Origin of the sequence: Allosphingosinicella sp., from assembly GCF_036387615.1 — a bacterium.
Lineage (GTDB): Bacteria > Pseudomonadota > Alphaproteobacteria > Sphingomonadales > Sphingomonadaceae > Allosphingosinicella.
Genome location: NZ_DASVTH010000027.1, coordinates 1 through 51,343 on the forward strand (window position 1 = coordinate 1; position 51,343 = coordinate 51,343).

54 protein-coding genes and 1 pseudogene are annotated in these 51,343 nt (G+C 66.3%); 36 read left to right on the top strand and 19 right to left on the bottom strand.

The window, feature by feature from the left end; translation table 11 throughout:
- The 11 genes from VF631_RS04105 to VF631_RS04155 form a co-directional block, all read left to right on the top strand.
- Positions 1 to 1,047: efflux RND transporter periplasmic adaptor subunit (locus VF631_RS04105; RefSeq protein WP_431849003.1), on the top strand; the 1,047-nt coding region annotated here is incomplete at its 5' end.
- A gap of 15 nt (positions 1,048 to 1,062) precedes the next feature.
- Entirely contained in the window at positions 1,063 to 1,743 is a 681-nt protein-coding gene (locus VF631_RS04110) for an ABC transporter ATP-binding protein (protein WP_431849004.1), read from the top strand.
- Between the two features lie 53 nt (positions 1,744 to 1,796).
- Positions 1,797 to 2,246 carry a Rid family hydrolase gene (locus tag VF631_RS04115; RefSeq protein ID WP_431849005.1) on the top strand — a complete coding sequence of 150 codons (450 nt, stop codon included), beginning with the start codon at positions 1,797 to 1,799 and terminating at the stop codon, positions 2,244 to 2,246.
- A 16-nt stretch (positions 2,247 to 2,262) separates the two neighbouring features.
- Positions 2,263 to 4,767 (top strand): ABC transporter permease, encoded by a 2,505-nt coding sequence (locus VF631_RS04120; RefSeq protein WP_431849006.1) that lies wholly within the window; start codon positions 2,263 to 2,265, stop codon positions 4,765 to 4,767.
- A gap of 37 nt (positions 4,768 to 4,804) precedes the next feature.
- Positions 4,805 to 7,294 (top strand): ABC transporter permease, encoded by a 2,490-nt coding sequence (locus VF631_RS04125; protein WP_431849007.1) that lies wholly within the window; start codon positions 4,805 to 4,807, stop codon positions 7,292 to 7,294.
- 12 nt (positions 7,295 to 7,306) lie between these two features.
- Complete coding sequence (locus VF631_RS04130) at positions 7,307 to 9,766, top strand: ABC transporter permease (RefSeq protein WP_431849008.1); 2,460 nt, start codon at positions 7,307 to 7,309, stop codon at positions 9,764 to 9,766.
- A gap of 10 nt (positions 9,767 to 9,776) precedes the next feature.
- Positions 9,777 to 12,275 carry an ABC transporter permease gene (locus VF631_RS04135; RefSeq protein WP_431849009.1) on the top strand — a complete coding sequence of 833 codons (2,499 nt, stop codon included), beginning with the start codon at positions 9,777 to 9,779 and terminating at the stop codon, positions 12,273 to 12,275.
- Positions 12,276 to 12,463: 188 nt separating this feature from the next.
- The gene (locus tag VF631_RS04140; protein WP_431849010.1) at positions 12,464 to 12,697 is read left to right on the top strand and encodes a hypothetical protein; all 234 of its coding nucleotides are present in this window, start codon (positions 12,464 to 12,466) and stop codon (positions 12,695 to 12,697) included.
- Positions 12,698 to 12,836: 139 nt separating this feature from the next.
- Positions 12,837 to 14,129: an SDR family oxidoreductase gene (locus VF631_RS04145; RefSeq protein ID WP_431849011.1), complete on the top strand. Its 1,293-nt coding sequence runs from the start codon at positions 12,837 to 12,839 to the stop codon at positions 14,127 to 14,129.
- Positions 14,126 to 14,602, top strand: a complete 477-nt coding sequence (locus VF631_RS04150) for a DUF2269 family protein (protein ID WP_431849012.1) — start codon at positions 14,126 to 14,128, stop codon at positions 14,600 to 14,602. Before VF631_RS04145 ends, VF631_RS04150 begins: the two co-directional genes overlap by 4 nt.
- Complete coding sequence (locus VF631_RS04155; RefSeq protein WP_431849013.1) at positions 14,596 to 15,132, top strand: hypothetical protein; 537 nt, start codon at positions 14,596 to 14,598, stop codon at positions 15,130 to 15,132. Before VF631_RS04150 ends, VF631_RS04155 begins: the two co-directional genes overlap by 7 nt.
- 7 nt (positions 15,133 to 15,139) lie before the next feature.
- Here the strand turns inward: VF631_RS04155 and VF631_RS04160 are convergent, their stop codons facing one another.
- Complete coding sequence (locus tag VF631_RS04160; protein WP_431849014.1) at positions 15,140 to 15,439, bottom strand: hypothetical protein; 300 nt, start codon at positions 15,437 to 15,439, stop codon at positions 15,140 to 15,142.
- 125 nt (positions 15,440 to 15,564) lie between these two features.
- Here VF631_RS04160 and VF631_RS04165 point away from each other — a divergent pair, with 125 nt between their 5' ends.
- Genes VF631_RS04165 through VF631_RS04180 form a run of 4 tightly spaced genes read left to right on the top strand, consistent with a single transcriptional unit; the run spans position 15,565 to position 19,305 of the window.
- Complete coding sequence (locus VF631_RS04165) at positions 15,565 to 16,035, top strand: CinA family protein (RefSeq protein ID WP_431849015.1); 471 nt, start codon at positions 15,565 to 15,567, stop codon at positions 16,033 to 16,035.
- Positions 16,035 to 18,083 carry an NAD(+) synthase gene (locus tag VF631_RS04170; protein WP_431849016.1) on the top strand — a complete coding sequence of 683 codons (2,049 nt, stop codon included), beginning with the start codon at positions 16,035 to 16,037 and terminating at the stop codon, positions 18,081 to 18,083. Before VF631_RS04165 ends, VF631_RS04170 begins: the two co-directional genes overlap by 1 nt.
- Positions 18,084 to 18,089: 6 nt before the next feature.
- The gene (locus VF631_RS04175) at positions 18,090 to 18,797 is read left to right on the top strand and encodes a glutamine amidotransferase-related protein (RefSeq protein WP_431849017.1); all 708 of its coding nucleotides are present in this window, start codon (positions 18,090 to 18,092) and stop codon (positions 18,795 to 18,797) included.
- Positions 18,790 to 19,305 (top strand): O-acetyl-ADP-ribose deacetylase, encoded by a 516-nt coding sequence (locus VF631_RS04180; RefSeq protein ID WP_431849018.1) that lies wholly within the window; start codon positions 18,790 to 18,792, stop codon positions 19,303 to 19,305. Before VF631_RS04175 ends, VF631_RS04180 begins: the two co-directional genes overlap by 8 nt.
- A 74-nt stretch (positions 19,306 to 19,379) precedes the next feature.
- Here VF631_RS04180 and VF631_RS04185 read toward each other — a convergent pair whose 3' ends face one another.
- From VF631_RS04185 to VF631_RS04200, 4 genes are all read right to left on the bottom strand, one after another.
- The gene (locus tag VF631_RS04185) at positions 19,380 to 19,808 is read right to left on the bottom strand and encodes an ExbD/TolR family protein (protein WP_431849019.1); all 429 of its coding nucleotides are present in this window, start codon (positions 19,806 to 19,808) and stop codon (positions 19,380 to 19,382) included.
- Between the two features lie 17 nt (positions 19,809 to 19,825).
- Positions 19,826 to 20,305: an ExbD/TolR family protein gene (locus VF631_RS04190; protein ID WP_431849020.1), complete on the bottom strand. Its 480-nt coding sequence runs from the start codon at positions 20,303 to 20,305 to the stop codon at positions 19,826 to 19,828.
- 78 nt (positions 20,306 to 20,383) lie between these two features.
- Positions 20,384 to 21,220, bottom strand: coding sequence for a MotA/TolQ/ExbB proton channel family protein (locus tag VF631_RS04195; RefSeq protein ID WP_431849021.1), 837 nt, complete (start codon positions 21,218 to 21,220; stop codon positions 20,384 to 20,386).
- A gap of 55 nt (positions 21,221 to 21,275) precedes the next feature.
- The gene (locus tag VF631_RS04200) at positions 21,276 to 21,971 is read right to left on the bottom strand and encodes an energy transducer TonB (protein WP_431849022.1); all 696 of its coding nucleotides are present in this window, start codon (positions 21,969 to 21,971) and stop codon (positions 21,276 to 21,278) included.
- A gap of 252 nt (positions 21,972 to 22,223) precedes the next feature.
- Between VF631_RS04200 and VF631_RS04205 the strand changes: the two genes are divergently transcribed.
- A complete protein-coding gene (locus VF631_RS04205; RefSeq protein WP_431849023.1) occupies positions 22,224 to 23,069 on the top strand; it encodes a hypothetical protein in 846 nt (281 codons plus the stop codon).
- On the opposite strand, the gene VF631_RS04210 is transcribed toward VF631_RS04205, so the two are convergent.
- Positions 23,066 to 23,467 (bottom strand): dihydroneopterin aldolase, encoded by a 402-nt coding sequence (locus VF631_RS04210; protein WP_431849024.1) that lies wholly within the window; start codon positions 23,465 to 23,467, stop codon positions 23,066 to 23,068. The two genes, VF631_RS04205 and VF631_RS04210, sit on opposite strands and share 4 nt — an antisense overlap.
- Positions 23,464 to 24,192, bottom strand: coding sequence for an SDR family oxidoreductase (locus tag VF631_RS04215; protein ID WP_431849025.1), 729 nt, complete (start codon positions 24,190 to 24,192; stop codon positions 23,464 to 23,466). The genes VF631_RS04210 and VF631_RS04215 overlap by 4 nt, the downstream gene beginning before the upstream one ends.
- 111 nt (positions 24,193 to 24,303) lie before the next feature.
- Here VF631_RS04215 and VF631_RS04220 point away from each other — a divergent pair, with 111 nt between their 5' ends.
- From VF631_RS04220 to VF631_RS04230, 3 genes are read left to right on the top strand one after another with little or no spacing between them, the layout of a single operon-like run.
- Complete coding sequence (locus tag VF631_RS04220) at positions 24,304 to 24,873, top strand: DUF1285 domain-containing protein (RefSeq protein ID WP_431849026.1); 570 nt, start codon at positions 24,304 to 24,306, stop codon at positions 24,871 to 24,873.
- Complete coding sequence (locus tag VF631_RS04225; RefSeq protein ID WP_431849027.1) at positions 24,870 to 25,472, top strand: CoA pyrophosphatase; 603 nt, start codon at positions 24,870 to 24,872, stop codon at positions 25,470 to 25,472. The genes VF631_RS04220 and VF631_RS04225 overlap by 4 nt, the downstream gene beginning before the upstream one ends.
- A gap of 35 nt (positions 25,473 to 25,507) precedes the next feature.
- A complete protein-coding gene (locus tag VF631_RS04230) occupies positions 25,508 to 26,674 on the top strand; it encodes a CCA tRNA nucleotidyltransferase (RefSeq protein ID WP_431849028.1) in 1,167 nt (388 codons plus the stop codon).
- Here the strand turns inward: VF631_RS04230 and VF631_RS04235 are convergent.
- The 3 genes from VF631_RS04235 to VF631_RS04245 all read right to left on the bottom strand — a co-directional run bounded on the left by VF631_RS04235 (position 26,657) and on the right by VF631_RS04245 (position 30,980).
- Positions 26,657 to 27,466, bottom strand: coding sequence for a hypothetical protein (locus tag VF631_RS04235; protein ID WP_431849029.1), 810 nt, complete (start codon positions 27,464 to 27,466; stop codon positions 26,657 to 26,659). The genes VF631_RS04230 and VF631_RS04235 overlap by 18 nt on opposite strands.
- 24 nt (positions 27,467 to 27,490) lie before the next feature.
- Positions 27,491 to 29,725: a DNA topoisomerase IV subunit A gene (parC, locus tag VF631_RS04240; protein WP_431849030.1), complete on the bottom strand. Its 2,235-nt coding sequence runs from the start codon at positions 29,723 to 29,725 to the stop codon at positions 27,491 to 27,493.
- Between the two features lie 394 nt (positions 29,726 to 30,119).
- Positions 30,120 to 30,980: a c-type cytochrome gene (locus VF631_RS04245; protein WP_431849031.1), complete on the bottom strand. Its 861-nt coding sequence runs from the start codon at positions 30,978 to 30,980 to the stop codon at positions 30,120 to 30,122.
- Between the two features lie 166 nt (positions 30,981 to 31,146).
- Here VF631_RS04245 and VF631_RS04250 point away from each other — a divergent pair, with 166 nt between their 5' ends.
- Both VF631_RS04250 and VF631_RS04255 read left to right on the top strand, forming a co-directional pair.
- Complete coding sequence (locus tag VF631_RS04250) at positions 31,147 to 32,556, top strand: glycoside hydrolase family 43 protein (RefSeq protein WP_431849032.1); 1,410 nt, start codon at positions 31,147 to 31,149, stop codon at positions 32,554 to 32,556.
- 85 nt (positions 32,557 to 32,641) lie between these two features.
- Positions 32,642 to 33,529 carry a hypothetical protein gene (locus VF631_RS04255; protein ID WP_431849033.1) on the top strand — a complete coding sequence of 296 codons (888 nt, stop codon included), beginning with the start codon at positions 32,642 to 32,644 and terminating at the stop codon, positions 33,527 to 33,529.
- Between the two features lie 25 nt (positions 33,530 to 33,554).
- Here the strand turns inward: VF631_RS04255 and gcvA are convergent, their stop codons facing one another.
- Entirely contained in the window at positions 33,555 to 34,475 is a 921-nt protein-coding gene (gene gcvA / locus VF631_RS04260) for a transcriptional regulator GcvA (RefSeq protein ID WP_431849034.1), read from the bottom strand.
- Positions 34,476 to 34,584: 109 nt separating this feature from the next.
- Between gcvA and VF631_RS04265 the strand changes: the two genes are divergently transcribed.
- The 4 genes from VF631_RS04265 to purC all read left to right on the top strand — a co-directional run bounded on the left by VF631_RS04265 (position 34,585) and on the right by purC (position 37,995).
- The gene (locus VF631_RS04265) at positions 34,585 to 34,761 is read left to right on the top strand and encodes a hypothetical protein (protein ID WP_431849035.1); all 177 of its coding nucleotides are present in this window, start codon (positions 34,585 to 34,587) and stop codon (positions 34,759 to 34,761) included.
- Between the two features lie 43 nt (positions 34,762 to 34,804).
- A complete protein-coding gene (locus VF631_RS04270; protein ID WP_431849036.1) occupies positions 34,805 to 35,740 on the top strand; it encodes an alpha/beta hydrolase in 936 nt (311 codons plus the stop codon).
- Positions 35,741 to 35,869: 129 nt separating this feature from the next.
- Positions 35,870 to 37,090 carry a kynureninase gene (gene kynU / locus VF631_RS04275; RefSeq protein WP_431849037.1) on the top strand — a complete coding sequence of 407 codons (1,221 nt, stop codon included), beginning with the start codon at positions 35,870 to 35,872 and terminating at the stop codon, positions 37,088 to 37,090.
- A 125-nt stretch (positions 37,091 to 37,215) separates the two neighbouring features.
- Positions 37,216 to 37,995, top strand: a complete 780-nt coding sequence (purC, locus tag VF631_RS04280; RefSeq protein ID WP_431849038.1) for a phosphoribosylaminoimidazolesuccinocarboxamide synthase — start codon at positions 37,216 to 37,218, stop codon at positions 37,993 to 37,995.
- 138 nt (positions 37,996 to 38,133) lie between these two features.
- Here the strand turns inward: purC and VF631_RS04285 are convergent, their stop codons facing one another.
- The 3 genes from VF631_RS04285 to VF631_RS04295 all read right to left on the bottom strand — a co-directional run bounded on the left by VF631_RS04285 (position 38,134) and on the right by VF631_RS04295 (position 40,616).
- Positions 38,134 to 38,769 (bottom strand): M23 family metallopeptidase, encoded by a 636-nt coding sequence (locus VF631_RS04285; RefSeq protein ID WP_431849039.1) that lies wholly within the window; start codon positions 38,767 to 38,769, stop codon positions 38,134 to 38,136.
- Positions 38,770 to 38,982: 213 nt separating this feature from the next.
- Positions 38,983 to 39,795 carry a ferritin-like domain-containing protein gene (locus VF631_RS04290; protein WP_431849040.1) on the bottom strand — a complete coding sequence of 271 codons (813 nt, stop codon included), beginning with the start codon at positions 39,793 to 39,795 and terminating at the stop codon, positions 38,983 to 38,985.
- A 71-nt stretch (positions 39,796 to 39,866) separates the two neighbouring features.
- On the bottom strand, positions 39,867 to 40,616 hold the full coding sequence (locus VF631_RS04295) for a hypothetical protein (protein WP_431849041.1): 750 nt from the start codon (positions 40,614 to 40,616) through the stop codon (positions 39,867 to 39,869).
- Positions 40,617 to 40,806: 190 nt separating this feature from the next.
- On the opposite strand from VF631_RS04295, the gene VF631_RS04300 reads away from it, so the two are divergent.
- On the top strand, positions 40,807 to 41,802 hold the full coding sequence (locus VF631_RS04300; protein ID WP_431849042.1) for a ribonuclease Z: 996 nt from the start codon (positions 40,807 to 40,809) through the stop codon (positions 41,800 to 41,802).
- Here VF631_RS04300 and VF631_RS04305 read toward each other — a convergent pair.
- Together VF631_RS04305 and VF631_RS04310 are read right to left on the bottom strand one after the other, a co-directional pair.
- A complete protein-coding gene (locus tag VF631_RS04305) occupies positions 41,799 to 43,592 on the bottom strand; it encodes a PHA/PHB synthase family protein (protein WP_431849043.1) in 1,794 nt (597 codons plus the stop codon). The two genes, VF631_RS04300 and VF631_RS04305, sit on opposite strands and share 4 nt — an antisense overlap.
- A gap of 153 nt (positions 43,593 to 43,745) precedes the next feature.
- Entirely contained in the window at positions 43,746 to 43,958 is a 213-nt protein-coding gene (locus VF631_RS04310) for a hypothetical protein (protein WP_431849044.1), read from the bottom strand.
- Positions 43,959 to 44,055: 97 nt separating this feature from the next.
- Here VF631_RS04310 and VF631_RS04315 point away from each other — a divergent pair, with 97 nt between their 5' ends.
- Positions 44,056 to 44,955: a LysR family transcriptional regulator gene (locus VF631_RS04315; protein ID WP_431849045.1), complete on the top strand. Its 900-nt coding sequence runs from the start codon at positions 44,056 to 44,058 to the stop codon at positions 44,953 to 44,955.
- Positions 44,956 to 44,991: 36 nt separating this feature from the next.
- On the opposite strand, the gene VF631_RS04320 is transcribed toward VF631_RS04315, so the two are convergent.
- The 3 genes from VF631_RS04320 to VF631_RS04330 all read right to left on the bottom strand — a co-directional run bounded on the left by VF631_RS04320 (position 44,992) and on the right by VF631_RS04330 (position 46,276).
- Positions 44,992 to 45,438 carry a CBS domain-containing protein gene (locus VF631_RS04320; protein ID WP_431849046.1) on the bottom strand — a complete coding sequence of 149 codons (447 nt, stop codon included), beginning with the start codon at positions 45,436 to 45,438 and terminating at the stop codon, positions 44,992 to 44,994.
- A 218-nt stretch (positions 45,439 to 45,656) separates the two neighbouring features.
- Entirely contained in the window at positions 45,657 to 45,896 is a 240-nt protein-coding gene (locus VF631_RS04325; protein WP_431849047.1) for a hypothetical protein, read from the bottom strand.
- A 140-nt stretch (positions 45,897 to 46,036) separates the two neighbouring features.
- Positions 46,037 to 46,276, bottom strand: a complete 240-nt coding sequence (locus VF631_RS04330; protein WP_431849048.1) for a KTSC domain-containing protein — start codon at positions 46,274 to 46,276, stop codon at positions 46,037 to 46,039.
- A 149-nt stretch (positions 46,277 to 46,425) separates the two neighbouring features.
- On the opposite strand from VF631_RS04330, the gene VF631_RS04335 reads away from it, so the two are divergent.
- The 9 genes and pseudogenes from VF631_RS04335 to VF631_RS04375 all read left to right on the top strand — a co-directional run.
- Positions 46,426 to 47,022: a YdeI/OmpD-associated family protein gene (locus VF631_RS04335; protein WP_431849049.1), complete on the top strand. Its 597-nt coding sequence runs from the start codon at positions 46,426 to 46,428 to the stop codon at positions 47,020 to 47,022.
- Positions 47,023 to 47,032: 10 nt separating this feature from the next.
- The gene (locus VF631_RS04340; RefSeq protein ID WP_431849050.1) at positions 47,033 to 47,647 is read left to right on the top strand and encodes an adenylate/guanylate cyclase domain-containing protein; all 615 of its coding nucleotides are present in this window, start codon (positions 47,033 to 47,035) and stop codon (positions 47,645 to 47,647) included.
- A gap of 49 nt (positions 47,648 to 47,696) precedes the next feature.
- Positions 47,697 to 48,269 carry a NifU family protein gene (locus VF631_RS04345; protein WP_431849051.1) on the top strand — a complete coding sequence of 191 codons (573 nt, stop codon included), beginning with the start codon at positions 47,697 to 47,699 and terminating at the stop codon, positions 48,267 to 48,269.
- A gap of 66 nt (positions 48,270 to 48,335) precedes the next feature.
- Positions 48,336 to 48,938: a tRNA (adenosine(37)-N6)-threonylcarbamoyltransferase complex dimerization subunit type 1 TsaB gene (gene tsaB / locus VF631_RS04350; protein WP_431849052.1), complete on the top strand. Its 603-nt coding sequence runs from the start codon at positions 48,336 to 48,338 to the stop codon at positions 48,936 to 48,938.
- On the top strand, positions 48,935 to 49,408 hold the full coding sequence (locus tag VF631_RS04355) for a GNAT family N-acetyltransferase (RefSeq protein WP_431849053.1): 474 nt from the start codon (positions 48,935 to 48,937) through the stop codon (positions 49,406 to 49,408). Before tsaB ends, VF631_RS04355 begins: the two co-directional genes overlap by 4 nt.
- Before the next feature lie 111 nt (positions 49,409 to 49,519).
- A complete protein-coding gene (locus VF631_RS04360; RefSeq protein ID WP_431849054.1) occupies positions 49,520 to 49,942 on the top strand; it encodes a MucR family transcriptional regulator in 423 nt (140 codons plus the stop codon).
- 57 nt (positions 49,943 to 49,999) lie between these two features.
- On the top strand, positions 50,000 to 50,422 hold the full coding sequence (locus tag VF631_RS04365) for a Fur family transcriptional regulator (RefSeq protein WP_431849055.1): 423 nt from the start codon (positions 50,000 to 50,002) through the stop codon (positions 50,420 to 50,422).
- A 24-nt stretch (positions 50,423 to 50,446) separates the two neighbouring features.
- Positions 50,447 to 51,184 carry a lysophospholipid acyltransferase family protein gene (locus VF631_RS04370; protein WP_431849056.1) on the top strand — a complete coding sequence of 246 codons (738 nt, stop codon included), beginning with the start codon at positions 50,447 to 50,449 and terminating at the stop codon, positions 51,182 to 51,184.
- A 10-nt stretch (positions 51,185 to 51,194) separates the two neighbouring features.
- Positions 51,195 to 51,343, top strand: a pseudogene (locus tag VF631_RS04375) (tRNA (N6-isopentenyl adenosine(37)-C2)-methylthiotransferase MiaB); the annotation flags it as partial.

A 51,343-nucleotide genomic window follows, 5' to 3' on the forward strand; every position in this document is an offset into this window, starting at 1 on the left:
CTCGTCACCGTATTCCTGGACGCCGTCGAGGGCGGCCGGGTCGAGAAGGTTCTGGTCGAGGACGGCGCGATGGTCAGTCAGGGCCAGCTGCTTGCCGTTCTTTCCAACTCGGATCTGCAGCTCAACCTCCTCGCCAGACAGACGGAAGTGACGCAGCAGATCAACTCGATGCGCAGCCAGGAGCTCGCCCTCTCGCAGAACCGGCTCCAGAATGAGCGCTCGCGGATCGAGGCGGAACTCGCGGCCAGCAAGGCGCGACGGCAGTTCGAGATGCAGCGCCCGCTTTCGGAAAAGGGGTTCGTGCCCGGCAAGGTGTTCCGGGACAGCCAGGACGAAGCGCAGTCGGCGGTGCGCCGCGCGCAGGTTGTGCGCCAGACCCAGGCAACCGACGAAAAGCTTCAATCCTCCCAACTCGCCCAGCTTCGCGCGTCGACAGCGGCCCTGAACGCCAGCCTGGGCATTGCGCGGGCCAGCCTCGATGCGCTGAACCTGCGCGCGCCGGTGACCGGCCAGCTCACGGCTTTCTCGATCCAGGTCGGCCAGTCGATGAATCGCGGCGAGCGGCTCGGCCAGATCGACAGCGCCGGGCGCAACAAGCTGGTCGCGCAGGTGGACGAATTCTACCTCGGTCGGGTCGAGCCCGGGCAAATCGCCACCGCCGAATGGGGCGGCAAGAGCTACCGCCTGAAGGTCGCCAAAATCTATCCGCAGGTCCGCAACGGCACGTTCGAAGTCGACCTCCAGTTCATCGGCGCCGAGCCGCCCGAGCTACAGCGCGGCCAGACATTGCAGACCAAGCTGACGCTCGGCGATCCCGCGCCCGCCCTGCTGATCCCGAACGGCGCCTTTTACAACGAGACCGGCGGCTCCTGGGTGTTCGTGGTGACGCCTGACGGAACCGAAGCGATCAAGCGCCAGGTTCGGCTCGGCCGCCGCAACGCCGATTTCATCGAAATCCTCGAAGGGCTGGAGCCCGGCGAGAAGGTCCTCACCTCACCCTATACCGGTTTCGCCGACAAGGATCGGCTGGACCTCGCCTCGAAATAGAAGGGAGCAACGCCGATGCTGACAATGCGAGACTTGGCCCGCGTTTATCGCACCGACACGATCGAGACGACCGCACTTGACGGCATCGATCTCGAGATCGGAGACGGCGAGTTCGTCGCGATCATGGGGCCGTCCGGCTGCGGAAAATCGACCCTACTGAACGTGATCGGCATGCTCGATAGCCCGTCCAGCGGCTCTTACGTGTTCAACGGCCAGGAGGTCGCCGGTCTTCCGGAAGGCAAATTGGCCGAAGTCCGTAAGGCGAATATCGGGTTCATCTTCCAGAGCTTCAATCTGGTCGACGAGCTCTCGGTGCGCGAAAATGTTGAACTGGCGCTGCTTTACCACAACGTCTCCTCGTCCGATCGGCGCCGCCGCGCCGACGAGGTGATGGACAAGGTCGGGATCGGCCACCGCGCCAAGCACCGGCCCAGCCAGCTCTCCGGCGGCCAGCAGCAGCGCGTCGCGGTCGCCCGAGCGCTGGTCGGCAGTCCAAAGCTGATCCTGGCCGACGAGCCGACCGGCAATCTCGATACCGTGCACGGCGAAGAGGTCATGAAGATGCTCCAAGCCCTCAATCGCGAAGGCTCGACCATTGTCATGGTCACCCACTCGCCGGGCCATGCCGATTATGCCGGCCGCGTCGTCAACATGCTCGACGGCCGCATCCTGCAAGAGCGCCGGCGGGCGGCGTGACCAACTGTTCGCCCCCATTGCGTCGCCTGAGCACCGGCCTGGCGTTGCTGAGCTTGGCACTTCCAGCCGCGGCCGACGCCCAGGCGCGTAGCGAGCAGACCGTGCTTATGTCGGCCAATCCGCAGGCGCGGGCGGACCAGGAGAAATATGGCTACGCCAGCGCGGTGATCGCGGGCGACACGATCTACCTGTCGGGCATGGTCGCCGGGCAGGCTCCCGGCGAGCAGGGTTTCGCGCCGGCCTTTGAGCGCATCTACCGTCAGGCCGACGCGATCCTGAAGCGGGCGGGCTCCAGCCTTGCCGACGTGGTCGACGTCACCAGCTTCCACACCGACATCACCGCGCAGATCGACGACATGGCCTCCGTGCAGAAGCGGATGCTCGGTTCGCCGCCGCCGGCCTGGACGGCCATCGACGTGGATCGCCTGCTCCCCGACGGGGGCATAGCCGAAATCAAGATCGTCGCCCGGCGCTCCGCGCCCGCGGCGGTGCAAGCCAAATAGCGGGAGGGAACGTCCAATGTGGCGCAACTACTTCACCGTCGGTGTCAGGGCGCTGACCAAGAACAAGACCTATGCCTTCATCAACATCCTCGGCCTCGCCCTCGGCCTTGCCGCATGCCTGATGATCCTGCTCTTCGTCCGCTATGAGTTGAGCTATGACAAGGAACTGCCCGGCGCGTCCCAGGCGTATCAGTTCCAGTCCTACTTCACCGATCCCGATGCGGGGGAGGTGCAGAAAATCCAGATGGCCCCCTATGTCTCCAAGGATCTGCTGGCGAAGGATTTCCCGCAGGTCGAGAATGCCGTCCACGCGCTCTCGGCGGGCCCGGTGGTGCTCAAGGGCGGTCAGGCTTATGCGACTAAAGATTTCAGGTTCGTCGACGGCAACCTGCTCGACATCCTGCAATTCCCACTGCTGAAAGGCGATCCCAAGACGGCGCTCAGCCAGGCCGGCACGCTCGTCCTGACCGAGACCGAGGCGCGCAAATATTTCGGCAACGAAGATCCGGTCGGGCAGACACTGACCCTGTCCGGACGCGGCCAGCAGGTCGACTATCGGATAACGGGCGTCCTCAAGGACCTGCCCAAGAACTCGCATTTCGCGGCGACCATGCTCGCTCGCTACGATCCGAAGACTTATTGGGCCGACACGCCCGAATTCATGGAGCAATGGGGCTGGCAGTCGGGGTGGGTGTACCTGAAGCTCCGGCCGGGCGCTAACGCCGACGCAATCAACGCCCAAATGGAAGCGTTCGAGAAGCGCAACATCCCTGACCAGGTGTTCGGCGGCCAAAAGACGAACCAAGGCGACTTCGCCGAATTCAAGCTCGTGAACATCGCCGACGTTCACCTGGGCGAGGCGCAGGACGCGGCGATGACGCCCGGCAACGACCGGCGCTCGATCATCACCTTCGGCGTGATCGCGGCCTTGATCCTGGCGATGGCCTGCGTGAACTTCACCAATCTCGCCACCGCCCGCGCGAGCCAGCGCGCCCGCGAAGTGGCGCTGCGCAAGGTGCTCGGCGCCAACCGCAAGCAGCTCGTCACCCAGTTCCTCGGCGAGTCCGTACTTGTCGCCGGATTCGCCATGCTGCTCGCGCTCGCCTTCGTGGAACTCGCCCTGCCGAGCTTCTCCCGTTTTCTCGATGCCGAGCTTCAGATGCGCTACTTCGGCGAAGGCGGCTTGTTCCTGCCGATCATCGGACTGGTGGTCCTGGTGGGCGCGGCCGGCGGGCTGTATCCGGCGCTCTACCTGTCACGCTTCCAGCCGGCCAGGGTGCTCAAGGCCAACAAGTCTTCCGCCGAGGCGCAGGGCTCGGGTTCGCTCCGCAACGTGCTGGTGGTCGCGCAATTCGCGGTCTCGATCGGCCTCATCATCTGCACGGCCGTGGTCTACGCGCAGACCGTCCACGCCCGCACCGCCGATCCGGGCTACCAGCGTGACGGCCTGCTGCAGCTGGAGAATGTCGGCCGCCGTGAGCTGTTTCCGGTGACCGAAACACTCATCCGCGAGCTGAAGGGGGTCGACGGCGTCACCGCTGTGGGCCGCACCGACATCGGCATCGCGACCCGCAACAACCAGAATACCGGCGTGCAGCTGCCCGGTCGGAATGAGCCGGTCAACATCGGCAATTACGGCGTCGACAGCGGCTTCTTCGAAACGATGGGCATCAAGCTCGTCGCTGGCCGCCTGTTCGACGAAAGCCGGCCGATGGACGACAGCACCACTCCGTTCCCGGAGGACAAGGCTGCCGAGCAGGCGCTGATCGCGCGGGGCTACAATGTGGTGCTGAATGAACTGGCGGTTCGCCGGCTCGGGCTCGGCAGCCCGCAGCAGGCAATCGGAAAGTCGTTCAAGATGCTCGCCAATCCGGAATATGGCGGCGTCGCGAACGCCACCGTGATCGGGGTCGTCCAGGACAGCCGGTTCCGCTCGATCCGCGAGACGATCGATCCGATCATCTTCCAGCTGGGCCGGATCGGACGCAACTGGATGCTGATCCGCTACCAGTCCAACGATCCGGCCCGGGTCCGTCGCGACGTCGAAGGGGTGTGGAAGCGGATCGCGCCGGAAGTGCCGTTCGAGGCGCAGTTCTCCGACGAGATCGTCGGTGAGCTCTACGAAGCCGAGGATGCGCGCGCGCAGACCTTCGCCGGCTTCGCGATCCTGGCCGTGATCGTCGCCTGCCTCGGCCTGTTCGGCCTCGCCGCCTTCACCGCTGAGCGGCGCACCAAGGAGATCGGCATCCGCAAGGTGCTGGGGGCACGCAGCCAGGACATCGTCCGGCTGCTCGCCTGGCAGTTCTCCAAGCCCGTCATCATCGCCAACCTGATCGCCTGGCCGATCGCCTGGTGGGTGATGCGCGATTGGCTGAACTCGTTCGACACGCGGATCGACCTCGGGCCGACGCCCTTCCTGCTGGCGGGCCTGATCGCCCTCGCCATCGCGATCGGCACCATTGCGGGCCATGCCCTCAAGGTGGCGAGGTCCAACCCGATCAACGCACTGAGGTACGAATAGCCGAGGAACGAAAGAGGCCGAACGAGGAGGAACGGGGATGTGGCGCAATTACGTGGTGACAGGCTTGAGGGCGCTGACCAGGAACCGGACCTACGCCTTCATCAACATCTTCGGCCTCGCCATCGGCCTTGCCGCCTGCCTCCTCATCCTCCTCTACGTTCGTTATGAGACGAGCTACGACCGCTGGCTGCCCGACGCCGAGCACGTCTATCAGGTGCAAAGCATCTACACCGATCCGGAAACCGGCGAGCGCAGCATCCAGCAGGGCACGCATGGCGTCATCACGGACACGCTCGCCAAGGACTTTCCCCAAATCGAATCGATCGCCCGGGCGGACGGCGACGAGGTGGTCCTGCTGAGAGGCGGCGAGCCGACCTACGCCGACATGATGTTCACCGAGCAGAACTTCTTCGATATCTTGCAGCTGCCCTTCCTCCATGGCGACCCCGGCACAGCGCTCAGGAACACGGACAGCCTGGTCCTCAGCCGGAGCGAAGCGGTCAGGCTGTTGGGCGGTGTCGATGTGGTCGGCCGCACGGTGACCGGCATCCGCAGAGGCGAGCGCTACGAGCTGCGTGTGACCGGCGTGTTCGAGGATATTCCGAGGAACAGTCATCTCCAGCTCGAAATGGTGGGCCGCATCACGGAGCAGCAGAAGGAGGAGTGCGGCTGGGGCTGCGTCAACGGCTTGGTTTATCTGAAACTCAAGCCTGGCGCCGACGCGGAGGAGATCAACCGCCAGCTTCCCGCCTGGGAGAAGCGCAACATCCCGCCGGTGGATGTCGGCGGCGCCAAGGTGAGCGAAGGCGATTCGTTCGACTGGAACCTGGTCAACGTCCGCGACGTGCATCTCAGCGAGGCCGAAGGCGAAGTGGAGCGCCCGGGCAACGACCGACGCACCATCGTCACCTTCGTCGTCGTGGCGCTGCTGATCCTCGGCATCGCCTGCGTGAACTTCGTGAACCTCGCCACCGCGCGGGCCAGCCAGCGCGCCCGCGAAGTGGCGCTTCGCAAGGTGCTCGGCGCTAGGCGCAAGCAGCTTGTCGTCCAGTTCCTCGGCGAGTCGATGCTGCTGACCGCAATCGCGATGCTACTCGCGCTGGCGATGGCCGAACTGAAGTTGCCGGCGCTCTCAGCTTTCCTCAATGCCGATCTCACGCTCAACTATATCGGCAAAGGCGGAGTGCTGCTGCCGGTTGTGGGGCTGGTGCTCGCGGTTGGCCTTGCCGGCGGGATCTATCCTGCCTTTTACCTCTCGCGATACCAGCCGGGCGCCGTGCTGCGGGCCAACCAGTCGGCCGCCGAGCCACATGGCAGCGGACGGCTTCGCAGCGGCCTCGTGGTCGCCCAATTCGCGGTGTCGATCGGACTGATCATCTGCACCGCCATCGTTTATGCCCAGACCGAGTTCGCTCGGACCAACGATCCGGGCTATCGCCGCGAGGGGCTGATCCAGGTCGGCAACCTGAACCGCGCCGCGATGATCCCCGTCACCGAAACGCTGCTGCGTGAGGTCGAGAAGCTGGACGGCGTGAAAAGCGCCACGGCTTCCACGATTTTCGTCGCCAGCGGCACGACCATGAACACCAATGTGCAAGTGCCCGGCCGGATCAAGCCGATGACGATCGGCTGGTATAGCGTGCATCCCAATTTCTTCGATACGATGGGCATCCAGCTGCTCGCCGGGCGCAAGCTGTCGCGCAGCTTCGCCAACGACAATGGCTGGACCCCATACGAGCCGGAGGAAGCGGTTGAGCCCGCCCAGCGCGCACTCGCCCAGCGCGGCCTCAACGTCGTCGTCAACGAGCTTGCCGCCAAGCAGATGGGCTTTCCCAGCGCCGCCGCCGCGATCGGCAAGCAGCTCAAGGTCAACCAGTTCTCCGAAGATGTCGGACTGCTTCCGATCACCATCGTCGGCGTCGTCCAGGATTCGCGCTTCCGTTCGATCCGTGAGCCGGTCGAGCCGATGATCTTCCATGACCGCGGCATCTACCGCCAACTGATCGTCCGCTACGATTCGGCCGACCCCGAGGCGGTTCGCCAGAATATCGGCCGCGTGTGGAAGCGGCTCGCGGCCGAGGTTCCCTATGACGGGCAATATGCCGACGATCAGCTCGCCGAGCTTTACCTGACCGAGGCGGCCCGCGCGAAGACCTTCGGCGGCTTTGCGCTGCTCGCGATCGTCATCGCCTGTCTTGGCTTGTTCGGGCTGGCGGCGTTCACGGCCGAGCGCCGCACCAAGGAGATCGGAATCCGCAAGGTGTTCGGGGCCACTGTGCGCGACATCGTCGCGCTGCTCGCCTGGCAGTTCTCCAAGCCGGTGGTGCTCGCCAACCTGATCGCCTGGCCGGTCGCGTGGTGGGTGATGCGCGAATGGCTGAACCAGTTCGACGCCCGCATCGCGCTGACGCCCGGACCCTTCGTCTTCGCCGGCCTGCTCGCGCTCGTGATCGCGATCGGCACCATCGCCGGCCACGCCATCAAGGTCGCCCGGACCAATCCGATCCACGCCTTGCGATACGAATAGGGGACGAAGGCGATGTGGCGGAACAATCTCCTGCTCGCGGTTCGGCTGCTGGCCCGGCACCGCATCTATTCCGCCATCAACATCGGCGGGCTTGCACTCGGGCTGGCGGCTTGCCTGCTGATCCTCGGCTATATCCGCTACGAGCGGAACTACGATTCCTGGCTGCCGGATCACGAACGCGTTTATCAGGTCCAGACGACGATCCGTCCGCCAGGCCAGCCGGTGGTGCGGCTTCAGGCGAGCTCGTACGCGCTTTACGAGCGGCTTGGCGACTTCCCGCAGATCGAGGCGGCGACCTCCGTCGCTGCGGGGAAGACGGTCACAGACCATGGCGGCCGGCCGATGTTCCTTGACGCCACCACGGTCGATAGCGCCTTCTTCGACGTTTTCGCGCTGCCCTTCGCGCAAGGCTCGGCGGCTGAGGCGCTGCCCGACTTGAACTCGATCGTGGTGACGGAAAGCGACGCGATGCGGCTGTTCGGCCGCGCCGATGTGCTCGGCAAGACGCTGAGCCTCGGCGCGGGCGAGGGCAAACGCGACTACCGGATCACTGGGGTGTTGCGCGACCTGCCGCGCGACAGCAGCCTGCGGGTCGGCATCGTCTACCTGCGCGACCCCAAGCAGACGCCGCCCGAGATGCGCGGCTGGGGCGCTTTCGACCAGCATCATTACGCCAAGCTGCGTACCGGCGCCGATGCGGCGGCGATCAACGCGGCGCTTCCCGCCTGGGAGAAAAGGGTCGTCGCGCCGGAGATGATCAACGGCGTCACGGTATCCATGGCGGACGTGTTCGACTTCCGGCTGGTGCCGCTGACCGACGTTCACCTCGGCGAGGCCCAGGAGCGGGCGATCGCGCCGGGCGGCGACACGCGTTCGCTCGCCACATTCGGAATCATCGCGGCGCTTATCCTCGCCATGGCGGTCATGAACTTCGTCAACCTGACCACCGCGCGCGCGACGCTGCGGGCGCGCGAGGTCGCCGTCCGCAAGCTGCTCGGGGCCTCGCGCGGCAAGCTGGTCGTTCAGTTCTTCGCGGAGAGCGCGCTGATCGCGGCCGCGGCGACGCTGATAGGGCTCGCCATCGTCGAACTCGCCACGCCATGGATGGGCGCGATCCTGGGCGCGGACCTGCCGCTCGCCTATTTCGGCGAGCGAGGCATGCTGGCGCCCGCGCTGGCGCTGCTCGCATTCACCGCGGTTGCCGGTGGCCTGTACCCGGCCCTTCATCTCAGCCGCTTCAAGCCCGCACGGGTGCTGCGCGCCAACCAGTCCTCGGCGGGGGCGCCGGGTGCCGGCCGGCTGCGCGCGGTGCTGGTCGTCGTCCAGTTCGCGATCGCGATCGGCCTGATCGCCAGCACAGCAATCGTCTGGTCGCAGACCCGCTTCGTCGAGCGCGTCGATCCCGGCTACGCCCGTGACGGCCTGGTCCAGATCGACAATGCTTGGCGCTTCACCCAAGGCGCGGAGTACGAGGCTGCGCGCCGGGCCATGCTCGCAATCCCGGGCGTCACGGAATCTGGGCGCACCGGCCTCGCGCTTGGCGCGACAGACAAGCCGCTGAATCTGATGCGCAGGCCGGGCGCGGACCAATATGAGTCGATGGGCCTGTACGGCATCGACGCCGATTTCCTGAGGACCATGCGGATCGACCTGCTCGCCGGTCGCCTGCTTGGCGATCGCGTTGCCACGGACCGGACGGAGGGCTTGAAGCCCCCAGAGCTCGCCGCACGCGGGGTCAACGTGGTCGTCAATCGGAGCGCCGCCGCCAAGTTCGGCTTCCGTGCTCCGCGCGCCGCGGTCGGCCAAGCGGTCGAGATCGCCTTCGATGGCCTGGCGACGGTCCCTGCGCGGATCGTGGGCGTGGTGGAGGACACGCGTTTCCGCAGCGCCCGCGATACGATCGAGCCGCTCGTCTACACCTATGATCCCACGCGCACCCATGTCGTGCTGGTCCGCTACGCCTCGGCGCGGCCGGGCGACGTCATGGCGGCGCTTGAGGAGGTCTGGCGCCGCTTCGAGCCCGAGTTGCCGTTCGAGGCGCGCTTCGCCGATGACATCGTGCGCGAGCTCTACGCGGCGGACCGCGCGCGCACCCTGCTGTTCGCCGGCTTCTCTGCACTCGCGATCGTGATCGCCTGTCTGGGCCTCTACAGCCTTGCTGCATTCGCCACGGAGCGGCGCACAAAGGAGATCGGCATCCGAAAGGTGTTCGGCGCGACCGTTCGCGACATCGTGCGGCTGCTTGCCTGGCAGTTCTCCAAACCGGTGGTGCTGGCGAACCTTATTGCCTGGCCGATCGCCTGGTGGGTGATGCGCGATTGGCTCAACACCTTCGACGCGCGCATCGCCTTGACCCCGGGACCGTTCGTCCTCGCCGGTCTGCTGGCGCTGACGGTCGCGACCGGCACCGTCGCCGGGCACGCGATTCGAGTCGCCCGGACCAATCCGATCCACGCCTTGCGATACGAATAGGAGAGCGGCCATGTGGCGCAATTACCTGACTGTCGGCATCCGGGCGCTGGCCAAGAACAAGACCTACGCCTTCATCAACATCCTGGGTCTCGCCATCGGAATGGCGGCATGCCTGATGATCCTGCTCTTCGTCCGTCACGAGATGAGCTACGACCAGTGGCTCCCCGAGCGCGAGCGCATCTACCAGTTCCAGAGTTGGTACAAGTCCAAGGAGACGGGCGAGGAGAACAAGCTGCAGATGACGCCCTGGCTCGCGGGCGAGCGGCTCAAAAAGGATTTCCCGCAAGTCGAGCGCGCCGTCTACGCCTTCGGAACGGAGCCAGTCTTCATCAAGGACGGCCAGGCGCAGGCGATCGAAGACTTCATCTATGCGGACGGCGACTTCCTGTCGGTCCTCCCGCTGCCGATGGCCGATGGCGATCGCAACGCGCTTGCCCAGATCAACTCCGTGGTGCTGACCCAGAAGGAAGCGCGCCGGCTCTACGGCACCGAGAATGTCATCGGCCGCACCCACAGCGTGATCAGCCGCGGCATCACCCGCGATTTCCGCATCACCGGCATCCTCAAGGATGTCCCCAAGAACTCGCACCTGCAAATCTCGACGATCGCCCGGATCGATTACGGCCAGTTCAACGCGGACACGCCTCAAGCGCTGGACTGCTGGGGCTGCCAGAATGGCTGGGTGTGGGCGAAGCTGAAACCCGGCGCCGACGCCAAGATGATCGAGGCGGCGCTGCCGGCTTGGGAGAAGCGTAACATCCCCGACGAAGTGGTCGGTGAAGGCAAGTTCAACCAGGGTGACGAGCAGGACTGGCACCTTGTCAACGTCAGCGACATTCACCTGGGGGAGGCGCAGGACGGCGCCATGTCCCCGGGCAACGACCGGCGCACGATCATCACCTTCGCGATCATCGCCGTTCTGATCCTGGGAATGGCCGTGGTGAACTTCACCAATCTCGCAACGGCTCGCGCCAGCCAGCGCGCCCGGGAAGTCGCGCTGCGCAAGGTGCTCGGCGCCAACCGACGCCAGCTCATCGTCCAGTTCATCGGAGAGTCGCTGCTGATCTCCCTCGTCTCGATGCTGATCGCGCTTGCGATGGTGGAGCTGCTGCTGCCGTCCTTCGCCGCGTTCCTCGACGCCGACCTGAGGGTGAGTTATTTCGGATCGGGCGGCATCATCGGCTCTGTGCTGGTGCTGATCCTTGCGGTGGGCGTGCTCGGCGGGCTCTATCCCGCCTTCTTCCTGTCGCGCTTCCAGCCGGCTTCCGTGCTCAAGGCCAACAAGTCCTCGGCAGAAACGGCGGGCACCGGGCGTCTGCGCAGCGCGCTCGTCATCGGCCAGTTCGCCGTCTCGATCGGCCTCATCATCTGCACGGCCGTGGTCTACGCCCAGACCGTTTACGCCCGCAGCGTCGATCCGGGCTACAAGCGCGATCACATCCTCCAGGTCGAGGAGTTGAGCCGATACCAGCTGATCGACAAGGGCGAGACGATCGCCCAGCAGACCAAGCGCGTGCCGGGCGTCGAAGCCGTCGGGCGCACCACCATCGGCGTCGCGACCGACAACAACAGCAACACCGGCGTCGCGCTTCCCGGCCGGGCGGACCCGATCAACATCGGCATCTACGGGGTCGATACCGGCTTCTTCGATGCGATGGGGCTGACCTTGGCGGCGGGACGCTGGTTCGATGAGAGCCGTCCGCTGGACGACATGACGCTGCCTTACCCGCCACAGCCAGCGGCGGAAAAGGCGCTGGTGGAGCGCGGAGGCAATATCGTCGTGAACGAACTCGCCGCGCGACGGCTCGGCTTCAACAACCCGGCCGAGATCGTCGGCAAGAGCTTCCGGGCGGCGCTTGTCGACATCAAACAGGGCCTGGTGCCGGTGACGGTGATCGGCGTGGTCAAGGATGCGCGCTTTCGCGACATTCGCCAGCCGCTCGATCCGATCATGTTCCAGAACCAGCGCAGCGGCCACACGCACATGGTGGTTCGCTTCCGCGGGGACCCTTCGGCGGTTCGCGCCGGGGTGGAGCGCATGTGGAAGGGCATCACTCAGGAAGTGCCGTTCAACGCCACGTTCAGCGACGACATCATGCTCGAACTCTACGAGGCCGAGGATGCCCGGGCCAAGACCTTCGCCGGCTTCGCTATCCTGGCGATCATCGTCGCCTGCCTGGGTTTGTTCGGGCTGGCCGCGTTTACCGCTGAGCGCCGCACCAAGGAGATCGGCATCCGCAAGGTGCTGGGCGCGCGCAGCCGCGACATCGTCCGGCTGCTTGCCTGGCAATTCTCCAAGCCCGTCATCATCGCCAATCTGATCGCCTGGCCGGTCGCCTGGTGGGTGATGCGCGACTGGCTGAACGGTTTCGACGCCCGCATCGACCTCGGGCCGACGCCCTTCCTTCTTGCCGGCTTGCTGGCGCTCGCGATCGCGATCGGCACCATTGCCGGCCACGCGCTCAAGGTCGCTCGCGCCAACCCGATCCTGGCGCTCCGGTACGAATGATACGCGAGTCGGCCGTTCGTCGATCCGGACGGCCCGTTGGCAGAATGAGGTGGGAACAGGAGAAACACCGGCGGCATCAGGCGCTTGGGATGATCGAGACTGTGCTGGGCGTACAAGAGTGCCGCCTGGAGGCGTGTCCTGTTCATTCGCCGCCGGACCGGACCGGATCGAACAGGAGCTGCTTGCAAATGATGGTTGCTTTCATCTGGGCCGCGGCCGCCCTCCTCGTCAGCCTCATGCTGAGCCTCGTCGGGCTCAAGGCATGGCAAGGCTGGCTCGACCTTCGCCGTTTCGAGCTCGCCCAAAACCGGTCGCAACTTCACCCGACGCCGGAGGCCACGCCGGCCGTGCGCATCGAGATGGCCGATCTGAAGGAGCGCTTGCGCAAGCTCGAGGCGATCGCGACGGGCGTCGATCTGTAGATCCAGTCGAGCCGAAGAGCTTCCGGCATTCGCGCCCGCCGACCAGGGGATCAGCCCCGCAGCGCCGCATGGCGCGTGATCCTTCCGGTTCTGGAACGACTTGCGGCTCGCGTGGTTCTCCATCCGGAAGGAGGGCGGCGTGCAAATCCTGCTGCTTGGCGCCACAGGCCTGATTGGCTCCAGCATGGCCGCGCGGCTCACGGTGGACGGCCACGAAGTCGTCGCCGTCACTCGGGATTGCGGGCCCGGGGCTCGGCGCCTGGCGGTTGCGCGCCGGATCGAGCTGGATCTGCGCCGGGCCACCTCGCCCGAAGTGTGGGCGCCGCACCTGGCCGGCATCGATGCCGTGATAAACTGCGCAGGCGTTCTTCAGGACAATGCGCGGGACTCGACCGCCGCCGCGCACATGGACGGTCCGGCGGCCTTGTGGGAGGCATGCGAGCGCGCCGGCATCCGGCGCGTGATCCATTTCTCGGCAATGGGAGTGGACCGAGGCGGGCTGACCGCGTTCTCCCGGTCGAAGCTCGAGGGCGATCAGGCGCTGATGCGGCGAAATTTCGACTGGATCGTCCTTCGTCCCTCCGTCGTAGTCGGGCGCCCGGCTTATGGCGGCAGCGGCCTTCTGCGCGGCCTGGCGGCGCTGCCGATCCTGCCGCGAACCCCCGATGCCGGGCAACTCGACATCGTGCTGCTGGACGATGTCGTGGAGACCGTCGCGCGCCTGCTCCGCCCAGGCGCGCCCTCCCGCCTCGTTCTGGAATTGGCCGGTCCGGAGCGGATGAGCTTCGACGAGGTGGTCGCCGCCTATCGCGCCTGGCTCGGCCGCCCGCCCGCTCGGCTCGTCTCGCTGCCTGGGTTCGCGATGCGGCTGGCGTATCGGCTCGGCGATCTCCTCGCCAAGTTCGGCTGGCGACCGCCGATCCGAAGCACGGCGCGCGTCGAGATCACGCGCGGCGCCACCGGCGATGCATCGGCCTGGAAGGAGGTGACGGGCCTGGCGCCGCGTTCGCTTCGGACCGCGCTCGCAGCCGAGCCGGCATCGGTGCAGGAACGCTGGTTTTCAAACCTGTATCTGCTGAAGCCGCTGATGATCGGCGTTTTCGCCCTGTTCTGGCTGATGACCGGCATCGTCTCGCTGACGGCCGGCTATGACCATGCCGAGTGGCTGATGCGGAAGGCCGGCGCGGGACCGCTCAGCGGCCCGAGCGTGGTCGCTGGCGGCATCGCCGACATTGTCGTTGCCACGGCCATGCTGTTTCGCCGCACCGCGCGTCCTGCCCTGTTCGCGGCGCTCGGCCTGTCCATCTTCTATGTGGTCGCCGGGACCATCCTGCTCCCGGTGCTGTGGAGCGATCCGCTTGGCCCGATGATGAAGATCTGGCCGATCCTGGTGTTCAACCTCGCCTGCCTGGCGGTGCTGGAGGAGCGATGACGGCTTATTACGTGCTGAAGTTCCTGCACGTCATCGGCGCGACCGTTCTGCTCGGGACGGGGGCGGGCATCGCCTTCTTCATGCTGATGGCACATCGCAGCGGCGACGTTGCCTTGATCGCCGGGACGGCTCGGATCGTCGTCGTCGCCGATTATCTTTTCACCGCCAGCGCAGTGGTGCTGCAGCCCGTGACCGGCCTGCTGCTGGCCCGCGAAGTCGGCTACTCGCTTGGCGAAGGTTGGATCGTCGCCTCGATCGCGCTCTATCTGTTCACCGGCGCGTTCTGGCTGCCGGTGGTCTGGATGCAGTTGCGCATCCGTGATCTGGCGCAGGCCGCCGCCGCTTCCGGGGAGCCGCTGCCGCCGCAATATCATCGGCTGTTTCGGCGCTGGTTCCTGTTCGGCTTCCCCGCCTTTGGCGCTGTGCTACTCATCTTCTGGTTGATGATCACTCGACCGGAGCTGCGATGGTGAGCAGGAACGATCTGGGGCTTGGCAGCCGAATGCTGATTGGAGGCGTTGCAGGCTTCGCGGCGACGCTGGCGATGACTTCGGTGATGGCGCGCATGCACCGCCGGCTTCCGCCCGAGGACCAGTATCCGCTCACTCCCCGCGAGATCGTCGACAGCGGCGCGGAGATGCTCGACCTGGAGCTGAGCGACGGCCAGGCGAGGGACCTCACCATCGCCGCCCACTTCGCTTATGGCGCCGGCTGCGGCGCGCTGATCGCCCTCGCCCATCCGCGCATCGGCAAGCGGGCCGGCGCCCTGGCCGGCGCGTCGGTATGGCTGGCAAGCTATCTGGGCTGGATTCCGATGGCTGGCGTGCTGAAGCCGGCCACGCAGCACCCGGCGCGCCGCAATCTCCTGATGGTCGCCGCCCACCTGGTCTGGGGCGCAGCAACAGCCCAGGGCATCCGAGAGCTGACGCTCGCGCGCGAAACCATGTTGAGGTCGGGGCCGGAGCGCGACGCCGTCCGTGCGGCGACGAGGGCCGCGAGCTGACCGGCGATCAGTCGACGTGCTTGACGGCAGGAGGATCGCTCGCCGGGAAGCTCTCGTCGCTGGCTTCGTCAACCCTGGTCCATTCCTTGGGCGGGTCGCGCATCGCGTCGGCGCCGGCCTGCCTGGCATTGCCGGTATGTCCGACAAAGCCCGCCGGGCGCTGCTCGGCAATGGCGTTCCCGTCAGAAACTCCGCGCTGCCCGCCTCCCATCAGATAACGTGCCAGCAGGAAGCCGAGGCCGGCCGCCGCAACGAGGCCGATGCCGGCGTAGATCGCCTTGTCGCGTTCGATGTCGTCCATCCGCATCTGGAGCCTCCTGTTCTGCCGTCGGCCGTGATTGTGCTTCGGGAACATCTGGAGCAAGGACCGGTTCCGCCTGTGTAACAGCCGGAGCCAGCCACTTGATCGCCTCGGAAACACTTTCTCCGCTATTGCCCGAAGAAACCGAAGCGGCGACCCGGCGGCTGCTCGCCAAGGCCTGCGATCGCGATCTGATGTTCGCCACTGCGGAAAGCTGCACGGGCGGCATGCTCGCCTCGTTGCTGACCGACCTGCCCGGTGTGGCGCACGCCTTCGAGCGCGGCTTCGTCACTTATACGAACGAAGCCAAGAACGAGATGCTGGGCGTGCCCCTAGATCTCATCGAAGAGAAGAATGCGGTCTCCAAGGAGGTGGCGATCGCGATGGCCGAAGGCGCGCTGCAACGCTCGCGGGCGCATATCGCGCTTTCGGTTACCGGCTTTGCCGACAAAGGGATCGAGCCCGGTCTCGTGCATTTCGGCTGCGCCCGGGCCGGCCGCGTCACCGCGCACCGCGAGGAGCATTTCGGGGAGATCGGCCGCGGCGCGACTCGCATCGCATGCATGCGAGTCGCGATCGAGATGATGACGGACATGCTGTGATGGCGAAAAACGCGCCGTTCGAGGCGATTCACCGCCACGGCTTCGTCCGCGTCGCCGCCGCGACCCCGGTCGCCTCGGTCGGCGACGTTGCACTGAATGTGAAGGCTGTGCTGGACCTTGCTCAACAGGCGGATGAGCGCGGCATCGATCTCGTCGTCTTCCCGGAGCTGAATATCTCCTCCTATGCTGTCGACGACCTGCACCTGCAGGAGGCGTTCCTGGACGCCGTCGAAGACGGCATCGCGACGCTGGCAAAGGAGACGGCGCGGCTTGCGCCCGTTCTCTGCGTCGGAGCGCCGCTGCGGCGCAATGGTCGGCTCTACAATTGCGGGCTGGTGCTGTCGCGCGGGCGCATCCTCGGGGTCGTGCCGAAGAGCTTCCTGCCCAACTACCGCGAATATTACGAAAAGCGCTGGTTCGCGCCGGGCGTCGGGCTGAATGGGATGGACATCGCCGTTGCGGGCGAGCTCGTGCCGTTCGGCACGGACCTGATTTTCGCGGCAGAGGATCTGGACGACTTCATCTTCCACGTCGAAATCTGCGAGGATTACTGGGCGCCGCAGCCGCCATCCACGGTCGGCGCGCTGGCGGGCGCCTTGATCCTGTGCAACCTCTCCGCCTCCAACATCACGATCGGCAAGGCGGACGAGCGCAAGCTGCTCTGTGCGTCGCAAAGCTCGCGCTGCTGCTCGGCTTACGTCTACGCCGCTTCCGGGCCGGGCGAGAGCACGACCGACCTTGCCTGGGACGGGCAGGGTTCGATCTATGAGTTCGGCGAGCAACTCGCCGAGTCGAGCCGCTTCGATCCGGATCCGGAACTCGCGGTCGCCGATATCGACGTCCAGCGCCTTCGGCTCGAGCGGATGCGAATGGGCACCTTCAACGACAACGCGATTGCCGCCGGACACCCCGAGAAACGCGCCCGCCGCATCCATTTCGCCCACCAACCGCACGGCAAGGATGTCGGGTTCGAGCGGCCGATCCGCCGCTTCCCCTATGTGCCGAACCGGCGCGAGCAGCTCGACCAGGATTGCTACGAGGCGTTCAACATCCAGGTACAGGGGCTTGCCAAGCGCTTCACCGCCACCAGCGGCAGGCATCTGTTGATCGGCGTGTCGGGCGGCCTCGATTCGACGCACGCGTTGATCGTCGCGGCCAAGGCGTGCGACTTCCTCAAAATTCCGCGCTCGACCATCCTCGGCTTCACGATGCCCGGCTTCGCGACCGGCGAGAGCACCAAGTCGAATGCCTGGGCGCTGATGAAGGCGCTTGGCATCGTCGGCGAGGAGATCGACATCAAGCCGGCGGCGCGCCAGATGCTCGGCGACATGGGTCACCCGTTCAGCAGGGGTGAGCCGGTCTACGACATCACCTTTGAAAATGTGCAGGCGGGGCTCAGGACCGACTATCTGTTCCGCCTGGGGAACCAGCGGGGCGGCTTTGTCGTCGGCACGGGCGACCTCAGCGAGCTGGCGCTCGGCTGGTGCACCTATGGCGTCGGCGACCAGATGAGCCACTATGGCGTCAATGCCGGAGTGCCCAAGACGCTGATCCAGTATCTGGTCCGCTGGTGCGTGAAGTCGGGCCAGTTCGATTCCGAAACGGACCGCATCCTCACCGCGATCCTGGAGACGAAGATCTCGCCCGAGCTGGTTCCAGCAGACGAAGCGGGCATGCAGAGCACCGAAGACCGGATCGGCCCATACGAGCTGCACGACTTCTTCCTGTTCCACACGCTTCGCAGCGGGCAACCCCCGTCAAAGGTCGCTTACCTTGCCTGGCAGGCATGGCACGATCGGAATCGGGCGCTGTGGCCGTTCGACTATCCCGAGGCACTGAAGCGCGAATATGACCTGGAGACCATCCGCAAGTGGCTGGAGGAGTTTCTGCGCCGCTTCTTCCAGACCAGCCAGTTCAAGCGATCGGCACTTCCCAATTCGCCCAAAGTGTCGATGGGCGGCTCGCTGAGCCCGCGAGGCGACTGGCGCGCCCCTTCCGATGGCGTGGCAGGACCTTGGCTCGACGAACTGAAGCGCGGCCTGGCCTGAGCAGTCGTGACGTCCGTCGGGATCTTGGAGACGGGTGAGCCGCCGCCGGACCTGACCGTCCGGTTCGGGCGCTATGGCGACATGTTCAAGCGGATGCTCGGACCCGATTTCGCGGTTCGCGCCTATGACGTGCGGCGAGGCGAGTATCCGGTCGAGATCGAAGCTCATCGGGGCTATCTGGTCACGGGATCGCCGGCCGGCGTGTACGAGGACCATGACTGGATCGAGCCGCTCAAGGCCTTTCTCCGGTCCGCCAGTGGCCGGGCCAGGTTGGTCGGGATCTGCTTTGGCCATCAGGTCATGGCCGAAGCCTTCGGTGGCCGCGTCACGAAGTCGACCCGCGGCTGGGGCGCAGGCCTGCACCGCTACGAGCTGATCCACCCTGAGCCTTGGATGGAAGACGCCGCAGCTTTCTCGATCGCGGTCTCGCACCAGGATCAGGTGGTCGCCCTGCCGCCGGGCAGCCGGGTCGTCGCGGGCAATGCGTTCAGCCCGTTCGGGATGCTGGCTTACCGCGATCATCAGGCGCTATCGTTCCAGTGCCACCCCGAATTCGATCCGGACTTCACTCGGGCGCTGATCGAAAGCCGCCGCGACCGCCTCCCCGACCCAGACGCAGCGCTGGCAACCCTTGCCCAGCCGGACGATCGGGCGCGCGTGGCGGACTGGATCCGCTATTTCCTCCGGGGTGCAACGGCCGCGGGCGATGACTGATTGGCGAGCAATCCAGGCCGACATCACCAGGCTCGCGGTGGACGCGATCGTGAACGCGGCCAATTCTTCGCTGCTTGGCGGGGGCGGCGTTGACGGGGCTATCCATCGTGCAGCCGGGCCAGCCCTTGTGGCCGAGTGCCGGACGCTCGGGGGTTGCCCGGTGGGGGAGGCGCGGATCACGAAGGGCTATCAGCTCCGGGCTCCAAATGTCATCCATACCGTCGGCCCGGTCTGGCGCGGTGGCCAGGACGGCGAACCTGGCAAGCTTGCCGCCTGCTACCGCAACAGCCTCGCGCTCGCCCAGGCCCACGGGCTGAGGAGCATCGCCTTTCCGGCGATATCGACCGGTATATACGGGTACCCGCAACGCGACGCTGCCCAGGTGGCGGCAAGGGCCGTAGGTGAATATCTGCAAAAGGAGCCGGCCGCCTTCGACAGGATCCTCTTCTGCTGCTTCAGCCCGGAAGCGACCTGCATCTACAGCGACGCGATCGCTGGAGAGAGCTGACCCGCAGTCGCGATGTCGCGCAGCCAAGAAAAAGGGGCGGCCCGAGCCGCCCCTCAGCTCCTGAACTCCTGACTTCAGAAGTTCGCGTAAGCTTCGTTGCCGACGAAGCCCATGGCCTCGACCCTGGCATTCTTGGTGATTGCAAGCACCTGATCGACCACTTCGTAGCGGGCCCGGGGGTCCGGTTGGAGGTGCAGTTCGGGGATTGGCGTCATCTGCTGCGTGAGGTCCAGATATTGGCGCAGCTGGAGCTCATTCACGGGAGCGCCGTTCCACAGAACCGTTCCGGCCGGATCGATCACGATCTTGTTCTTAACCGGATCGATCGGAGGTGGGTTATTGTTCTGGCTGTCGACGGGCAAATCGAGCTTCACCGCGTGAGTCTGGATCGGGATCGTGATGATGAACATGATGAGCAGCACGAGCATGACGTCGATGAGTGGCGTCGTATTGACGTCCATCATCGGTTCGTCTTCGCCGCCGCCGCCTACTGACATTGCCATTTGATATCGCTCCTAGATCACATGCGGGTGGTGACGCCGCCGGGTGCTGGCTCCGAGATGAAGCCGACCCGGCTGAAACCGGCACGCTGCATGGTGAAGATTGCGCCGCCGACGCAGCTATAATGGGTGTTGATGTCGCCGCGAATATGAGCTTCCGGCAGTTCGGTGACGTTGGCCGGGCCGCCCTGCTTCTCGACTTCCGCCTTGAGCTTCTCGACCGCCTTGTCGAGCAGCTCCTGCGAATTCATGCGTTGCAGTCCCCAGTAGACCTCGCAACTGCCCTGAGTGCCCCGAACGGAGAGGTTGACGTTCTCGGGCTTGGTCGTGGTCGGCTCGAACTTCACCTTGGGAAGCTCCACCGGAATCGTCTGGAGCACGACGGGAACGGTGATGAGAAAGATGATCAGCATCACGAGCATCACGTCCACGAGCGGCGTCGTGTTGATTTCGGACATCGGGGTTTCTTCGCCGCCCTCTGATCCAACGCTCATTGCCATCTTGGTCTGTTCCTGTCCTGACTGATCGGCTTTGCTGCCGGACGGGTGCGCCCGCAGGACACACCCGTCCGGCCGCGATTACATCTTGTTGGCGCTTGCCGTGGTCGCACCCGTCGCACTGCCAGTGCTGGTGGTGCCAGCCTTGGCGGTGGAAACGCCAGCGGTTCCGCCAGCCGTGGCACCAGTAGCGGCAGCGGCACCCGCACGGGCCTGAGCGGCCGTCGCCGGCTTCACGCTGCCACCCGACATCATGTAGCCATGGACGTCGTTGGTGAAGCGGGCGAGTTCTTCGAGCACCGACTTGTTGCGGCGCATCAGCCAGTTGTAGGCCATAACGGCCGGAACCGCGACGACCAGGCCGATGGCGGTCATGATCAGCGCCTCGCCGACCGGGCCGGCGACCGCGTCGATCGAAGCCTGGCCGGACGAGCCGATCTTGATCAGCGCGCGGTAAATGCCGACCACGGTACCGAACAGGCCGACGAACGGCGCCGTCGAACCCACGGTGGCGAGCAGGGCCATGCCGTTGCTGAGCCTGGATGCGATCGCGCCCTGGCTGCGCGCGAGCGAGCCCATCATCCAGTCATGCTGGTCGATCGGATCGGTGAGCTTGTTGTGCTGCTCCTGCGCGATCAGCGCGTCATCGACGATCTGGCGATAGGCGCTGTTCTTCTCCAGCTTGGCCGCACCTTCCCGCAAATTGGCGGACTGCCAGAAGGTGGTGCGGGCGCGCTTGCCCTGGTTGATGATCTTCTGCTGTTCAAAGAGCTTGACGAACAGAATGTACCAGGAGGCAGCGGACATCACCACCAAGATGATGAAGGTCGCCCAGGCGATGGTGCCGCCCTGCTCGAGTGCGGCCATCAGGCCATACGGGTTTTCGCCGCCGTGGGCGCCTGCTGCGGGAGTAGCCATTGATCACGTTCCTCTCAGTCGAATGTGCAGACAATGTAGTCAGATCGGTAGTTGCTTATTGCTCAGGCAGAACCCAGCGAATCCGGCTCGACATCTGATCCCCGACCGGGTTGCCGGCGGTATCACGTGCCGGAGTGAATCTCGCCCGGCTCCTCATGATCCTGCATGTGGCGCTGTCGAGGGCCGATGAACCGCTCGACGATGTCACGGTGCAGTTGGCCACCCGTCCATCCGGCCCGATTTCAAGTCGGAAGCCTGTTGTTCCCTGCTCTTCGGAGCGCACCGCGGACGGCGGATAATCGTCATCGGAGACATAGGAAGCGAGGTTGGCTTTAGCCTTCGCCGCTTGCGATTTGACGGGCGGCGGGGGCGGCGGCGGCGGCGGTGGCGGTGGCGGTGGCGCGGGCGGAGCCGGCGGCGCCGGTGGTGCCGTGTAGGTAGGCACGAAAGGCGGTGCTTCGCGGACGGTCTGGACCGGCGTCTGCGGCACGTTGGTCCGCACCAGCGGCGGCGGCGACACCACGGGCGGCGGCTGCACCTGTTGAACGTCAGGCGGCGGGGGCGGCGGCTCCTCTTCCGGGGGCGGCGGCTCCTCGACCACGTCGAATGTCTTCAGATCCTCGGCCGTCTTCTTGATCACCTGGTAAGCCAGACCAGTGATGAAGGCATAGCCGATGATCGCGTGGAGCAACGCGACGATTACGATCGCCGCAATGCGTCCGTTGCTCATCTTTTGATCAACGTACGACATTAACCAGCCACACTCCCTTTCCAGGTTCTGCCGGTAGCGGCGGAGAGAACAACGCAGCCGAACCGTAACGGGTCCATGCAATGTGTTAAGATCACACTGCGCAGGGCTGGGTTCTCTATCGTTACGGTTTCGGCTGCGCAACTCCCCTGCGGAATCCCGCTAATTCAGAGTGGAAAATGGCTGCGCAACGTGAGTCGCGGGGCTAAGCGACGCTCAATTACCTGTTCATGTGGGTTCACTCAGGGTTGGAAAATGAAAATCTCTCGCGTGAAATCGCTGCTGACGGCCATTATTCTGGTCGCTTCGACCGGCTCTGCCGAATCACAAACGCCAGCGCTTGCGCCGGCCCCGACCTACGCCGACCTGGCCGATCTGGCTCTGCCGGCGCAGGTCGTCGCACATGTCCGTGTTGCGAGCGCCGCGCGGCTCAAGCCTGCCGAGGCGCCGGGCCTGGCCGCCGGTCGCACCCGCTTCTACGTACAGGCGGACGTGATCTCCTTGATCCGCGGGCCAGGCGAGATGGCGGCTCGCGTGAGCTATCTTGTGGATTTGCCCAACGACGCGGACGGCAAAGCGCCCAAGCTGCGCAAGAAGGAAGAGCGGCTGATCTTCGCCGCAAGCGTACCGGGTCGCCCCGGGGAACTGAGGCTGCTCGCACCGGACGCGCAGATCGCCGCGGTGCCCGCCGACGCGGAGCGGCTGCGCGCGATATTGCGGGAAGCAGCGGGAGCACGCGCAGCCCCCCGCATCACCGGCATTGGCAAGGCTTTTCATGTTCCAGGCTCGCTGCCCGGCGAAAGTGAAACGCAGATTTTCCTGCTGACCGCCGAGAACCGCCCGGTATCGCTCAGTATCGTGCGCCGCCCGGGCCAAGCGCCGCGATGGGCGGTCGCGCTGAGCGAGATTGTCGACGAAAGCGCCGCCGCTCCCGCACGGAACAGCTTGCTCTGGTACCGCCTCGCATGCGGACTGCCGCGGACTCTCCCGCCGCAAAGCTTGGCGGACGCCGATCGGAACGACGCTGGAGCGATTCGTGCCGATTACGGGCTCGTGCTCAATCAACTCGGCGGCTGCCCGCGCAACCGGATCAGGCGCTAGAAGGAGGCAAGATCGACGCCTACGCCCGCGCAATCCGGATAGATGTCCGGCTTGCGACTGCGAACGCGAAGTGCGGTTACGCCCAGCCGAGCTGCGACCCGATCGTAGATCGCGCGGACCAGCGTTTCCTGAAGATTGTAGCGCTTGGCGCTTGCCAGGGCCGCGATTTCGGTGCGGAGGAAATCGTAGTTCCAGGCCCGTGACGCATCGTCCTCCTCCGGAAAGGAGGCCTCGTCGACCCAGACTTCCACCGTCAGGATGAGACGCTGGGGTCGCCCCACTTCGAAGTCGTGGAATCCGATATCCACCTCCAGGACATAATCGTCGAGCACGATCTTGCGTGTCCGAGGGCGCAGCCGATCGGGCACAAGCCCGTCAAGTTGGGCAAAGTGGTTCATGATTTCGGCTCCAGAAACTGAACGTCGCGAGCAAGGCCCAGGAAACGCTGCCCGGCGTCGAGCGTGATGACCTGGCCGGTAATGGTCGGGGTTGCGACGAGGAAGCGCAACGCGGCGACGATCTCGTCCACCTCCACGCCGCGGCCGAGCGCGTTCAAGCGGTGCACTTCGTTGAAATTGTCTCGGCTCTGCGGCCCGGAGACGAGGGTCACCGACGGTGCAATGCCACACACACGGATGCCGCGGGCGGAATAGGCGCGGGCCGACAGTTCGGTCAGGCCGGCCAAGCCCATTTTGGAGACGGTGTAGGTGAAGAAATCAGGGTTCGGGTGGGCCAACTTGGCGTCGAGCAGGTTGACGACCAAGCCACCCCCCTCGCCCGCTGAGGCTGCGAATGCCTGTGTCAGAAGCGCGGGCGCGCGCAGGTTCACCGCCTGGTGCAAATCCCACTCCGCGACGGTGAACTGCTCGGCACTGTCAAAGACGAACTGTGACGCGTTGTTGACCAGCAGCCGTGCGGGGGGAAACCCATCGAGCGATCTGAAGATGATCTCGGCAGCACTCGGCTCTGCAAGATCGGCCACGGCCACGGCCGCCCGGCCGAGTTCGGCCGCAAGCGCCTCCGCCTCCGCTCTCGACCGATTGCAGTGAATCAGCACGTGCCAGCCGTCCGCGCTGAGCGCGCGTGCGATGGCGGCCCCGATGCGCTTGGCGCCGCCAGTCACGATCGCTGTGCGTGGCCCTTCGAACTCCGGCGGCATGGGCGGGCGGATAAGTCGGCACGGCCGAGGCGGCAAGCTTTGCGATCCGTGTCGCGATCACCTAGCTTGGCTCGGATGCCGATGCCTACCACACCTGAGGATCTGACCGGCCTGACGCTGGCCGACATCGCAAGGCTCGCGGCGGAGCGCAGGCTGCCGCCTGTCGACAAGTGGAACCCGAGCCACTGCGGCAGCAGCGGGATGCGCATCGCCGAGGACGGCACCTGGTTTCACGAAGGCAGCCCGATCGGGCGCGAGGCAATGGTGCGATTGTTCTCCACCATCTTGCGGCGCGAGCCGGATGGCCGGTTCGTACTGGTCACCCCGGTCGAGAAGCTCGACATCGAGGTCGAGGACGCGCCATTTGTCGCGGTCGAGATGAAAAGCGAAGGCCAGGGCCGGGATCGGTCGCTCGCTTTTCGGTTGAACGTCGGCGAGCTGGTCATGGCGGGGCCGGAGCACCCCCTCCGATCCGAGCCGCGGGGGAACGGGCCTCATCCCTATCTGCAAGTGCGCCCGGGCCTTGATGCACGCATCGTGCGGAGCGTCTATTATGAGCTGGCGGAACTGGCGCTGGCGGAAGGCGGCGATCCTCCTGGCCTTTGGAGCGGGGGCGTCTTCTTCCCGCTCGGCCCGGCCGCGTGACCCTGGCCGACACGCTGCGCGAGGCGCTCGCGCTGGGCGCAAAGCGCAGCCCTGTGCTTCTGTCCGGCGACCCACTCGATCCGCTCGCCCAGCCGGACCAGCCGGTGATCCCGGCGGCCGTTTTGGTCCCTGTTGTCGACCGACTAGAGCCGACGGTGATACTGACCCTGCGCACCAACGAAGTGCGCCGGCATCCCGGCCAGATATCTTTCCCGGGGGGCCGAATCGACCAGGGCGACGCCGGCCCTGTCGAGGCCGCACTGCGCGAGGCCGAGGAGGAGATCGGCCTGCCACGGGCGTGCGTCGAACTGGTAGGCACGGCGGATCCTTACCAGACGATCACCGGCTACGAGGTGATACCGGTGGTGGGCGTCGTGGCCCCCGACATCCCGTTGACGCCGCAGCCGTCGGAAGTCGCCGCCATCTTCGAAGTGCCACTCCATTATATGCTGGACGGACGGCATCAGCAGGTGCGCACGGTGGAATGGCGGGGCGCCGAGCGGAGCTACTACGAAATCCAGTGGCAGGAACACCGCATCTGGGGCGCCACCGCGGCGATGATTGTCAACCTCAGCCGGAGGCTCCAGCTCGCCCCGTGAGACTGCCGGACGCGCCCTGGCGACGCCGGCCCGGAATGGCCGCCCTGATCGACGCCCTCGGGGGCGGGGCCGAGACGCGCTTCGTTGGCGGTGCGGTGCGAGACACGCTGCTGGGCGCCGAGGTCAGCGACGTGGATCTGGCCACCCGGCTTCAGCCCCGGGAGGTGCTGGAGCGGCTGGCCAAGGCAAAGATCAAGGCGGTTCCGACCGGGATCGCCCACGGCACCGTGACAGCCGTTTCGGCAGGGACGCCGATGGAGGTGACGACGCTGCGGCGTGACGTCGCGACCGACGGGCGGCGAGCGACGGTGGCGTTCACCGACGATTGGATGGAAGACGCGGCGCGGCGGGACTTCACGATGAACGCGCTCTATGCCGTGCCTGAAAGCGGCGAGGTGCAGGATCATTTCGGAGGGCTGGCCGACCTCCAGCGGGGGCTGGTGCGCTTCATCGGCGATCCGCTCACGCGGATTGCAGAAGACCATCTGCGGATCCTGCGCTTCTTTCGCTTTCACGCGCGGCTCGGGCAGGGCGAGCCGGACCTTGCCGGCCTCCAGGCATGCGCCGCGCGGGCGAACGACCTGATGGCCTTGTCGCGCGAGCGGATCGCGGACGAGCTTCTGAAGCTGCTCGCCTTGCCCGATCCCGCTCCTACCGTGCGGCTGATGGTCGGGCGTGGAATCCTGCGGCCAGTCCTCCCCGAGATCGACGAGGCGGGCGTCGGGGGGCTCGAAGCGCTGGTGGCGAGGGAGGCGACCGTCGAGGTTTCGCCCGAACCGCTGCGCCGACTGGCCGCCTTGCTGCCGCCGGGCGGCGAACTCGCCGCCTCGATCGCGGCGCGGCTCCGGCTTTCGAACAAAGCTACCAAGCGGCTGGTCACTGCGGCGGAACGGCAGCGGAACGACGTGGATCGGCCGCTTGGTCTGGCTTACCGGGTCGGCAGCGAAGAAGCGGTCGATCGCCTGCTGCTCGGAGGAGGAGACCCGGCGATTGTCAGCTCCGTCCGCGCCTGGCGCAAGCCGCGCTTCCCGTTAAGCGGAGGCGAGCTGATCGCAATGGGGCTCGAGCCCGGGCCGGCGGTGGCGCGTACGATGCAAGCCGTCGAACGAGCCTGGATCGAGGGCGGGTTCGAAGGCGACCGGGATGCGGTCCGGGCGCTCGCCCGCGCCCATGTCGAGCGGGCGCTAGGTGATCGCGCGTAGAGGAGCGAACTCGACCGCGCTGGCGGCAGCGACTTCGGAGACGGACAGCCGGAACGGCGCGGCGAGCACCACGCCCAGCCGTTCGGCGAGCTCCATCGCGTCGGGCTGGCCGCGCTCGAGCCGCATCAGAATGGCGAAGCTGGCTTGTCCGGAACGGGCCAGCAGGTCGCCCGCGCGCAGTGCGGAGAGGAGGCGGCCGGCGGCAGCTATCAGGAGTTCGTCCGCGAGGGCCTGCTCTGCGGGGGCAACAAGCCTGACGCTCAGCAGGGCGTGGCTCGTGTCTTCGAAATTCGGGTGGCCGAGCACTTCGCCGACGCGCTCCTCGAAGGCGCGGCGATTGGGAAGCCCGGTCAGGCGGTCTCGGGCCTGCTCGGGCCGGAAGCTGCGCTCAGGCGCGGCCTGTGCGCTTCTGTCCAGCAGGGTCAGCAAGCAGCGATCCGGGAAATCGGGCGTGCCCGTCAGGCGGGCGAGCCGGACGACAGATTCGCCCCTGCCGATCGTTTCCCCATCCGACATCTCGAACTGGTGAACGGAGGCGCCGCCGTCGAACATGCCGCGAAGGGCGTCCCTGATCTGGCCACGCTCGAGCAGCGGCACGTCCGCGACAAGGGGCCCGCGCAGTCGCTCGTCGTAAGAAGAAAGGCTGCGGAAGCTGTCATTGGCGCGCAGGATCAGAGCCGGCCCGCCCGGTGCGCGTCCGAGCTCGGCGGCGGGAATGGGAAGCCCGTCGAGCAGCTCCTGCCCCTCGCTCGGAGCTTCGGACTGGGCTGGCCTGAGCGGTTGCGCCTTCATGACGTGTTTCTAGGCGGGCGAGGGTTAAAACTTGTTGTCGCGCGGGAAGCCGTTGGGGGGCATGCGGCCGGCGGCGCCACGGGCGGTGCGCCAGGCGGAGAGGTCGGCTTCGGTGCGAGTGCGTCCCGAGGCGCCGCCCATGCTCCAGCTCAGGCCGTCGGCGAAGCGGAAGGTGACTGCGTCGGCAAGGCCGCCATCGCGGTAGCGCTGGATGCCGACGCCCTGCCCGCGCGCCATGTCGGGCAGCTCGGTCAACGGGAAGACGACCATCTTGCGATTGTCGCCGATCGCGGCGAGGTAATCATGGCCTTCCCCGACCTGGCGGATGATCTTGAGCCGGGCGCCCTCTTTCACGTTCACGACCTGTTTGCCTTTTCGCGTTTCCGCGATCGCGCCGCGCGCCGAGGTGAGGAAGCCGCGGCCGTCGGAGGTGACCAGCAGCAGCTTCGCACCCGACACGGCCGGCATCAGCGCCAGAATGTCACCGTCGCCTTCCAGATCGACCATCAACCGCACCGGCTCCCCGAAGCCGCGGCCGCCCGGCAACTTGTCTCCGCCGAGTGTGTAGAAGCGGCCGCCGGTGGTTGCGAGCAGCAGCTTGTCGGTAGTCTGGGCGTGGAAGAAGAAGCGTGGGCCGTCCCCTTCCTTGAACTTCATCGTCTCGGGGTTGCCGAGATCGACATGGCCTTTCATCGCGCGGATCCAGCCGCGCTGGGACATGATCACGGTGATCGGCTCGCGCTCGATCATCGCTTCCAGCGGAATGTCGCGCGCCGGGCCGGCTTCCTCGATCGTCGTCCGGCGGCGCCCGAGCGGCGTGTCGGGGCCGTAGCGGGCGCGTAGCGCGGCCAAGTCCTTCTTGAGCTTGGTGCGCTGGCGGGCGGGCGATTCGATCAGCTTCTGGAGTTCGCTCCGCTCCTTGGCCAAGGTGTCGCGCTCGCCGCGAATCTGCATTTCCTCGAGCTTGCGCAAGGAGCGCAGGCGCATGTTGAGGATCGCCTCGGTTTGCCGGTCGGTGAGGCCGAATTCGGCCATCATCACCGCCTTAGGCTCGTCCTCCTCGCGGATGATCTGGATCACGCGGTCGAGGTTGAGATAGGCGATGAGGTAGCCGTCGAGCAGCTCGATCCGGTCCTCGATCTTGCCAATTCGGTAATTGGCGCGCCGGACCATCACCTCGAACTGGTGGGCCAACCAGGCGCTCAGAGCGTCGTGCAGGCTCATCACCCGCGGCGTGCGGCTGGCGTCGAGCACGTTGAGATTGAGTGGGATGCGGACTTCCAGGTCCGTCAGCCGGAACAGGCTGTCCATCAGCATGGCCGGATCGACGGAGCGGCTGCGGGGCTCGATCACGATGCGGATCAGTTCGTCCGATTCGTCGCGGACGTCCGCGAGGATTGGCAGTTTCTTGTCGTTGATGAGGGCGGCGATCTGCTCGATCAGCTTGCCCTTGGGCACCTGATACGGAATTTCGGTGACGATCGCGGTCCAGGTGCCGCGGCCCTGATCCTCCTGGCTCCAGCGGGCGCGGACGCGAAAGCTGCCGCGTCCGGTGCGGTAGGCTGCGGCGATCAATTCGGCATTGTCGACGATGACGCCGCCGGTCGGGAAATCCGGACCGGCAACGAAGTCCATCAATGCGGCGTCGCTCGCCCTGGGATCGTCGATCAGGTGGATCGCGGCATCGATCAGCTCGGCGACATTGTGCGGCGGGATCGACGTCGCCATGCCGACCGCGATCCCGCTCGCGCCGTTGGCGAGCAGGTTGGGGAAGAGGCCTGGGAAGACCTCCGGCTCCTCTTCCTCGCCATTGTAAGTCGGCTTGTAATCGACGGTGCCGTCGTCGAGCCCGGCCATGAGGTCGATCGCGACCTGCGTCAGCCGGGCTTCGGTGTAGCGGTAGGCTGCGGCGTTATCGCCGTCGATATTGCCGAAATTCCCCTGCCCGTCGACGAGCGGGTAGCGCAGCGAGAAGGTTTGCGCCAAGCGAACCATCGCGTCGTAGACCGACTGATCGCCGTGCGGGTGGTATTTGCCGATCGTGTCGCCGACCACGCGCGCGCACTTCTTGTAGGCGGCGGCGGGATCGAGCCGGAGCAACCGCATCGCCCATAGAAGGCGGCGATGGACAGGCTTCAGCCCATCGCGAACGTCGGGAAGCGATCTCGCGGTGATGGTGGACAGGGCGTAGACGAGATAGCGCTGCGACAGCGCCTCGTCGAACGGCGCGTCGGCAATCTGGTCGAACGGGTCGGACATCCAGTGAATGGTTAAGCGGCGCCCGCCAGTGCTGCAAGCGCGACCGGTAGAGTGAGGTGCGTCCGCTTTGGCGATTGGCGGGTTTCAGCCACGATGTCCTACTCGACTTGGGTGCTGATCGCGGGAGCCGCCGTCATCGGCGCGGTGCTGATCGCGCAGTGGCGCCTGATCCAAACGCGGCCGGAGCATTTCCGGACGGAGCGGCTGCGTGGCGCGCTGTATGTCGCGATCCTGTTCGTCAGCTTTTCGGTGATGCACTGGCACCTGACGGAGGCGGAGAGGGAGCCTGAGCAGTGTTGCCTGACCTTGTTCGGGGAGGAAGTTCCTCCGCCCGGTGCAAACCCGAATGTGGAGCCGCCGCCCGCGCCGCCTCCGCCGACGCGGCCCGATGGGCTCAGCTCCCGGCCTTCTCCGCCCGCGCCTCGAGATAGCCGTGAATGGACCGGAGCTCGGCATCGTTGAGGTGGCTGAAATCGTCGCGGGCGACCTTGGACATGAGGCCGACTTCGCGGTTGCCGGCGGCTTTGCCGGTCCGCATCAGCGTGCGGAACTGATCGAAATCATAAGCGCCGGCAATCGTCAGATCGGGGCTGACGTCGCCGCTTTCCATGGTGAGCCCGTCGAGCGAAGGGCCGTGGCAGTCGGCGCAATATTTGCCCGCCAGGTTCTGGCCGGCCTTGTGCTGCGCGCCGGCAGGGACTGGCCCATGCAGGCGATATTCGGCCAGCTTGGCGACCTGGGGGCGCAGCTTTCCCGTGGCGATAGCGACGCGGCCGAGGGGGCGGGCGGAGAAGCCTTCGGTCAGTCCGGACCCGCGCGGCAACCCGCGAATATAGGCGATCAGAGCCGCCACCTCCCCGTCACTGAGCCGCTGATAACTTGCCGAGGGCATCACGAACAGGTTGCGGCCGTCATGGCCGACGCCCCGCCTGATCGCCAGCGCGAGCTGCTGGTCGGTTGAGCGCGCAGCGATGGCGGGGATGTTGGGCGCGTAGATGCGCACCACATTGGGCACGTCGAGGAATTCGCGGCCGCCGAGATTCTCGCCATGGCAGCTGACGCAGCCCAGGATCTTGGCCTGGCGCGGCGCGTCTGCCAACTGAGCCGGGCTCGCCGGCTGCAGCTGCTCCGGTTGGGCGGCGTGACCGTGGCTCAGCACCCATTGCGACATACTCAACACGCCCATAACGGCGAGCAGCGTCAATGCCGCGAGGCCGCCGATGCCATAACCCGTCCAGCGCAAAAGCTTCCTCATGTCCAAAAATTCCCCGGACCCGATTGCAAGTTAGAAATGTGCGAGCGCGCCCAAGCAGAGCGGCGGGGGCCGAACCACCGCGTTGCGGCAAAGATGGCCCGCCAATCGGCGGAGCTGCGCATCACCCGCTTCCACTCCGACCGGGAGTGCGGCTAGGGCGACGAAGATGACCGAAGCTTTTCAGATCGAGGCCGTCGCGGACGGCGAAGGGACCCGCTTTACCGTCACGCGGAGCGGCCAGACGCGCCAATATCACCTGCCCGGAGGGGAACAGGAGGATTATACCCACTTCTACCGCGAAGTGGCGCGCGACTTCGGCACGCGCATTTCGCACAATTTCGAGAATCCGCGCGGGCTGGCCGAGGACCATCCCGGCTGGCAGCCGCTGATCACCACCAATCTCGATCCGCGGATCCACGCCGGTCATGGCGACCCGGCCGTGCTCAAGACTGACGAAGGCTATTACCTCGTCTCGACGTCCAACGACGCCGCCGACGCCTTCCCTATCCTGCGCTCGGACGATCTCAAGAATTGGGAGGTCGTCAGCTTCGTGTTCCCCGCAAGCCAAGCGCCCGACTGGACAGCGTCAGGCCGCCATGTCGGCGATTTCTGGGCGCCGGAAATGGCAAAGGTGGGCGATGAATATTGGCTGGCCTACACGGCCCGGGAGAAGAGCAACGCGCTCGCCATAGGGCTTGCCAAGGCGCCGCGCCCGGAAGGGCCGTGGCGCGATGTCGGCCGACCGCTCCTGACCGCGGGCGTGGTGGTTTGCCCGCCCGAAGGCGCGAGCGAGGCCAACCCGCCCAAGGCGAGCGGCGGCGTGATCGATTCCCACTTCTTCATCGACGAGGACGGCACGCGCTACCTGTTCTGGAAAGCGGACACGAACGGCGTCTGGCCGCGCCCGCTGGCCGGCTGCCTGCGTGAAAATCCGGAGCTGATCGAGCAGCTGTTCCACACCGAGGAGGACCGCCGCACCGCCGCCTTCGCCGCGGCCGTACAGCCCTGGGCGAACGGGCGCCGGCCGATCGAGCGCTTCTTCCTGATGCAGCCGCTGATCGAGGCGGCGCTGGACGTGTGGCCGAACGTGAGGCGCGTGCTGGAGGATTGCGGCCAGGCCGGGCACATCATCGACGCCATGCGCACGCCCGTCCGAGGGCAGCGGCTCGGCCCGGACGGAACCACGTTCGAGGGCGAGCCGACCGTGGTGCTCGCCAACGATCTCGATTGGGAAGGGCATCTGATCGAGGGGCCGTGGGTGACGAGGCAGCAGGGCCGCTACTGGATGTTCTACGCCGGCAATGACTTCTGCACACCCAATTACGGGATCGGCGTCGCCGTCGCGGACCATCCGCTCGGGCCCTACGAGAAGTTTCCCGAGCCTCTGCTCAAGTCGACCAAGAGCTGGTGGGCGCCGGGCCACGCTTCGGTGGCGCCGGGGCTGGATGGCGAGCCGCAGCTCTTCTTCCACGCCTTCTTTCCGGGCACCGGCGGGTACAACGCCTTTCGCGCGCTACTGACGGCGCGGCTGCGGTTCACGAAGGACCGCGTGGAACTGCTGAGCGATCCAATCTGAAACAGCTGTGGTGCTGGAACCGAGGTGAGGTAATTGCGTTTGTCTACTGGGCTGGTAGAGATACGGCTCACATGGAGAGACGCCAATGCGCAGACTGCTTCCCTTGCTTGCCCTGTCCACGCTCGCCGGTTGCGGCGGGGTCCCTTCGGACCAAGAAACTTCCACTCGCGACAGCAACTCGAACGCCAGCGCCGACGTCAATATGGACGCCAGCAGCGACGCGGCAGCTGGGGCGCCCGGCCTGTCGGTAACCGCCGCGCCGGGGGTGGCGTTCGATTATCGTTATGCGTTCCGGCTCCCGTCCGCACGGATCGCGGCCGTCCAGGAGCAGCATGCCCAGGCGTGCGAACGGCTCGGGCTGGCGCGGTGCCGGATCACGGGCGCCAAGTACCGGGTGGTGGGCGAGCGCGAAATCGAGGCGATGCTTGCGTTCAAGGTCGATCCGACGGTCGCGCGGGCGTTCGGGAAGACCGGTGTCGAGGCTGTCGACAACGCGGAAGGCATGCTGGTCGATGCAGAGATTACCGGCACCGACGCGGGCTCCGCGATCAAGGCGGCAAGCCGGGGCGAGGCGGAGCTGACCGAGGAGCTCCGCACGCTCGAGCAGCAGCTCGCGCGCGCCGGCCTGCCGGGACATGAGCGGGCGCGGCTGCAGATGGATGCGCAGAGCTTGCGCGAACAGCTGCGAGGCATCCGCGCCGGGCGAACGGCACAGCAGGAATCGGTCGCGACGACCCCGATGGCGTTCCACTATGGTTCGGGCGAGCTGATCCCCGGCTTCGACACGCGCGGGCCGATCCGGGCGGCGCTGGCGCGGGCCGGCGAGAACTTCGTGGCGGGTGTCTCGACGTTGATCGTGCTGCTGATCACCATCCTGCCCTGGGCGGGGCTGGCCTTTGGCGGCTGGTGGCTGATCACGCTGCTCCGCACCCGTTTCGCCTGGCTGCTGCCGACCAGGCCGGCTGAAGCCTGACAGGTCCGCGCCGGGCAACAACCGGTCAGGGCGGCTCGATGAAAGCATCGGCCGGGCCGGTGGCGGACTGGGCGGCGACCTGGGTCAGGAGCCAATCGCGAAAGGCGCGGATTTTCGGCGCCGCGCGGCGGTGCTCGGGATAGACAAGCCAGTAGCTGGGGCCTTCGTGGACGTGGAGCGCGAACGGCCGGACCAAGCGGCCGGCGAGGAGCTCGGGCTGCCACATCAGCGGACTCAGCATGCCCACGCCATGCCCCGCCATCGCGGCATGGCCCTCCGCCGCCTGGCTGTCGAGCCGGATGCCCGGCCGCTCCACACGCGCACCAGGCGCGAGTCCTGCCGCGGCAAACCAGAGCTTCCACCAGGCGTCCTCGGGGCTGAGCCGCGGCAGTCCGAGCAGTTGTTCTGGCGCGCGCAGATCGTAGCGCTCCAGGAATTCCGGGCTGCACATGGGCGTCACGTGAAGGCGGAATAGAAAATGGCGCCTTAGCCCGGGCCACGATCCCAATCCGCTGCGGATGGCGACATCGACATCGTCGCGGGCGAAGTCGACGAGCGCAGAAGCGGTATGGAGCCGCACCGCAAGCTCCGGCCGCTCGATCTGGAACAGGCCGAGGCGCGGCGCCATCCAGTTGGTCGCGAAGGTCTGGGTGGTGCTGATCTTGAGTACGCCCTCGTCGGCATCCACTATTCCGGCGAAGGCGTCGGACAGCCCGTCGAACGCACCTGCGACCAGCGGGGCTGCCTTGCGGCCGGCATCCGTGAGCGTGACCCGGCGCTTGGCGCGGAGGAAGAGCGGGATGCCGAGCCGCTCCTCAAGCAGCCGGATCTGGTAACTGACCGCGGCCTGGGTCATGCCGAGCTCGGCCGCGGCGGCCGTGAAATTCTCGTGCCGCGCGGCAGCCTCGAACACCCGGACGGCTTGCAGCGGCGGTATGTGGCGCATGGCAAGATGATAAGCTGCCCTTATCACCTGTGTCGAGCTTTTGGTTGGCGAAAGGATTCCGGAAAGCTCATTTCCCCTCCTGTCCGGCGGGATTGCCGGCGGTTCCAGGATGGAAAGGATCATCGAAATGCGCGATGAGATGGATAGCCGCTTGTGGGTCGAGCATCACGAGGGGTGGAGCGAGTTCGTGGACGGCGTGATCGGCGGAATCGCCAAGGTGCTGCGCCGCATCTACGAGATCGAGTTCGACGCGCCGTGGCGTCACCTGCCCAAGCAGGAGCATTGAACGCCATCTTGCGGGGATGGGACGGGCGGCTAGAGGAGCGGGGGTGACCAGGTCCTTCCGTTCCGCCCTTGCCCTCGCGCCGGCAGCGTGGCTAGCCGGCTGCGCGATGAGCAGCCCCTCGCCTTCCCCTGCCCCGTCCGCCGCGTCGTCGAGCGCGCCGACGGCTGAGTTGATGAAGTGGCCGGACCTGCTGGGACGACAGCGGCCGGAGCCGACAGCGTCGATCACCTATGGCGAGCATCAGCTTCAGCGGGTCGACGTGTGGGTTCCCGCCGGGCCGGGGCCGCACCCGACGGTTTTGATGGTGCATGGCGGCTGCTGGCAGACGGAGATCGCCGATCGCCGCATCATGAACTGGGTCGCCGACGACCTGCGTCGGCGCGGCATGGCGGTGTGGAACATCGATTATCGCGGCGTCGACCGGGAGGGCGGCGGTTATCCGGGCACTTTCCTCGACGCCGCGGCGGCGGCCGATGCGCTGCGGACGCACGCGGCTGCCTACAAGCTCGACATCACGCCCCTGGTGGCGACCGGCCATTCGGCGGGCGGGCATCTGGCCTTATGGCTGGCGGCGCGGCCGCGGCTGCCGGCGGCAAGCCCGTTGCGGACAGCCGACCCGATCCGCATCGACAGCGTGGTGAGCCTTGGCGGACTACCGGACCTCGAAGAGGCCGCGCGGCCGCCCGGGAGCGGCTGCGGAACGGAGGTGGTCGCACGGCTGACCGGCGGCCGGTTCGAAGACACCTCGGTGCCGCGGCTTGGCCCACTCGGGGTGGACCAGGTGCTGATCAACGGGATGCAGGACCGGATCATTCCGACCGCTTATGCCGAAGGCTATGCCGCGCCGATGCGGGCGAAGGGCGACAAGGTGCGAGTGCGCATGATCGACCGGACCGGCCATGTCGAGTTGATCGCGCCGGAGACGGCGGCCTGGGCCGCGACGGTGGAGGAGATCGAGCGTGCGCTGGGGCGGCGCTGAGATCCTCCCCGGGACGGGGAGGGGAACCATGCAGAGCATGGTGGAGGGGGTCTCGAGACCCGCAGTGCTTATTCACCTCCCCCTCCACCAGCCTGTGGCTGGTCCGTCTCCCCGTCCCGGGGAGGATCGATGACTCGCGACGAGGCACACGCGCTTGATGCGGCAGACCCGTTGCGGGGTTTCCGCGAGCGATTCGTGCTGCCCGAGGGCGTCATCTACCTGGACGGCAATTCGCTGGGCGTGCTGCCCAAGGCCGCCGCCACGCGCCAGCGCGAGGTGGTCGAGCAGGAGTGGGGCCGCTCGCTGATCCGCAGCTGGAACGAGCATGGCTGGATCGAGGCGCCGGCTCGGATCGGGGCGAAGATCGCGCCGCTGATCGGGGCGCGCCCGGGCGAGGTGATTGTCGCGGACTCGGTTTCTGTGAACATCTTCAAGCTGCTCACCGCGGCGGCGGCACCGAGCCCGGAGCGGCGGGTGATCCTGTCGGAAGCCGGCAATTTCCACACCGACCTGCATGTCGCGAGCGGCGCGGCCGAGTTGATGGGCATGGAGCTTCGCGTGGTCGAACGCGGCGAGCTGGAAGCGGCGATCGGGCCCGATACGAACCTGCTGCTGCTCACCCATGTCCACTACAAGGCGGGCTTCCGGTTCGACATGGCGGCGCTCACCGCCCGCGCTGGCGAGGCCGGCGCGCGCGTGGTCTGGGACCTCAGCCACAGCGCCGGCGCGGTGCCGCTCCAGCTCAACCGCGACGGGGCCGAACTGGCAGTCGGCTGCGGCTACAAATATCTGAACGGCGGTCCGGGGGCCCCAGCCTTTCTGTATGTGGCCAAGCATCTGCAGGAGCAGCTCATCCCCGCGCTTCGCGGCTGGATGGGTCATTCCGCGCCGTTCGCCTTTCACGATCACTATGAGCCCGCGCCGGGCGTCAGCCGCTTCCTGGTCGGCACGCCGCCCATGCTGAGCCTGCTCGCACTGGAAAGCGGGATCGAGACGTTCGACGGCGTCGACATGGATGCGGTCTGGACGAAATCGATCGCCTTGTTCGACCTGTTCGCCCGGCTCGCGGAGGAGCGCTGCCCGGCGCTTGAGTGCATCTCGCCCCGCGAACCGGACCGGCGCGGCAGCCACATCTCATTCCGCCATCCCCATGCCTTCGAGCTGTGCCAGGCGCTGATCGCAGACGGCGTGATCGGCGACTTCCGTTCGCCCGACGTGATCCGCTTCGGCCTGACGCCGCTCTATCTCGGGTTCGAGGATGTCTTGGACGCGGTCGAGCGCATGGCGGCGATCCTCGACACGGGAAGCTGGCGCGAGCCGCGCTTCGCCGTCCGGGGCAAGGTGACCTGAGCGCCGCCAACCTTGATTGCGCACCCCCCGACCCTGCGTTATAGCCCCCGCTCCGCCCCGCCCGCGCGTCTTCCAACCGATGCCGCTCGCGGGGCGCAGTCGTTTATTCGCCGGAGACTAAGCCCATGTCCCGCCGCCGCCAGATCTACGAAGGCAAGGCCAAGATCCTCTACGAGGGTCCCGAACCCGGCACGCTGATTCAGTATTTCAAGGACGACGCGACCGCCTTCAACGCCCAGAAGAAGGGGACGATTTCCGGCAAGGGCGTGCTCAACAACCGCATCTCCGAGCATCTCTTCACCTTGCTCGGCACGATCGGCATCCCGCATCATTTCATCCGCCGCCTCAACATGCGCGAGCAGCTGATCCGGCAGGTCGAGATCGTGCCGATCGAAGTGGTGGTGCGCAACGTCGCGGCCGGTTCGCTCTCCAAGCGGCTCGGGATCGAGGAAGGCACGCAGCTGCCCCGCACGATCATCGAATATTATTACAAGGACGATGCGCTCGGCGATCCGATGATCGCCGACGAGCACATCGCCTGCTTCGGCTGGGCCAGCCAGGAGGAGATGAACGACATCGCCGACATGGCGGTGCGCGTGAACGACTTTATGTGCGGCCTGTTCGCCGGCATCGGCATCCGGCTGATCGACTTCAAGCTGGAGTTCGGCCGGGTGTGGGAGAACGAATATCCGCGCATCATCCTGGCCGACGAGATCAGCCCGGACGGCTGCCGGCTGTGGGACATGAAATCGGGCGACAAGCTCGACAAGGACCGCTTCCGGCTCGATCTCGGCGGCGAGGCCGAGGCTTATCAGGATATCGCGCGGCGGCTGGGTCTCTTGCCGGAGGGCGAGGCCAATATGGTGCTGGACCTCGACAAGCACCGGAAGCGGCGGGGCAAGTAGGGCACGCGCAAAGCCGTGCTTACGCGTCGGCCCGGACTCGATCCGGGCGCGGGCTGGCTTTGGTGCTGGCGCGAGTGAAGAACAGCCTTGGCCCGGGTCGAGCCCGGGCCGACGAAACGTCAGGGCCAGCCGTGAAACTTACTTGGCGGCGGTGACCGGGCCGCCCATTGCGACGCGGCTGGTCGCGGCCTGGGCGCGGCGCTGCATGGCGAGGACGAGGTCGTTGGCTTCCATGAAGGGGATCGGGTTCACGGCCTTGCCATCGATCCGCACTTCGTAGTGGAGGTGGCTGCCGGTCGAACGGCCGGTGGAGCCCATGAAGCCGATCAACTGGCCGCGCTTGACCTGCTGGCCGGCGCGGACGGCGGAGCGGGTGAGGTGGCCGTACCGCGTCTGGATGCCGCGGCCGTGATCGAGCTCGATAAGGTTGCCGTAACCGCCGGCCCATTCTGACCGGCCGACGGTCGCATCGGCGGTGGCGTAGATCGGCGTGCCGATCGGGGCGGCGAGATCGATGCCGGCATGCATCGCGGCGCGGCCGCGGAACGGATCGGAGCGAACGCCGTAGCCGGAGGTCAGCGCCGTGCCCTTGACCGGCTGGGTCGAGGGGATCGCAACCGTCGCGGCGGCGGGCTTTTCCAGGCTCTTCCAGCTGGCGAAGAGCTGCTTGAAATTGGGAGCGGAGCGGAGCGGCTGGACCGCTTCGAACGGGCCGCCGACACCGCCCTGGGGAGCCTCGGCCGCAATCGCGGGAGCGGCGAACAGGGACAGCAAGGCTGCGAAGAAAAAGCGACGTGGGCTAAACAGGTTACGGAACTTTCCTGCGGTTGGGCCATTGGAGCCATTAAGCATACCAGTCATCGCAATCCCCGATCGACCTGACGATCGACTGCCATGAGACTGGCCGCCGAAGCGCCTGATGGGCCTTCCGGCCCGGCTGTAATCGTCAAGGAAGCTGCCCACCCCGTGACGTGTGGTTGCAGACTGTTAAACCTTCCTTGCCGCGTCCAGCCCTTCGTAGAATTCGCGGGACAAACCGGCTTGGTCGCGCGCTGAAGCGTTGAATGGTGGCTTCAACTCGCCCCTGAAGTGCCGGCGGACGAGCAGACGCCAATGCTCCACTGGCGAAAAACCTTGTGATTCTGCGGCTCTCGTAAACCATTTTGTTCCGGCGCCGACATGTCTGATCTCGTCGCTGAAGATGCGGTTCAGGATCGCAGCGGAGCGAGTGTCGCCCGCCATTTCGAACCGGGCGACGGTTGCAGGCGTGACGTCCAGCCCGCGCGCCTCCAGCACCATCGGCACGATCGCCAGCCGTGCCAGCGCGTCGACCGCCGTCTCGGCAGCCGCTTCCCACAGTCCATCATGGGCCGGCAGCGCGCCATAAGCCGAACCCAGCGCGCGCAGGCGCCGGTCGAGCAGAGCGAAGTGCATCGCCTCATCCGCGCCGACCCCGAACCAGTCGTCTACAAAGCTCGGCGGAAATCCCGCGCCGAACCGCCCGGCGGCGTCGAAGGCGAGATCAATCGCGCCATGTTCGATGTGGGCCAGTGCGTGCAGCATGGCGATGCGGGCGCGCTCGGAGCCGGCGCGGCCGCGGCTGGGCATGCGATTGGCCGGGAGCAGCTCGGGTCGTTCGGGGCGGGCGGGCCGGTCCGGCATCGGCGCGTCGAAGGCGAACGCGAGCCGGCCACGACGCCAGGCCCGGTTCGCGGCGCGTGCCGCGCGAATCTTGTCGCGCGGATCGGCGGCCAGAAGCACCGCGCGGGCGGCCTTTGCGACGGTGACGGGAGCGGACATGCCGCTCAGCTTAAGCCGACCTTATCTCAGGAGCGACCCCGCATATCGGAGCCCATAGGGAGCCCGCGCGGTCATCGCTTTTCGAGATTGCGGAGGGCGACATAGCCGTCCGAGTGCGATCCACGGGTGACCCACAGCCAGCGGGTCCCACCGATCTCCTCGACCTGGCCCTTCAGGATTACGTTCTTGCGGGCGACCGCTCGAATCGGGCTGCTTATGCTTGGCGACGCCCTGACATTGACCTGTCTCAGGGTCACGAATGAGGGCTCCAGGAGCAATCGCGAATGGAGGGGCGGAGGCGTCAAGGCGTAGATCGCGAGCGTCACGACCAGCGCGGCGACAAGCACCGTTCCGGCCCCGGCTTTCAAGCTTCTCCTGCTGCCGTCCCTGGGCAAAGGGTGCTCTGGCTCACCGTGTTGCGGCTGAGCGATCTCGGCGACCATCCGTGTTTGTGCATTTTCCGATGAAGGCCGAGCCGGGATCGGCCAAGGCATCGTCGTTTCCGATCCATGCGAACGCGTTTGGATGCTTTGGTGCCATGCTTCGAGCAGGTCTCCGCTTGTGCGGTGGTTCTGGCGCTCGACCAGCGCGGGAATTCGGAAAAGGTCAGCCACCCACCAAACGAGGAGTCCGCCGAGGGTCAGCCAGAAGAGCGCCTGGACCACAGGTCTCCTCAGGTAGAGGTAGTGCGATCCGAGACAGAGCCAGGCGAGGTAAGCGTAGCGCCGTTTCTTCCGCGAGGCGTGGAGCTGCGAAACCAGCATCTCACCATTGAAAGCACCGCTCGTGCTCAGCAACCTGGAGTCAGGAAATGTTCGCATGATCGCGTCCGCCATCCACCTTCGCCACCGCATCATCGGTGTGTTGGCACTATGACACAGCTGTGGCTGCGGGGGCAATCATCCGTTGAATGCGGACGTGACGGCGGGCTGGACGGCTCGCGCGCTCGACGAACCAAGGCGGGAGCCGCTGGATTGCTTCGTCGGCGCGCTGCTTCCAATAACCGTCTTGGTGCGCCCGAACCTTCATCCTCACCTGGTCAACGGCCGGTTCGGCGATCCGGCGCTCTACGTCGAGATGCTGCATCGCCGCGACGCCCTGCTGTTCGACATGGGCGACCTCTCGGGCTTGAGCGCGCGCGATCTGTTGCGGGTGGACCATGTGTTCGTGACGCACACGCATATGGACCATTTTATAGGCTTCGATACGCTGCTGCGGGTCTGCGTCGGGCGCGAGAAGCTGGTGCGGATGGTCGGGCCAAGCGGGTTTCGCGAGCGCGTGGAGCACAAGCTGCTCGCCTATCAGTGGGATCTGTACGAGCGCTACGACACTGATCTGGTGTTCGAGGTTCTGGAAGTCGGGAGCGAGTCGATCGGGCGCACTGCCCGGTTTCGCTTCAAGACGGGCTTTGCGCGGGAGGACGGGCCCGAGACGCCGATCCAGGACGGCGTGGTCGCGAAGGGCTCCGGCTTTGTCGTGCGTGCGGCGCTGCTTGAGCATCACGGGCCCTGCCTCGGCTATTCGGCGGCCGAGCCTGTACATGTGAACGTGTGGAAGAGCCGCCTGGAGGAGCGGGGACTTGCGGCGGGGCAGTGGCTGCAGGCACTGAAGCAGATGATACTCGACGGAGCGCCGGACGAGGCGCCAATCGAACTTCCTGATGGTGGGAGCACCGAACTTGGCGGCCTGCGCGACCTGATCAGCGTCACGCGCGGGCAGAAGATCGCCTATGTGACCGACGTGGCGGATAGCCCCGCCAATCGCGCCGCGATCACCGCGCTCGCCGCGGACAGCGATACTTTCTTCCTGGAAGCCTGCTTCGCTGCGGCAGACGAGGACCATGCCCGGCACCGCGCGCATCTCACCACGCGTGCCTGCGGCGAGATCGGGCGCGCGGCCGGGGTGCGGAGGCTGGAGCCGTTCCACTTCTCGCCGCGCTATGCGGGCGAGGAGGAGCGCATGCTGAACGAGGTCGCGGAGGCTTTTGGCGGGCCGCTGGGGCCTTAGCCCTTCATGCGCACGTAGCTGCCCGGAGCCGGCTCGAGAGCGGCAAGCGCGCCATCGCCCGGCACGCGGGCCGGCACCTGCTCCTGGTCCTTCCCGAGCCAGCCCTGCCAGTGTGGCCACCAGCTGCCTTCGTTGCGAGTCGCGCCTTCGAACCAGTCTTCCGCCGTGTCGGGGAGGTCCGAGTTCGTCCAGAAGCCGTGCTTGTTGGCGGAAGGCGGGTTGATCACGCCGGCATTGTGGCCGGAGCCGCCGAGCAGGAATGTCTTGGGCCCGCCCCACAGCCGCGCGCTGTCGTAGGTCGCGCCCCACGCCGAAACGTGGTCGTCCTTGAGGCTGATCGCCATCAGCGGCGATCGACACGCGCCGAGGTCGAGCGGGACGCCATCGATGGTCACGCCGCCGGCCTCGCGCAGCTTGTTGTCGCGCAGGAGCTGGGTCGCGTAGCTGAGCAGGAAGGCGCGCGGGATGTGGGCGCCGTCGGCGAACCAGTAGAGGATGTCGGAGGGTGGCGCCTCGCGGTCGAGCAGATAGTGGCTCACCACCGACGACCAGATCAGATCGTTGGCGCGCACCGCGCTGAACAGCGCCTGGAGGTCCTGGGCAGCCATGAAGCCCTTCTGCTCCAGGTGCCGCTCCATCGCCTTGAGCTGCTCGGGATCGGAGAAGGTCGCCCATTGGCCGAGTTCGGCAAAATCGAACAGCGACCCGATCGTGGTAACGGAGGCGATGCGCTCGCCTTCGCCGCGCCCAGCGAGATATGCCGCCGCCATCGCCCCGAGGGTGCCGCCCATGCAGAAGCCGAACAGGTCTACCACGCGCTCGCCTGTCGCCTGCTCGATCGCATCGAGCGCGGCGACGGGGCCGAGCTTGATGTAATCGGCCATGTCCATGTCGGCGAGGTTCGCACCCGGATTGATCCAGGAGACGACGAAAACGGTATGGCCTTGCTCGACCAGCCAGCGCATCAGGCTCGACTTGGGCTGGAGATCGAGCAGGTAATATTTGTTCACCAGCGGCGGCACGTAGAGAACGGGCCGGCGATACACCTGGTCCGTCGTTGGCGCGTACTGGATGAGCTGCATGAGCTCGTTCTGGTATACGACGCTGCCGGGCGTCGCGGCGATGTCGACGCCGAGCTCGAATTCCTTCGACGCCCGACGCTGGACGATACCGGGCTGGGCGGCGGCGTCGGCGAGCAGGTTGGCGAGGCCGGAGATCAGGCTGACCGACCCCGTGTCGATTGCGCGGCGGATCGCTTCGGGATTGGTCAAGGGGAAATTGGCGGGCGAGAGCGCGTGCAGGCTCTGCTGGGTGTAGAACAGCATCTGGGTGCGGGTGGCGGGGTCCAGACCTTCGGCACTCTCGACCATCTCGACCATGCGCTTGGTGGCGAGCAGATAGGCCTGCTTCAGGTAATCGAAAACCGGCTCCTCGCTCCACGCCGGATCGTTGAAGCGTCGGTCGCCGCGTTCCGGCGCGATCAGGGGCTCGGGCGTGCCGCCGCTCGCGCGGGTGGCGGCGGAGCTCCACAGCTTCACCATGTCGGCCGCGGCCTGTTGCTGCACCTGCAGTGCCTGGGCCGGATTGGTCAGCATGTGGGTCGCGAACGCGGAAAACGCCCGGATCGGAGAGGCCGGATCGAAGGGGAGCGCGGTCGCGGGCTTGGTGGCGGCGTCCGCTGAGGCGCGCAACACGTCGGCCGCGCTCGTGACGACCCGCGACCACGCCTGCGCGAACTCAACCGGGCTCGGCGCCGTTTCGGGCAGCTTCCACACGCGGGTGTCGGTCATCGTTTTGATTCCTTCGTGCACTCACAACCCGTCCGGGCTGAGCTTGTTGAAGCCCACCCCTGCTCTTTCTGGGTCGGAGAAGAAGGAGCGGCCTTCGACAGGCTCAGGCCGAACGGAGCAGACGTGTGATCCGTTCCAGTCGCGAATGCGCTCTCAGAGCGCCATCAGCTCGTCAACCGCGCCGCAATCGCGCGGGCTCACGAACAAGAACGCCAGAGCCTTGGCCGGGTTGCGAGTCGCCCAGCCGGCTTGCGGGTCGGCAACGTCGGCATGGGCCGCGACGACAGCGCGCGGAGCGGCGATGAAGGAGGCGAAGTCGATTTCAACCGCGTCGGCGAACGCGCTCGCTGGGGCTACGAACGTCATGGCTATTCCTCTTGAAGGGGTGCGCAGCCTTTTTCATAAGGCACATGGGAAATCCATCGCCATTGTGTCGCAACCGTAGCGCGAAAGTTCACATACCTTGGCCGACTTCGACTGGAACAGCCTGGGTGCCTTTCTGGCGATCGCCCGAACGGGCCGGCTAACCGGCGCGGCGGCCCGGCTGCAGGTCGATCACATGACACTCTCCCGCCGGATCGGGGCGCTGGAGCATGGGCTCAAGGCGAAGCTCTTCGACCGCAGCCCGCAAGGCTACGCGCTGACCGAGGCTGGCCAGCGGCTGCTGCCGATCGCGGAGGAGATGGAGCGGCTTGCGCTCGGCGCACACGAAAGCGTGGGCGGTAGCGCGACCAGCGTGTCGGGCACGGTCCGGATCGGCTCGCCGGAGGGCTTCGCAAGCTACTTCCTTGCGCCGCGGATCAGCCGGCTGACCGAGCGCCATCCACAGCTCAATATCCAGCTGGTCGCCACCTCGGCGGCCTTCAGCCTCTCCAAGCGCGACGCCGACCTCGTGATCGCGGTCGGCCGCCCACCCTCCGGGCGGCTGCAGGCGGTGAAGCTGATCGACTATGATCTCGCGCTCTACGCCGCGCCTTCGTACCTCGAGCGGCACGAGGTCATCACCGCGCTCGCCGATCTGAAGCGGCATCGCCTGGTCAGCTATGTCGGCGATCTGCTGAGCTATCCCGAACTGGACGTGCGCGACGAGATCGCGCCGGAGGGTTCGACGGCGTTCGAGAGCAGCAACCTGGTCACCCAGCTCAAGGCGACGCGGGCGGGCGCAGGGCTGTGCGTGCTGCCCGCGTTCGCAGTGGGGGCGGAGAGCGGCCTTGCGCGGGTGTTGCCGGACGAGGTGCGCTTCACGCGCTCATTCTGGCTCATCGTGCACCACGACCTTGCCGGGCTTGCACGGGTCAAGGCGGTGCTGCGTTTCATCCAGGAAGAGGTCGAAAGCGCCGAATCGATCTTCAAGCTGGACTGAAAGGAGGGGAGCGCGGACCGCGCTCCCCTGCAAAGATCAGCCTTCCTGGCTATGGTTGTGCGATCCGCCCTCCCGGGACACGCCGGCCAGCGCGGCTTCGGCGGACTGGCCTTCGTCGTCGAGCTTGGTGAGATCGCCGAGCGAGACGATCCCGACCAGCTTCTGTCCCTCGCGGCTCAGCACGGGAAAGCGGCGGACCTGGGCGTTGCTCATCTGAATGGCGACTTCGTCGACATCCTCGTCATCGAAGCAGAAGAGCGGCTTCTCGCTCATCGCATCGCGCACCGGCGTGTCCGGCCCGCGGCCTTCGGCAATGATGCGGACCGCGATATCGCGATCGGTGACCATGCCGACCAGGCGATCGCCTTCCTGCACCGGCACGACGCCCGCATCGGCGCTCAGCATCAGCTTGGCGGCCTCCTGGATGGGCTGCTCGGGGGTGACGACCTCCGGATTTGAGGTCATGATTTCAGATACTTTCATGGGTTTGAACTCCTCGGGCTGGGCCGATTGGAAACGGCCAGTGAGGGCCCCCTGTTCCAACCAAAGGAGCAACTGGCGTCCGCAGCTGGGCGAACGCTGATCGCGTCGAACACCACCTCTCGCGATGGCGACCGGGCAAAAGAAAGCCCGCCATCGGGGCAGTCGATGGCGGGCGAGTTCAGGGAGAAGCGGCCGGGTCCGGCCCGGCTCTTGGAATATCAGGCGGCGTCGAGGAAGGTCGGCTTGAAATTGCGGCTATGCATGCCCGCGCCACGTGAGGTCGCTTCGGCCAGGGGAAGCGCCGTCGAGCAGAAGCCGCATTCGGCCAGGGTCCGACCGACATACCAGTGAGTGCGCCCGCAGCCAGGGCAGTGGTTGATCTGGTTCTCGCGGTAGACGGCATGGTAGCCGCGCGCCGCCGGGTCATGGGCGAAGCTCTTGTTGCTGACCTGGATCATGGTTCGTCGCCTGTCCTTGTGTGCTTGGACATGCGTGTTTCACGGCTCGGGGAAGCTGTCACGCCCCCGAAACGGCCCTGTGCCGAAAGGATACGCGAGCGGCTGAAGTCTTAATCGGTTCAGCGGAACAGCGGCTTCGATCAGCCTGCCGGCCGGAAGCGCCGGCGATCGGGGTCGAAGCTGCAGCGGTAGCGGCGCTTGATGCATTCGTTGAAGAAGCGGCCCGCCGAAGGCGCTCTCTTGAGCGCGTCGTAGATCGCCCGCGGCACGCCATGATAGACATAGCGGCCGGTCTCCTTGAACCAGATGCTGAGCGCCCCGGCCTCCTCGTCATAGGCGATCCGGGAGATGAGGCTCGAGCTGAGTTTGGCGGCGCGCATGGCGGGGATCCCGTGAAAGGAATCGAGCGCCAGCGCCCTTGCGACTCGCGGGTTCCTGGCATTTCGCCAATCCGAATCGAACTCGCGCCAGAACGAGTCGGCTTGTGCCGGCAGCGTCCCTGACCGATGATCCGCGCGGAGATTCGGACATGCCCAGGGACGCACGGGTCGACGCCTATATCGAGGCTCAGGCGGACTTCGCCCGGCCGATACTGACCCATTTACGCGAGGCGGTGCACGCCGCCTGCCCCGAATGCGTCGAAGCCATCAAGTGGAGCATGCCGGCCTTTCTGCACAGGGGCAAACAGCTGGCCGGCATGGCCGCCTTCAAGGCCCATGCGACGTTCGGTCTGTGGCGTGGATCCGAGCTGGTCGAGAGCAAGCCGGGCCAGGCGAACGCGATGGGACAGTTCGGCCGGCTAACATCGCTCGACGACCTGCCCCCGCCTCCAGAGCTGGAGGCGCTCATCAAGCAGGCGATGGCACTCGCCGACGCGGGCGCAAAGCCGGTCCGCAACAAGAATGTCAAGGAGCCGCTCGATCCGCCGCCCGACTTGCTGGATGCGCTGGCGGCAGATTCGGCAGCGTCGGCGGTCTTCGAAGGCTTCCCGCCAGGCTGCCGGCGCGAATATTTCGAATGGGTGCTGGACGCTAAGCGCCCCGAAACTCGCGCCAGGAGAATCGCTCAAGCGGTGACATGGATCGCCGAGGGCAAGAAGCGCAACTGGAAGTACGAGAAGTGCTGAGGAGACGTTCGTGAGCGAGTCGCCGTTGAAGCGGAACAGCAAGTCCAATCTCGAACGGCTCTTGCAGGAAATGCTGGATCGGCCCGCCTCCGAGGCTGAGATAACGCGCGAAATCGAGGAGGAGTTCGGAGAAACACGCGCCGTGCTGGCGCTCGACATGAGCGGCTTTTCACGGACCACGCAGCGGCGCGGCATCGTTGCCTTTCTCCTGATGATCCATCAGATGAAGCGGATCGCACGCCCTGTGATCGAGGCGAATGACGGGATCGTGGTCAAGGCGGAGGCCGACAACCTGTTCTGCCTGCTGGAAACGACGACGGGCGCCATCAAGGCCGCACGCGAGATCATCGGGCGGCTCGAGACCGTCAATTTGGTCCTGCCCGAAGACAGGCGGCTTTACGCCTCGATCGGCATCGGCTGGGGCCGCATCCTCAACGTCGATGAGCGTGATCTGTTCGGCGACGAAGTGAACCTGGCCAGCAAGCTTGGCGAAGACGTGGCCGAGAAGAACCAGATCCTGCTCACCCAGGCCGCCCAGGCGATCGCCGCCCAGAGCGGCCTCGATACGCGCGAGGCCAGCGTCAGCATCTCGGGACTGACCCTGAATTACTATCAGCTGGTCTAGCCTGGAGTTCCGGGTTGATCGCCGGCCGCGCCCGGCCCACATGCGGCGCATGCTGATCCAGACCGAAACCACGCCCAATCCGCTGACGCTCAAGTTCTTGCCCGGCGAGACGGTGATGGCCAGCGGGACCCGCGATTTCGCAACTCCCGAGGAGGCCGAGGCCTCGCCGCTGGCGAACGCGATCTTTTCGACCGGGGATGTGGAAGGCGTGTTCCTCGGGCGGGACTTCATTTCGGTGACCGCGTCGCCCGGCTCCGACTGGCGGCAGCTCAAGCCGCAGGTGCTCGGGATTCTGCTCGATCATTTCGCCAGCGGCGCGCCGCTGTTCGCACCGGGCAGCGCGAGCGGCATCGACGTCGCGGCCAGCGAGGATTTCGGGGACGACCCGCAGGATGCCGAGATCGTCGCGCAGATCCGCGAACTGATCGATACGCGGGTGCGGCCGGCGGTCGCCAATGACGGCGGCGACATCGTCTATCGCGGCTTTCGCCAGGGCAAGGTATACCTGGCGCTGCAAGGCGCCTGCTCGGGCTGCCCTTCCTCGACGATGACGCTCAAGCAAGGGATCGAGAGCCTGCTCAAGCATTATGTGCCCGAGGTCGAAACGGTCGAGGCGATCTAGACCAGACTGGTCGGGGAATGCGCCTCCCGCCCATTCGGCCCTGAGGGTGCAGTCCGTGCACAACATATGCAGCTTGTAATCGACTGCGCGACCGCGGCCTGTTCGGCCGCGCTGATCGAGGGCGCGCGGCTCGTGGACGAGCGATACGAGTTGGTCGGCCGCGGCCATGCCGAGCGGCTGGTGCCGATGATCCGGGAGCTGCTGGCGGGGCGCCGGCCCTCCTCGATCCTGGTTGATTGCGGCCCAGGGAGCTTCACGGGGGTACGGGTCGGCCTCGCCGCGGCGCACGGGCTGGCGATCGGCTGGAGAAAGCCGCTGCACGGCTATAGCTCGCTGGCGGCGATCGCGGCGGCGGCTGGAGGGAGCGGCGAATTGGCGGTTGCGCTGCAGGCCGGACATGGGCAGCTTTTCGTGCAAAGCTATGACCGGGACCCGCTCAAGCCGCTCGACGAACTGCGCTCGCTGCTGCCCGCCGACGCCGCGGCAGCGATCGGCGCCCGCCTGGTCCTGGGCTCGGGCGCCGAGACCCTGGTGAGCGCGCGCGGCCACGGCGAGGCATTGGACAGGCTGCCACGCGCGGCCGACGTCCGGTTGCTGCCCGAGCCGCTGCGGACGCTGCCGCCGCGGCCGATCTACGGCCGCGCGCCGGACGCCAAGCCACAGGCATGAGCAAGTGCACCGTCAGCATCTCGGAAGGGAGCATCCTCGACCTTGAGGCCGTCATGGCGGTGATGGAGGACAGCTTCGACCCCGCCTACGGAGAAGCCTGGACGGCCGCCCAGTGCGCCGGCCTGATGCCGTTGCCCGGCGTCTGGCTGAGCGTTGCTCGCCAACATGAGAAAGTCGTCGGGTTCGCTCTCGGCCGGATCGTGCTCACCGAGGCCGAACTTCTCCTGCTCGCCGTGAAACGAATTGGTCGCCGCCGCGGCGTGGGCCAATTGCTGCTGGATCGGTTCCGGCTGATCGCAAGCGCGAAAGGCGCCTCGAAGCTTCATCTGGAGGTGCGGGACGGCAATCCCGCGATGAACCTCTACAGGCGCGCCGGTTTTACTGAAGCTGGTCGCCGCCGGAACTATTATACCGGGCGCGACGGGCAGATATACGATGCCCTGACACTCATGCGGGAGACTTTCATCTAGTCACCCTGTGGTAATTACGGTCCAATTCGTGCTTGCGGAATCGCGTGGCACATCTCATTTGACACATTATCACCATACCTCATTTTGGGTATGGCAAGCGGTAGGCTTAACATGGACGCCAGTAACAACCTGAACGAAACCCTGATCACGCTGACGGCCGACATCGTTTCCGCGCATGTCAGCAACAATAGCGTTGCGGTGAACGATCTGCCGACCCTGATTCAGAACGTGCATGGTGCGCTGACTGGACTTGGCGTGAAGGTGGAAGAGCCGGAAGTGAAGCCTGAGCCGGCCGTTTCGGTCCGCTCCTCGATCAAGCCCGACTATATCGTATGCCTGGAGGACGGGAAGAAGCTGAAAATGCTGAAGCGGCATCTCATGACTCACTACCAGATGACCCCGGACGAATACCGGGCCAAGTGGGGCCTTGCCGCCGACTATCCGATGGTTGCTCCCAATTATGCCGAGCAGCGTCGCACACTGGCCAAGAAGATCGGCCTCGGCACCAAGCGCCGACGCACCGTCAAGAAGTAGGCGAAGCGCACAGCAGAGCGCTTTGACGGCGGCGCGGCTTCGGCTAATGCCGGGCCGATGACCCGCCGGATCGACATCGAAGCGCTCTGCAACGAGAAAGGCCTCCGTATCACCGAGCAGCGGCGCGTGATCGCGCGCGTGCTTTCGGAGGCGGAGGACCATCCTGACGTCGAGGCGCTGCACGAGCGCGCCGCGGCGATCGACAGCGGCATCTCGATCGCGACCGTTTATCGGACGGTGCGCCTGTTCGAAGAGGCCGGAATTCTCGAGCGGCACGATTTCGGCGACGGCCGCGCCCGCTACGAGGCGGCCGATGCGACTCACCACGATCACCTGATCGACGTCGAGACCGGCAACGTCATCGAGTTCGTCGACGACGAACTCGAGGCGCTCCAGCGCAAGATCGCGGAGAAGCTCGGCTTCCGCCTGGTCGATCATCGCATGGAGCTGTTCGGCGTCGCGCTCGCCCGCAAGCAGTGAGCGGATGAGCCCTGCGCTCCCGAGATGATTCGGCTGGTCGGTCGCGTCATACTGATCGTTGCGGGCCTGCTTTTCTGCCTGCCGTTCCACTATGCCTGGAAGCTGTTGCGCCGCCCGTCTCCCTGGCCGCGCCGGTTCCTGTGGTGGGTGGGGCGGGCGTCAGGGGTGCGCGCCACGATCAACGGCACCCCCCTGCCCTCACAGGTGCTATTCCTGGCCAATCACCTTTCCTGGCTCGACATCATGGTCCTGGCCGGCGCGAGCGGGACGGCGTTCGTGTCCAAGGATGAGGTCGGCCGGTGGCCGGTACTGGGCTGGCTGGCGCGCCTCAACAACACGGTGTTCATTGCGCGCTCCGACAGAAAGTCGGTGCGGGGCCAAGCCGATGCGCTTCGCGCGGCGTTGGCGAGCGGACAACCGGTGGCGCTGTTTCCGGAAGGCACGACCGAAGGCGGCACCGATGTGCTGCCGTTCCGGGCGAGCCTGCTCCAATCGCTGTTCCCGCCACTGCCCGACCTCAAGGTCCAGCCGGTCGCGCTCGATTATGGCGATGCGGGCGAAGAGATCGCCTGGACGGGCGAGGAGCGCGCCGGCGCCAATGCCCGCCGGGTGCTCTCCCGGCCCGGTACGATCCAGGCATTGATCCACTTCCTGGAGCCGATCGAGCCGGCGAACCTCGGCGATCGCAAGTCGCTCGCCGAGCGCGCCCGGTCCGAGATCCTGGTCGCGCTGGCTTCCGCGCCCGCGGCCGATCGCCTATAGGCCGATCGCGATGACCACCCCCAAGACTTTCCACGTCAAATCATTCGGCTGCCAGATGAACGCCTATGACGGCGCGCGCATGGCCGAGCTGCTGGAGGCCGAGGGCATGTCCGCCGCGGCCGACGGAACTGCCGCCGACCTCGTCGTGCTCAACACCTG

Coding starts and splice junctions, on each gene's coding strand:
- VF631_RS04110 (WP_431849004.1), top strand. CDS start 1,063: ATGCTGACAATGCGAGACTTGGCCCGCGTTTATCGCACCGACACGATC.
- VF631_RS04120 (WP_431849006.1), top strand. CDS start 2,263: ATGTGGCGCAACTACTTCACCGTCGGTGTCAGGGCGCTGACCAAGAAC.
- VF631_RS04125 (WP_431849007.1), top strand. CDS start 4,805: ATGTGGCGCAATTACGTGGTGACAGGCTTGAGGGCGCTGACCAGGAAC.
- VF631_RS04130 (WP_431849008.1), top strand. CDS start 7,307: ATGTGGCGGAACAATCTCCTGCTCGCGGTTCGGCTGCTGGCCCGGCAC.
- VF631_RS04135 (WP_431849009.1), top strand. CDS start 9,777: ATGTGGCGCAATTACCTGACTGTCGGCATCCGGGCGCTGGCCAAGAAC.
- VF631_RS04140 (WP_431849010.1), top strand. CDS start 12,464: ATGATGGTTGCTTTCATCTGGGCCGCGGCCGCCCTCCTCGTCAGCCTC.
- VF631_RS04150 (WP_431849012.1), top strand. CDS start 14,126: ATGACGGCTTATTACGTGCTGAAGTTCCTGCACGTCATCGGCGCGACC.
- VF631_RS04155 (WP_431849013.1), top strand. CDS start 14,596: ATGGTGAGCAGGAACGATCTGGGGCTTGGCAGCCGAATGCTGATTGGA.
- VF631_RS04160 (WP_431849014.1), bottom strand. CDS start 15,439: ATGCGGATGGACGACATCGAACGCGACAAGGCGATCTACGCCGGCATC.
- VF631_RS04170 (WP_431849016.1), top strand. CDS start 16,035: ATGGCGAAAAACGCGCCGTTCGAGGCGATTCACCGCCACGGCTTCGTC.
- VF631_RS04180 (WP_431849018.1), top strand. CDS start 18,790: ATGACTGATTGGCGAGCAATCCAGGCCGACATCACCAGGCTCGCGGTG.
- VF631_RS04185 (WP_431849019.1), bottom strand. CDS start 19,808: ATGGCAATGTCAGTAGGCGGCGGCGGCGAAGACGAACCGATGATGGAC.
- VF631_RS04190 (WP_431849020.1), bottom strand. CDS start 20,305: ATGGCAATGAGCGTTGGATCAGAGGGCGGCGAAGAAACCCCGATGTCC.
- VF631_RS04195 (WP_431849021.1), bottom strand. CDS start 21,220: ATGGCTACTCCCGCAGCAGGCGCCCACGGCGGCGAAAACCCGTATGGC.
- VF631_RS04200 (WP_431849022.1), bottom strand. CDS start 21,971: ATGTCGTACGTTGATCAAAAGATGAGCAACGGACGCATTGCGGCGATC.
- VF631_RS04205 (WP_431849023.1), top strand. CDS start 22,224: ATGAAAATCTCTCGCGTGAAATCGCTGCTGACGGCCATTATTCTGGTC.
- VF631_RS04210 (WP_431849024.1), bottom strand. CDS start 23,467: ATGAACCACTTTGCCCAACTTGACGGGCTTGTGCCCGATCGGCTGCGC.
- VF631_RS04220 (WP_431849026.1), top strand. CDS start 24,304: ATGCCGATGCCTACCACACCTGAGGATCTGACCGGCCTGACGCTGGCC.
- VF631_RS04230 (WP_431849028.1), top strand. CDS start 25,508: ATGGCCGCCCTGATCGACGCCCTCGGGGGCGGGGCCGAGACGCGCTTC.
- VF631_RS04235 (WP_431849029.1), bottom strand. CDS start 27,466: ATGAAGGCGCAACCGCTCAGGCCAGCCCAGTCCGAAGCTCCGAGCGAG.
- parC (WP_431849030.1), bottom strand. CDS start 29,725: ATGTCCGACCCGTTCGACCAGATTGCCGACGCGCCGTTCGACGAGGCG.
- VF631_RS04245 (WP_431849031.1), bottom strand. CDS start 30,980: ATGAGGAAGCTTTTGCGCTGGACGGGTTATGGCATCGGCGGCCTCGCG.
- VF631_RS04250 (WP_431849032.1), top strand. CDS start 31,147: ATGACCGAAGCTTTTCAGATCGAGGCCGTCGCGGACGGCGAAGGGACC.
- VF631_RS04255 (WP_431849033.1), top strand. CDS start 32,642: ATGCGCAGACTGCTTCCCTTGCTTGCCCTGTCCACGCTCGCCGGTTGC.
- gcvA (WP_431849034.1), bottom strand. CDS start 34,475: ATGCGCCACATACCGCCGCTGCAAGCCGTCCGGGTGTTCGAGGCTGCC.
- VF631_RS04265 (WP_431849035.1), top strand. CDS start 34,585: ATGGAAAGGATCATCGAAATGCGCGATGAGATGGATAGCCGCTTGTGG.
- kynU (WP_431849037.1), top strand. CDS start 35,870: ATGACTCGCGACGAGGCACACGCGCTTGATGCGGCAGACCCGTTGCGG.
- purC (WP_431849038.1), top strand. CDS start 37,216: ATGTCCCGCCGCCGCCAGATCTACGAAGGCAAGGCCAAGATCCTCTAC.
- VF631_RS04290 (WP_431849040.1), bottom strand. CDS start 39,795: ATGTCCGCTCCCGTCACCGTCGCAAAGGCCGCCCGCGCGGTGCTTCTG.
- VF631_RS04295 (WP_431849041.1), bottom strand. CDS start 40,616: ATGCGAACATTTCCTGACTCCAGGTTGCTGAGCACGAGCGGTGCTTTC.
- VF631_RS04305 (WP_431849043.1), bottom strand. CDS start 43,592: ATGACCGACACCCGCGTGTGGAAGCTGCCCGAAACGGCGCCGAGCCCG.
- VF631_RS04310 (WP_431849044.1), bottom strand. CDS start 43,958: ATGACGTTCGTAGCCCCAGCGAGCGCGTTCGCCGACGCGGTTGAAATC.
- VF631_RS04320 (WP_431849046.1), bottom strand. CDS start 45,438: ATGAAAGTATCTGAAATCATGACCTCAAATCCGGAGGTCGTCACCCCC.
- VF631_RS04325 (WP_431849047.1), bottom strand. CDS start 45,896: ATGATCCAGGTCAGCAACAAGAGCTTCGCCCATGACCCGGCGGCGCGC.
- VF631_RS04330 (WP_431849048.1), bottom strand. CDS start 46,276: ATGCGCGCCGCCAAACTCAGCTCGAGCCTCATCTCCCGGATCGCCTAT.
- VF631_RS04335 (WP_431849049.1), top strand. CDS start 46,426: ATGCCCAGGGACGCACGGGTCGACGCCTATATCGAGGCTCAGGCGGAC.
- VF631_RS04345 (WP_431849051.1), top strand. CDS start 47,697: ATGCTGATCCAGACCGAAACCACGCCCAATCCGCTGACGCTCAAGTTC.
- tsaB (WP_431849052.1), top strand. CDS start 48,336: ATGCAGCTTGTAATCGACTGCGCGACCGCGGCCTGTTCGGCCGCGCTG.
- VF631_RS04355 (WP_431849053.1), top strand. CDS start 48,935: ATGAGCAAGTGCACCGTCAGCATCTCGGAAGGGAGCATCCTCGACCTT.
- VF631_RS04360 (WP_431849054.1), top strand. CDS start 49,520: ATGGACGCCAGTAACAACCTGAACGAAACCCTGATCACGCTGACGGCC.
- VF631_RS04365 (WP_431849055.1), top strand. CDS start 50,000: ATGACCCGCCGGATCGACATCGAAGCGCTCTGCAACGAGAAAGGCCTC.
- VF631_RS04370 (WP_431849056.1), top strand. CDS start 50,447: ATGATTCGGCTGGTCGGTCGCGTCATACTGATCGTTGCGGGCCTGCTT.